We start from the raw sequence: 57,420 nt of genomic DNA, 5'->3' as shown, positions 1-57,420 counted from the left end.
AGGACGGCTGGAAGAGCTGCTTGCAGGCTGTCGAGTTCGTGATTGACCTCGACGCGCAGGGCTTGGAATGTCCGTTTTGCTGGGTGTCCTCCAGTTCGACGTGCGCCCGCTGGAATAACCCGATACAGCAGGTCGACGAGTTGTTGCGACTCTTGGAATGGGGTGATGGCGCGTTCCTTGACGACGGCATGGGCAATTTTGCTGGCAAACTTTTCATCGCCGTAGACGCGGAACACATAGGCAAGGTCGCGTGCGTCGTAGGTGTTGAGGATGTCCGCTGCGGTAACGCCGGTGGTCGCATCCATGCGCATGTCGAGGGGGACATTGCGGCTGTAGGAGAATCCACGCCCATCATCATCAAGCTGCATGGAGGATACTCCCAGGTCATAGAGAGCACCGTTGATGCCTAGCTGTTGGACCTGCTGACAAAGGGGGTGATCCGAGGCAGCGATGACGTCGGCGATATGGTGGTACTCCGTGTGGATACCGAGGAACCGTTCTCCAAATGAGGCAAGGCGTTCAGTGGCGAGTGCGAGGGCTTGTGTGTCTCGGTCGAGGCCGATGACGCACACGTTAGGGATACGTTGCAGGATGGCCTCACTGTGGCCACCTAATCCCAGGGTTCCATCAACGATGATGGGTCGTTTACTGTAGTGCTTGCTGCAGGAAGGGGTGAGGAGCTCGACAATGCGGTCAAGCATTACGGGGGTATGTCGATCGGACATGTCTTGCTCCTTTCTGCGAAGTGGGAGAGGGGGTAGTAGGCAGATAAAGAGATGCCATCGGGTCCCTGGCCGACGGAACCTGGCGTTGGGGAAGTACGTCAGGGGCCAGCCGGTCAGAGGCCTGGTGGCATCTCCGCGTAAACCGCTATGGAAGTGTCACGGGGGGACTCCTCGTTAGAAGATGTCCTGCAGTGCGTCGTCCTGTGCGTCTGAGAACGCCTGTTCGTTGGCGGCGGCGTATTCGGCCCATGCCTCGGCGTTCCAGATTTCCAGGTAGTCGACAGCGCCGATAACGACGCATTCTTTGTTGAGTTCGGCGTACCGACGATGGTCGGCGGAAAGAGTGACACGTCCTTGCGCATCGGGAAACTGCTCGTCGGTACCCGCTGCCAGGCTGCGGAGGAAAGCTCGGGCTTCTGGTTTCGTCCGGGGTGCTTGCGCTGCCCGGCGAGCCAACTGTGCGAATTCCTCCCGGGGATAAACGGCCAAGCAGTGGTCCTGGCCTTTCGTCACCATCACGCCGCCGGCCAGCTCGTCACGGAACTTGGCTGGAAGAGTGAGGCGCCCTTTATCGTCCAGCTTGGGCGTGTAGGTGCCGAGAAACATCGGACCACCGCCTTCCACTACCGACTGGGTTATCTTCCCGATTATTTACCACTTCTTTCTAACGCTCTCCACTCTACCCCACTATCCCCCACTCAACAATAATAATTGCGTGTCGTACAGAATTTTTTTCCAGAAAAATACCGTTTATTCTGGCTTTTTACACGGTGGGGCAAGTACCCTGTGGTCGCCTCGCGCGTCCCCATTTTTAAGTAACACTATTAACATTTTTCACATAAATAACTCTAGTAATTGTGATCATTTGAGAAATTTGAAGCACTTTTACCTCATAAAAAACGCTTGAACTGCGATTTTACAGTAATTCTGAGAAGGAAAGGCTAGTCAGCTTTACTCTTAAGAAAATTTTGTGGGGGAAAGTGGGGATTCAGGAATACGGCAAAAATGCCCTCCCAACATGCGTATGAGAGGATCACCCAAAGATCTGAACGCGCTCTCCCTCAGCGATCACTCGCTGCCGCAGACTGGCAATAAAAGGCAATTGAACACAGCACTAGGCAGTGCAGAAACAAGAAAACCCCCGCAAAGTGCGGGGGTTTCATGAGCGTAGACGGTAATGCCGCCACCATAAAATTGTGTCTCTTAGCGGTTCCTATCGTCGAACCGTTGTTGGAAGCTATCGGCCAGCCCATTTCCAGAGCCCCCTCGCTTCGAGCGTCCGGGAGCTCTCGAGGCCGACTTGGCGGCAGTGGACATTGCACGCTTCGACGCTTTGTTCCGCCCCACGCCTCGGCTCTGGTCGGAATGACGGATAAGGAGAATACCGCCCCAGAACATCAGACCAAACCCCACCAATGAGAGCAGTGGGAAACCCGCAATCTTCACGAAGAAACCTGCGAACAGAAGCACCACACCGACTGCGATAATGGCCCAACCCTGAATAACCGACCGATCTTGGGGGGCCTCATTCACCTTGCGTACCGATTTAGTAAAAGCAACGTCCTCGGTGAGTGCGCTCTCAATCTCATCGAGCATTTGCTGCTCACGATCCGAGAGTGCCATCGGCGTTCAACTCCTCTACATAGTGAATGTCCTCATGGTGAGTACCTCCAGTGTACGTGCCGATTCGGGTTATCACCACGAAAGTGGCAGAGTTGTCTCCGTCCGTTAGGCGGCCTGAATATCCTCGTTTGTGGCGTCGATACGATCAAGAAAGCGCCCCACCCGACGGAATACCTCATTCGCCATCTCTGCAGACACTGCCACTGAAAGCCCCATCTCGATATCCCGACGCAGCGTTGCTAACTGACGGAAGTAGACAATGTCTTCCTCCCACTCCGCTGACAGTCGACCAAGTAACGTCCACACATCCCGGGTCAGCGGACGGGTCTTCGCAATCCGCGGATGGACAGCAAGAACGATCCCCGCACCTTTCACCGCCGCAAGATAGCTGCAGCGGATACTCTCCCGCGGATCCTCCGCGGCAGCACGCGAGTAAAAATACTCCGCACTGCTTTTCGCCTGATTCGGTGTCATTAATGTTGCCTCCTTCGTCCTCATTGGCTCATCTTGCAGCGCTCCCCCTCGCGACCTGTTGATGGAGGAATAAGCGGGACACATACATGATCTGTGTCGTAGTGGCGTCAGCGCTGCTGGTCCTCGTCGTCACAATCCTGCGGGGAAGATACTGCGAGAATAGCGGAGGGGTGTAACAAAAAAGCTCGCAGAGCACGCCCCAGAACAGTCCAATGCGTGGTGGAATGAAGCTATGACACTCCGCGCCACCCCCAGAGTCATGCGACTCACCCCCGCTCTCATGCAAGCACGGCTCAGCGACGCAATGGATGTCTACCTCACGGCCATGAACTACGGTCCAGAATGGCGAGTACTACGACGAGACCCGTGGGAACAGTCCATCCTCAATCCTGAATGGACCGCCTATGCTGCCTTCGCCACACACTTCCCACAGAACCCACTACAGCCACCAGACCCCCTTCACGACACGTTGGTAGGCATCACCTTTGGCTATCGCGGAGATCCCCGATCCTGGTGGAGTGACAAAATTCGCCAGGGACTGGAACGTGTCGACTACTCCCCCGCCAGTGTCTCCGCACTCATGGACAATTACTATGAACTCTCTGAGCTACACGTTCTCCCCGCATACCAAGGGCGAGGACTAGGACGAGAGCTCCTCAGTAACATGCTCCGCGCCAGCGCCGGCCACCACATGCTCCTCTCCACTCCCGAGGTACCCCAGGAACGCAATGCGGCGTGGCAACTCTACCGCGCAATGGGTTTCCGAGACCTACTCCGGGACTTCACTTTCCCAGGAGATCAGCGCACATTCGGAATACTCGTCCATTCCGCCGCGCCGGAATAGTACCTTTCGGTAGTGGCGCCCCTCCCCCAACCCCGACTTGGGACACACCCCCAGCACACGGCTACGCAGACGCGCCGCTACACAAGCGCCCTGCTTCAGCGCGTATTCTTCGCTATCTCCAGCTCAGCATCTGAAATAATCCCTAATCCCCGCAGCACATCTGCAATGGGGAAGACCTTGTTCAACGTATCGAAATGGAGAGCAGGCACACCCTCCGCGATCAAACGCTCACAGATCTCCAGGGACATCTGGATACCCAGATCACTAACAGCCTGAACATTCTCTTCCGGCCCGCTTCCCGCTGCCTTGTCCAAGCGTTGCTCAACACTCCGTGGCAGCCGCGAACCAGACAACTGAACCATCCGATGAGCAGATTTCAGCGACGTGATAGGCATAATCGACGGGATGAGCGGTCGACTGCCAATCTCCTTATCCGCTTCCACTAGACGATCACGCAGTCGCAAGTACGCATCTGCTTCAAAGAAAATCTGGGTCACAGCAAAGCTTGCCCCGGCACGCAGTTTTTGCAACGTGAACTGAGTGTCCGCGTCCAACGTAGGAGCGCGGAAATGACCATTCGGGAATGCCGCCACACCAATCTCGACACCCCCTTTTTCGCGAATAATCTCCACCAGCTCCGAGGCGAACTCCACCCCTTCGGGGTGCTTCCGCCACACCCCTAACGGATCTCCCGGTGGGTCACCACGCAACGCCAACACATTGTGAATGTCATTGTCGACAAAAGCCTGCAGCACCTGCTCCAGTTCTACTCGAGAATGGTTGACGGCGGTCAGGTGCGCGAGAGGCAGCAGAGACGTTTCACGTCGCATACGGGCCGTGATATCTACCATGCGATCGCGATTAGAGCCGCCCGCACCATAGGTCATTGACGCAAAGCAGGCACCCCATTGCTCGAACATTCGGACCGAGGCCCACAGCTTCTCCAGTGCCTCATCCGTACGCGCCGGAAAGAACTCAACCGAAAATGGAATACGCTCCGAAGTCGATTCCTCGATACGATCAAGGACAGAGCTTGCGCTAGTAGTGAGCATGCTCAACATTGTAATGAATCGAGGAACTGTGTCTTCATCGCCTGCGACAAATTCCCCGCTACTGCCAGCGAACTGGCAGGACCATATCACGGAACTGCTACGCACCTACTGCCAGCAACGCCGTGCAGGATGTGCACCCATGGGGCCAGCCGCCGATGAATGGCTTGGAGTCCTGGAACGGTTCGTCTGCGACGGAGGAAAACGCATCCGCCCTACCTTCCTCTGGTTTGGATGGTTGGCGGCCGGAGGACACCACTATCCAGAACTCACCGACGCACTACACAACGTCGCTGCCTCACTAGAGTTTGTCCAAGCCGGCGCGCTCATCCACGATGACATCATCGACGCTTCAGAGACCCGCCGCGGCCGCCCTGCCGCACACGCCCACTTTTCCTCCCAGCACGCACACGCCGTCACCACACAGCAGGCCACTGGTGATAGCGCCACAATCGGACAATCCGCCGCAATCCTCCTTGGTGACATCGCACTGAGCTGGGCTGACGACATGTTCCTCAGCGCCGGGTTAACTGCCCCCGCACTCCAGCGGGCGCTTCCCTACTGGACCGCCATGCGGACAGAAATGCTCACCGGACAATACCTCGATATGCAAGGGGAAACCCTCCCCTATTGCGACGCGGATAACGCCTGGCGTGTCAACCGCTTTAAGACAGCCGCCTATACGATCGAACGCCCCCTTCACATTGGTGCTGCCTGCGCTGGAGCCTCCCCCCACCTCCTTCACGGACTCAGCGACTATGGTGTCAACCTAGGAATTGCATTTCAACTCCGCGACGATCTCTTGGGTGTCTTCGGAGATTCGGAAAAAACCGGGAAACCCTCCGGGGAGGATCTGCGTGAAGGCAAGCGAACCAAGCTGCTAGCCGATGCACTCACTCATCTTGCACCTGCCGAACACGACGAACTGTGGAACCTCATCGGCCGCCCTCTCTCCGCAGAAGAACTTCATCGCGCCCGCACCCTCCTCCATGAAAGTGGTGCCGTTACCCGAAGTGAAGCAGAAATCAGCTCCCTCGCGGCCACCGCCAACGAGAGTCTCCTCAACCTACTCCACCACAACGAGATTTCCCCTGCCGTCACTGAGTCTCTACAGACCATGATCGACACCGTCACCCGACGCGACTACTAACATCACGAGCCGTCTTACCTCTCGGAGTAGTGTGCTAACAATCCGCAAATTAAGGCGTAGACGTGCGACAATATCAGGAAGAACGAGACTCTGGCGAAGGAGACTACCTATGGCAAACACAGTTCGTACCGCCTACTCCGAACTACGCCACCTCAGCCTCCTCCCCCTGCTCTGGTGGGGTATGGCAGGCGCACTGTTCATCTCACTCGCCTCCTGGGGCGCCGGCGCAAAATATGCAGTGAACTCCTGGCTCGTACCACTCCACCTGGACTGGCTACGTTACGGACATGGACAGTTACTGTGTCAGGTCTTCTTCTGGCTCGGCATCCTGCTGCTCATCATTAACTGGGTACGCCTTGGGGCTTTTCTCCTCGACAACGACCACCGCGCTTCCCTCAGCACACCAGCTATCGGTCTCATCACAGTGGTGTGGATGGCCCCCTTCCTCATTGCAGGGCCCATCCTTTCCCGCGACGTGTTCTCCTACCTGGCCCAAGGTGCAATCCAACATGCTGGCGCCTCTGCTTACCGGGTTGGTCCGAACATTCTTAACTCACCCGGGCACATCGATCCGCTCTACCTTGAAGTGTCGGCAGACTGGCGCAATACCACCACCCCCTATGGACCTCTCCACTTAGGGCTGATGGAACTGATCGTCATCATCACGCACAACAACATCCATGCCGGAGTTTTTCTCATCAAACTTCTCTGCATGCTCTCGTTGGTAGGCATCATGTGGGGAGCGCAGGATATGGCGCGGTCGCTGGGAACCTCGCCCGTCTGGGCCATCTGGTTTGCCGGCGTCAATCCCCTCATGCTGCTGCACCTCGTTGGCGGCATGCACAATGAAGCCTTCATGGTGGCTCTCATGGTGGTGGGGCTGGCCCTCGCACTGCGCCGTCAGCATCTTCTCGGTATTGGCGTCATCACTCTGGGGGCTGCTATCAAAGCGACAGCGTTCGTCGCCCTCCCCTTCCTCATTTGGATCTGGGTTGTACATCTCCGCACTGATGGAAAAACGCAACAGACCACTGCACTCAGGAGCACTTCCGATGCTCCTGCTACTGGAGAAAGCCGCGGTAAACTCGTCGGCTACTTCCTTGCTACCGCTGGTGGCGGCGCGGTGCTGAGCATCGCTATTTTTGCAGCAGTGTCTCTTGTCACCGGAACTGGGCTGGGATTCCTCGCGGCGCTACAGGGCTCCGGGAAAGTCATCAACTGGCTTGCCTTTCCCACTGCGTTAGCCCACTTCACGGCAATGGTCGGCAGTCACGCCAGTGGGCCTAGCTTTACTGTAACGCTCGGTGCAGCCCGCAGTATCTTCAGCATTGTCATGGGGCTGCTCATCATCCTCGTGTGGGTTCATTACCGGAAGACACTACTGCAAGCACTGCGCGGTCTGACCGTTGGTTTTTTGGTGTTGTGCTTCTTTAACTCGCTAGCATTCCCCTGGTACTATTCGTGGATCCTGGGGTTCGTCGGCTCCCTTGCGCTGAGCCGTCGCGCCATTCGCATTATCGCGGGCTTCTGTGCGTGGGGGTGCGTTATTGTCCTCCCCTACGGCATTATCGGCCTCTACAACTACTTCTGGGCCATCGCCGCGCTCGTCGTGGGGCTCATCGTCTATTGGTTCTTAGGACGTGGTGAACGCATCAGTGCACTAGCTGCTCCAGCCCCGTACGCCAGCGAGAAGCTGGCTGAAACGACGGCACACGGATCGGACAGTACTGTGTCTACAACGCCATTGCCTGCGCCCGGCGCATAACCTCCCGTGCGAGATGACCATGCAGGGCATCAATGGGACGACCTGGCAGTGAATCATCAGCGGTATAGAGGAAGCGCAGGATCTCCGTGGTGGAGTAACCACCATCGGCAAGGACTGCGATAAGGCCGGTGATGTGTTTAGCAGTACCCTGCTCGTCGAAAAAGAGTGCAGGCACTCCGAGGACTCCATCCCGTTCGACGGCAATCAGCTGCTGTTGACGGAGCAGTTGGTGAATGCGCGTCACGGGAACGTTGAGAAGCTGGGCAACGTCAGAGAGGGGCAGGATACCGTCAGCGGGGCCTAAAACGTCTTCGGCGGTGGGAAGAGAACTCATACCTTTGAGAGTACTGGTCTTCGTGAAGGAGGGGTAACTCCTCCACGCTAATTCGGTAGCATAGACAGCAAAGATCAGTGGTGGACGTGCCCCTACAACCGGGGAACCCGGCTGACATGTGAGCATGCCCCTTGGAGAGAGAAGAGCAGCAGGATGGCTGAGATTCCACGTTTGTGGTCACGCCTCAGTGGCCGCGAGTCGGATTCCCGGTCTCCCTTCCGCCCCGGCGACAAGGTCGATGACCGTTACCTTATCGATGGTTACATTGCCCGTGGCGGGATGTCTGTCGTCTACCGGGCAATTGACACCCGGCTAGACCGCCCAGTTGCGCTCAAAGTCTTGCGATCTGATCTAGCTTCCCGCGAGGAATTCCGAAAAGGCTTCGTAGCGGAGGCGAAAACCGTCGCTAACCTGCGCGGCCCAGGCATCGTTACGGTGTCTGACCAAGGTATGTGGAAGGGCGAAGCGTTCCTGGTTATGGAACTCGTTGCGGGCGGCACGGTGCGAGAGTTGTTAAACGAACGCGGCCCAATGCCTCCCTATGCAGCCGTGGCAGTCCTCAAACCTACCCTGGAGGCGCTTGCGGTCGCCCATCGCTCGGGTTTTGTCCACCGGGACGTCAAGCCGGAGAACATCCTCATTGGCCCCGAAGGCATCGTGAAGGTGGTGGACTTTGGGCTAGTCCGCGCCGTCAACAGTGACGATAAAGAAGGGTATCTGGTCGGCACTGCTGCCTATCTGGCTCCTGAGCAAGTGACGGGTGCTCCGATTACTCCTCGCTGCGACGTCTACTCTGCTGGCTTGGTGCTGTATGAACTCCTGGTGGGTACCGCGCCGTTTGGGATGGAGGCGACACGGGAGGTTGCTGAACGGCGCCTAACGGATAGTGTCCCCTCCGCCTCCGCACAGCGTCCGGGTATCCCCACCGAGTTTGACCGCATTATTGCGACTGCGACTGCACGGGACCCGGGGCGCCGCTATGTTGATGCTCACGCTATGGAGAAAGCTCTCGACCAACTGAGTACAACCTTGCAGCTACCACACTATGTGGTTCCCACTCCGCAAGAGTCTGCAGAACAAACTGCCGCCCAAACTGCGCTCTCCACCCTGGCGTCACTCCACAAGGGAGAGGATCCTGCTGGTGCGCCATCCAGTGAAGCGGAGACAGATGTACTGGGGGCTGACAATGCAACCGAGATTCTTGGAAGCGGTGACGCAACCGAGATTTTCCCTACAGTCGATTCCCGGGTAGCGGCATCGCCGGTGCACACTGCTGTGCTCACCTCTGCCGTGCCGCTCGAAGATACTAGTGGGCTGTTCCCTTCGGAGGGAGAAGATAGGGAGTCGGCTGATGATCATAGCCCCATTCCCGTCTATGCCGAGGACGAAGCGGAGGAACCCCTGAGCCCAGAAGAGGAACGGGCCTGGCGGCTCGCCTCCCACCCACGGGTGTGGCCGGTCCTCATCTGGGTGGTGGCACTGCTCCTCGTGCTGGGGGGTGCGGGAGCGGCAATGCGCTCGTTGGGGCATGAACTGCTTCCGCCGGCTCCGGCGTCTCACTCGCAGAGTGAGACCGGGAACCAGCCGGAAGCGTTATTCCGGTAGCCACGACACATCCTTGTGGTGCCGTACTGTACGTTAGCGACGCAGCATCTCGGCAACGAGGAAGGACATCTCCAACGACTGCTGAGTGTTCAGCCGTGGGTCGCAGGCAGTTTCATAGCGGCGTCCCAGGTCGAGGTCAGAAATGTCCTGGGCGCCACCCATGCATTCGGTGACATCTTCACCGGTGAGTTCGATGTGGATACCCCCCGGGTGAGTACCCAAAGCATGGTGTACTTCGAAGAAGCCTTGCAGCTCATCGATGACAGCATCGAAGTGACGCGTCTTGAGACCGCTTGCGGCAGAGTAGGTATTGCCATGCATGGGGTCGGTCTGCCAGATGACCTTGTGGCCGCTCGCCTCGACAGCCTCCACGATGGGGGGCAGCACGTCGCGAATCTTTTCGGAACCTACCCGTGTGACCAGCGTAAGGTGGCCAGGAACGTTGTTGGGATCCAGACGTTCCACATACTCGACTGCTTCAGCAGGGGTGACACTGGCACCGATCTTCAGACCAATGGGATTTTCCAACAGGGAGGCGAGAGCGATGTGGGCACCGTCCATCTGGCGGGTGCGCTCACCGATCCACAGATAGTGTCCTGACAGATCGTAGAGGCGCTGTTGTCCATTCTTTTCGGAGAGGTGGACAAGGGCACGCTCGTAGTCCATCACCAAGGCTTCATGCGAGCAGTAGATGTCGGCACGCTCCAGGCCATTGTCTTCGACCCCACACGCGTCCATGAATCGCAGACCGAAATCAATTTCGCTGGCGAGTTCCTCGTAGCGCGCCCCGGCAGGAGAGTTGGAAACGAATTCGCGGTTCCACTCATGCAGACGGCGTAGGTCTGCGGTGCCAGAGCCAGCGAGAGCTCTCACCAGGTTCATGGCGGCTGCAGAGTTGGCGTAAGCGCGCACCATCCGAGAAGCATCGTGGCGACGGCTTTCCTCGGTGGGAGCGTATCCGTTAATGATGTCGCCGCGGTAGTTCTTGAGACCATTTTCGTCGACATCCTGGGAGCGGGGCTTACCGTACTGCCCGGCAATACGCGCGATCTTCACTACCGGCATGGACGCACCATAGGTGAGGACGACGGCCATCTGCAGTAGCGTGCGGATATTGGCGGTAATGTGCGGCTCAGTATTTGTTTCGAAGGTTTCGGCGCAGTCGCCTCCTTGCACGACAAAGGCTTTGCCGAGCGCTACCTGGGTGAGGTCATTTTGAAGTTTGTCGACTTCAGCGGGCACAACGATGGGCGGCACTGATTCCAACACGCGACGCATCGCTTTGGCATGATTCGGGTCCCAAGAAGGCTGCTGAGCTGCCGGTTTGGCAACGGCAGCATAAAAGGCCTCGTTCAGCTTGTCCGGAAGGGGTGGCAGATCGGGCAGTTCTTCGAGGGGGATATCAACAGTCCAGTTCACCTCTCCAGAATAGTGGAGAAGTCAAGAAACTAGCGAATAGCATCTCCCGCTAACGCAGAGTTGCGTCCCCTTCTAGGGCACGACGGATAGCGACAAAACGTTCCAAGTCCCACCGTGCATCCACCAGAGCATCATGCACACCCGAAGGCTTTCCGGGGACAGCTGGTTGGCCGGCGTGCATCCAATATTGTTTGAGCTCGTAAGTAAAGCGTGGCACACCGCGTGGTAACGCGGCCATATCCCCCCAGAGTTGGCAGAGCGCAACATGGTCGTAGGCGGCCACCCAGGCCCAGAGTTCCATGGTGTGCCCGTCGTCGTGATGCTTCCAGAAAGCAGTAATGCGTTCTCGCATGGTACGCCGGTCACACCACGCACTGTCGCCGGGATTGGGCAGTTTGGGGAGAACGTTGCGCTGGACCCACGGGTTGGCACGGCTAGTGTCACAGTCCGTCGAGGCCAGGTAGAGCTCCTCCCCCGTTTCCGTCACCATCCCGAGGGAGAGGAGGTCGATAGTGCGGCCGTCCTCAATGAATTCGCAATCGTAGAAGAATCGCATGTGCTAGTTCCCGCTCTGTTCAAGGAGGAAACGGCGAGCGAGGTCGGCTGCGCCTACTTGGCCAGCATCATCTCCGAGCTCGGCTTGTTTAATGGTGGCGAGTGGACGATAGCCGGCCCCCGTCACATGGGAGGCATAGACTTCCCGCGCATGGCTGAGGAACTGGTCTCCGGCGGAGCCCACCCCGCCACCGACAACAATGAGGTCGGGGTCGAAAACGTCGGCCACAGTAGCTAGGCCGATTCCTAGCCAGTAGCCAAATTCGTCAAGAGCCATTTCGGCGATGCGGTCGTGCTCTCGGGCTGCTTCCATCACACGGCGGCCGGTCAGTTCTGATTCGGGGGTGACGTCTTTTCCGAGCACTGTGGGAATGTCAGGATGGGACACCATGAGTTCAAGGGCGGTATCCACGAGAGCGGTTCCTGAACAGTAGCGTTCGAGGCACCCCAGTTTGCCACATGAACAGGGGCGTCCGTTGGGAACCACTTGAAGATGTCCGAACTCGGGGGCAGTACCGTAGGCACCACGGAAGAGTTCATTATTGTAGATAAGGGCGCCACCGATACCAGTACCGATCGCGAAGGTGACGACGTAGTTACCGCCTACGGATGCCCCATAGTTGTACTCGGCCCAAGCAGCGGAGTTGCAGTCGTGCTCAACCACTACTGGCATACCGAGACGCTCTTCCATCCGTTCTCGCACGTGCGCATTGCGCCACGGCAGATGGGGCGCAAAGCGTACAGTGGAGCGGTCTGCGTCAAGGAAGGCGGCTACGGCGAGACCTACAGCTTCAACCTTATTACGCTTAGCGAGTCGTTCCGCGACCGAGGTGAGGGCATCTTCTAGCGAGTAGACCGCGTGTGGGGTGGGGACGCGTTCCCGATCCAGGATGCGGCCATGCTCGTCGACAACGGATGCCCGCAGGCTGGTACCGCCAACGTCAATACCAATGGTGTTGGTCATGATGCGGGGAGCTCCTCGTGTATTTCTCGGGCGCGCGGGTGTTCCACTCGCCATTGGAGGGGATCTTCGCCGGCGGGACGGTCGCTATCGAGTAGCTGCCGGAGCTCGTTGACGAGGTCTTTGAAACGGAATCGGTAAAAGGTGGTGAGTGAGGCTGCGCGCTTAGCTTGGGTGGCAGGCGAACCGGTACCACTAGGCGCTGCGTGGAGGAAGTAATGGAGGTTGGTCCCGTCGGCGACAGATTCCAGCCAGATTTCGGAGGTGCCGTCTACTGCACCGGTGGCAGTCCAGCGTAGCCCGAGGGGCCCACGGTTTTCGGTGACGGTGAGGCGAAGGTTGGGGAACCAGCGGGGCCACTCAGCGGAGTTGGCGATGACGAGGGCAATATCATCTGCGGGTACCGGTAGATAGGCGAGGTCGGCGATCTGAATGGGGTGTACCATGGGCCGTTACTCTCCTTCCTGCGTGTGGTCGGCAGCGTCTCCGTTGAGAATGCTGCGGAGTTTCCGGCCGAGCACACTCCACTGCCAGGTGGAGAGCATCCACGCGCGACCGTCCTTCCCAAAACTAGTGCGCCGCTCTGCTGATGCCAAAAAACGAAGCAGCTCAGTGGCCACCTGGTCGATATCACGGCCGTCGACGACTATACCCGTTACCCCATCGTGGACGGTTTCGGGGGCTCCACCAGAATCACCGACGAGGACGGGAATGCCGGTGGCGCTTGCTTCTAGGAAGACGATGCCAAGCCCTTCGACGTCGAGTCCGTGTCCGCGGGTTCGACAGGGCATGGCGAATACGTCCGCAGCGGCATAGTAGAGAGGAAGGTCCTCTTCGGGGACAAGGTGGGTGAAGAGGACGTGGTCACTGACCCCAAGACGCTGAGCCAACGTGTGGAGGCGGTCGGAGCTGGGGCCTCCTCCGACGATGAGGAGGAGGGCCTCCGGTTCTTCCTTCAGAATGGTGGGGAGAGCGCGGATGAGGGTGTCTTGTCCCTTGCGGGGAACAAGCCGGGAGATGCACGCGATAACGGGGGCATGAGGCGAAATATGGTGACGCTCTCGGATAAGGTCACGGCCTGTGGGATGGGGATGGAAGCGGGTGGTGTCCACACCAGAGGGCAACCAGACGAGTCGGGGATGGCTACCAAGCGCTCGACTGATGCGATTACGCGTGTAGTGGGAGACGTAGGTGATGGTGTCGCAGCCGTTGCCGATAATTCGTAAGGCGGCGTGGGCGACGGGAAGCATCGCCCAGCCAACCTCGTGTCCGTGGGTAGAGGCAACGATGGTGGCGACGTCGGTGTGGCGATGCAAGTAGTGGGACATGAGAGCAAGTGGGGCGGCAGCACCGAACCACACTGTTTCATAGCCTTCCTCGCGGATGAGGGCTGCTACCTCGCGGCGTACACGAGCGGTGGGAAGAAGTATGGAGGTTGGGTTGCGTACGATGGGATAAGGCTGTTGGGCATCGAATTCTGCGCAGTACTGAGGGTGCCAGGTAGAGCAGTACACGCCGATTTTGTCAGCGGGGAGCTCCTGGATAAACCGGTAGAGATACGACTGGATGCCACCTGGACGAGGCGGGTAGTCGTTAGTGACCAGAAGCGTTTTTCGCATGGTTTTACCCTACTGTAGCGAGCGTCGAAAAATAGCAACTCGCGCCGTCCTAACCTGCCTCTTTCAGTAAGTCGGAAGGTGACGGCGCCAGTGCCGATAAACAGATTTAGTACCTGCGGATGGTGTTGACAGGTGCGTGATACAGTGGGGAAAGCCGGACGGTTTGCCCGAAGGTCGGAGCGTGAAGCACTTGGCCGTTGCCCGCGTAGAGGCCGACGTGGCTGGCATCGGAGTAGTAGATGACGAGATCACCCGGCTGGATGTCCTTTTCCGGGACTGCGAGTCCGCCGACAGCCATTCCTTGGCTAGCGCGCGGAAGAACGATACCCAGTTGGCGGTATGCCCAGTAGACCAGACCGGAGCAGTCAAACGCATTGGGGCCAGTGGCGCCCCACACGTAGGGGCTACCAATACGGGTCATCGCGATCTGGAGAGCTTTGTTACCAAGGATATTCGCGCCAAAGGCAATCTTGGGGTCAAAACCTTCGGGAAGCTTGACGCTCTTCCACTCATTCCGAAGGTTCGGAGGCAGAGAGGCGAATTCTCCTTGCACAGAGGCAATACGCTTGCGCATCGCGATACGAGCCTTATCGAGATCAGCTTGCGCTTTGCGGGCCTTCGCCTGTGCTTCGATGGCCTTCGCGCGGTTGTCGACGGCAGACTTCTTGGCTTGGCTGGCAGCGTTCATGGCGTTCTCGTAATCCACCAAAATATTGAGGGTGGTCTGGGTGAGAGCTGCCTCACTACGGGATTGATCGAGGATCTCCTGGGGTGATTCAGCCATGAGAACACTCATAACGCCCACGTTTTGGGTGTTGCGGAGATTAATAGAGGCGATGTTGTTCAGCGGCCCTTGCATCCGAGCACGCTTACGTTCAGCGATAGCAGCAGCTTTATTCGCTTTGACGATTGCCTTTTCTGCGGAGACCTGATCACGTTTGGCACGCTTCAGAGTGTCATTTGCCTGGTGGATTTGTTCGGAGGTGCGCTCAGCTTCACGAGCCAGCTTACGCAGCTGCCCCAGAGGAGTCGGGGCGGCGTTCGCCGCCGATCCAAGGCCGGCGATAAGAGCGGTGGACAGCACCACTGCTGCTGTTCCACGGACGGGACGTGATCCACGCATGCTACGCACTTCCTGTCTTTCTAAGATAACGCAGTTTGACCATGTATCGCGAGGTGATTAGCGGTGTCTCGAGGGCTGTTGAGCTGTTTCGATCGAGTCTCTGCTTTATCTCAGTTAAGTCTCATTTCGGTTTCTAATTTACGTCCAGGAAAGGCGGTTGTCCATCTGATCGTACGAAAAAACTACTCTTTATCTGGGCGCCATTCACTTCTGTAACACCTGTAACAGAATGGAAAAAAGTCTCGCCTAGCAGACAACACGCTAGACGAGACGGTGAAGGTTGTCGCGGAGCGACAGTTATGACGTTATGTGTCCCTGCTTAGTAGTAGCGAGTGGCTCCATAGTAAGGCATCGAGTCCAACGATGATTCGCTGACACTCTGTCCCTGATAGGGAGCATGGACGACTTTGTTATGACCAGCGTAGACACCGACGTGGCTCGCATTGCCATAGAACGCGACGATATCGCCGGGCTGCAGGTCCTTGCGCGCGATGGCGTGACCGCCCGCAATCTGGTCCTGCGAGGTACGCGGAATCGTGATGTTCAGCTGCTGGTGTGCCCACATAACCAGGCCAGAGCAGTCAAAAGCATTGGGACCAGTGGCACCCCACACATAGGGATCGCCGATACGAGTACGCGCCGCTTCCAGGATCTTCATACCACGAAAACGCTGTACGTCAGCCTTGCTACGAGTCTTCGCCTTGGGGGTCATCAGCTCATCAACGGGGATGACGGTATCGACTAAAGTAGCGACGGTCTTATCTTCCAGCACCTTATCGATAACCGGCTGAACGGCCTTCTTGACGGGCTGCAACTCATCCAACACCGGCTGCGCCTGCTTCTTCACCTTGCTCGTTACCGGCTTTGCCTCGTCACGAACCTTCTTGGCCTTCGGGGCATACTTCTTGTTAACCTTTTCAGCGGCCGGAAGAGCCTTCTGCGATGCTTGTCGAACAATCTTCTCCGCATCGTCGATCGTGGAGTCATCAGCACGCACATGCGTTGCGGTGGTTAGTTCCGGAATCTCAATGGACACCTGCGACACGACAGGGGTGTCGAGCTCGGTAGCCATGGCCGGTCCGGCGATGGCACCCATGAGGCCAGCAGATACGACACTGACAGCGAGGGCATGGGGAGCCGACATACTCTTCGTCACTGCACGATGCTTCGCCATGAGTTTTCTCCATTCATCATTTCTGGCGTGGTGTACATCGAGATCGATGCCGCCAGCTAGACTTTCTGGACACGGTTGAATCCCGCCAGAATTCTCTTTGGTCTCAAAAAGATTACGAAAAGATAACCACCTTTGTCCACTTTCCGAGACAAAAAGGTCGCAAAATGCGACAAACTGTTCCCTACATCCACACGCAAAATCCAACATTGTCGCAGGTAAGAACACTATTAGCGACTATTAAAAATATTTTTCAAAAATATCGTTTTGGTAACGTAACACGCCGGTCACCGTTACCTATCGCGCATTCTTACCGCTTGTTACAACGACTCGATATCGTAGATCTGTGACCAACGAACGCGCACAGTTGCCCGGAGCCTCGGACCACCTATCGATCCTCAGCTCCCCCACCCCAGCTCTGTGGCCCGCACACCGTTTCTCTCTGGACGGTTCCTCCACCAACACCACACCATTGTGTGACGCCACCTTCGTCGTCATCGACCTTGAAACGACCGGTATGACACCCGGCATTGATGCCATCACAGAGATCGGTGCAGTCCGGGTAACAGGCGGCGTCATCGAGAAAGAGTTTGCAACTCTCGTTAACCCAGAACAACCCATCTCCCCCTTCATCGAGGAACTCACGGGCATCACCAACCAACAGGTGCGAGACGCTCCTACTATCGACGTCGTCTTTCCCTCGCTCCTCGAATTCATTGCGGGGAGCACGCTCGTTGCCCATAACGCCTCGTTCGATCTCTCCTTCCTGCGCGCCACCGCCCAACAACTGGACTACCGCTGGCCCGATAACCCCTCTCTCTGTACCGTCAAACTGGCCCGGCGCATCCTTGACCGCCAGGAAGCCCCCTCCGTAAAACTCTCTGCGCTCGCTCAGCTCTTCCACACCCAGACCCGCCCCTCCCACCGTGCACTTGACGATGCTCGCACAACAGTAGAAGTGCTCCACGGGCTCATCGAACGTGTTGGCACCCAGGAAGTCACCACACTGGCCGACTTATCCACCTATCGTGGACACCACAACAGTGCCATCTATGCCAAGCGGTCGATGGCGAATACCCTCCCCCATCTTCCCGGCGTCTATATATTCCGTGACGCCCACAATATTCCTCTCTACGTCGGAACGGCGACCGATCTGCGCCGTCGTGTCATGGGCTACTTCAACGGTTCGGAAACACGGCGCCGCATGTCCGAAATGGTGCTTCTCGCGGACCACATTGACTATGTCGAATGCCCCACACCCTTTGAAGCGGGCATTCGTGAACTGAGGCTCATCAGCGCCCACCAACCTCCTTACAATCGCCGTTCACGGAACCAGGAGGGCCACTGGTGGCTCATCCCCCCACGTGCATCAGCCACCCACCTCTATTCCTGCACTCGGGTCGCCCCAACAGAGATTTCTTGTGCTGTTGGCCCTTTCCGACAGAGGAGCACGGCGGTAGCAGTAGGCACCCTCATTGAAAGCGATATCCGGCAAGGCGTCGCTCCCACTGAGCCTCTCACCCAGGCGGAAAAATCCGCGAGTACCGAGATCATACGTGAACTCGCACAGGGGTTAGCTGCACCCCTCATCGAACGAACACAGTCTCGTCTGGCAGAATTGGCCACTGCACAACATTACGAACAGGCTGCATTTCTGCGAGACACCACTGCTCAGGCAGTCCTAGCACTCAGCTCACTTCACCGATACCAGCAGCTATATCACCAGGAGGAGATTATTGTGGCGGAGCCTGACGGCCGTGCCGGATGGTTTTTCACAGCCATTCGCCACGGCATGTTCGCAGGAACTCTCCATTGTCTCGCCGGTGAAGACTACCGAGCTGCAGTCGCCCAACTTCACGCTAGTGCCCAGACCATTCTCTCCCTCCCGGACGCACCCATGACCAGCTCCCAAGAAGAACGTCAGCTCGTGTATCGCTACCTCGGCAGCGGTCACGTCCGACTGGTGGATGTGGCGTACCCCTGGCACGAGAACCTCTCATCAGCTTGCCGCTATCGCGACTGGGCAGAACGTGCCACAGCTACAAAAAAGTAGACGCGGCTGTGTCCCCCCCTATAGAGAGAAGTCGCCACGCTTCCCCCTGTCCTCTACAAGCCAACCCCGATTTAGTGGCATACTTAAACGAACCCTCACCTACTGGTAAGGGGCGCATGCTCCTCCGCTGGGAACCCTCCTCGCGGCTTATGGAAGGACGAAATATCTGTGTGTGGCCTTCTCGGAATCCTCGCAACTGACGGAAAAGCAGCAGCGTATGCAGATGCCGTAACTGCAGCACTTCCCCATATGCGCCACCGTGGCCCAGATGAGCATCTCACCTGGCACAACCAGGATGTCGTCTTCGGTTTTACCCGCCTTTCCATCATCGACATCAAGAACGCTCACCAGCCTATGGTGTGGGGGACTGCTGACGACCCAGAACGCTACATTCTCGCCTTCAACGGTGAAATCTATAACTATGTAGAACTGCGTGAAGAACTTCAGAAGGAATTCGGTGCTGAATTCCATACCACGGGTGACGGCGAGCCCATTGTTGTAGGTTTTCACTACTGGGGCGAAGATGTGATCACTCGCCTTCGTGGCATGTTTGCCTTCCTTATTTGGGACACCAAAACCCGCACCCTCTTCATGGGGCGCGACCCCTTCGGTATCAAACCTCTCTACTACTGCCTGACGGAGCATGGCGCCGTCTTCGGATCTGAGAAAAAGTGCCTCCTCTCGCTCGCGGACACCATCAAGCTGCCACTGGAACTTGATAAGCGCGCGCTGGAACACTACGTAGCCTTCCAGTACGTCCCCGAGCCGGAGAGCCTGCACACCTCCATTCGGCGCCTCGAATCCGGATGCTGCGCCACCCTCGCCCCAGGTGGGCAACTACAGACACGCCGCTACTTCACCCCCACCTTCCCCATCGACAAAAGTGCGCACGATCACGAGCAAGCTCTTATCGACGGTATTACGGCTGCCCTCGAAGATTCCGTTGCCAAGCACATGCGGGCAGATGTCACAGTTGGCTCTTTCCTCTCCGGCGGTATCGACTCCACTGCTATCGCCGCACTTGCCAAGCGCCACAACGATAATCTGCTAACGTTCACCACAGGTTTCCACCGCGAGGGCTACTCCGAGATCGATGTTGCAGCAGAGTCAGCGAAGGCAATCGGGGTCGAGCACATTGTGAAGCCCGTGACACCTGAAGAATTCATTGAGGCAGTCCCTCGCATCATTTGGTATCTCGATGACCCAGTTGCGGACCCTGCTCTTGTCCCTCTCTACTTCGTGGCACGTGAAGCCCGCAAGCATGTGAAAGTTGTTCTCTCCGGAGAAGGTGCGGATGAGCTTTTCGGTGGCTACACCATCTATAAAGAACCGCTATCCCTCGCCCCCTTTGAGAAAATTCCCGGACCACTGCGGCGCGGACTTGGCAGTTTCTCCGACCATCTCCCGCACGGTATGCGCGGCAAAAGTCTCCTCAAGCGCGGCTCCATGAGGTTGGAAGACCGATACTACGGAAACGCCCGCTCCTTCACCTTTGAACAGATGCACGAGCTCATGCCGTGGGTGTCCCCGGAGTGGGATCACCAGGACGTGACTGCCGATATCTATGCGCAGTCCGTCGGCTGGGATCCGGTGGCCCGTATGCAGCACATCGACATGTTCACCTGGCTGCGCGGAGACATCCTGGTGAAAGCGGACCGTATCACCATGGCGAATTCCCTCGAGCTGCGCGTTCCCTTCCTCGACAAAGTTGTGTGGGAGGCCGCTCGCAAACTCCCCTACGATATGAAGATCACACACGGCACCTCCAAATGGGCACTGCGCGAGGCGCTGAAGACCATCGTCCCGCCGCATGTTCTCAATCGTAAAAAGCTTGGTTTCCCGGTCCCCATCCGCCACTGGCTGGCGGGACCAGAAATGTACGACTGGGCACGAACGCTCATTCTGGAGTCTGAGGCGGAGCACCTGTTCGACAAGACAGCGCTTCTCTCCATGCTGGACGAGCACAAGGACGGCGTGATGGATCACTCCCGCCGCATCTGGACGATGCTATGTTTCATTATTTGGCATGGCATCTTCGTGGAAGACCGTATTCACCCGGAGATCCCGGAACCCCAGTACCCAGTCGAGTTGTAACCTCAACCGGCACCTCACGACAGATAAAGGGGATCGTCCAGCAGCTGGACGATCCCCTTTGTTATAGCGTCGTATGGTGGTCGGCTATAGAACGGCCAAGATTGCCTCTGCGCTCGCTTCGTCGTAACGCTCGGCGAGCCGCTGGCGGGCCACCTCAGCATCCCAGACCCATTCCTGCGTACCGACAGTCTCCAATACCAGGCAAGCAACTAGTGAACCCAGTTTGGCGCAATTCTCCCAGTCCAAACCGCGCAGCCGGCCTGTCAAAAATCCAGCCCGGAAGGCGTCACCTACCCCGGTGGGGTCCTGGATGTTGTCGCTACGCAAAGCACCAACGAAGAACCGTCCATCGGGAGTATTGATTTCGGCTCCCCGCTCTCCCAACGTCGTCACGCGAACCGTCACCAAAGCATCCAGCTCGTCAGCTGTCAGTGCAGTCTTTTGCAGCAACAGCCCGTACTCGTACTCGTTGGAGAAAAGATACTCTGCCCCTGTAACCAGCTGGAGAATACTGTCGCGGGTCAACGAGGAGAGCTGCTGTGACGGATCCGCCGCGAAAGGAATACCCAGTTCACGGGCTTCCTCCGTGTGTTTTGCCATGGCGACCGGATCGCCAGCACCGACTAACACAATGTCGGGACGCGGGGTGATGTCATGGAGCGAGATCTGTGCAGACTCGGCCATTGCCCCCGGGTAGAAGCTGGCAATCTGGGCGAGTTCGGCATCAGTCGTACAGGTAAACCGTGCCGTCGCAGACGTGTCACTGACATAGACCTGGGAGCAATCCACCCCGTGGTCTTCCAACCAGTGTTGGTAGTCGCCAAAATCTTTGCCGACGGCACCAAGCAGCAGCGGTTGTTCCCCTAGCACGCCCAAGGCGAAGCAGATGTTACCAGCGACACCTCCGCGTCGAATATCCAAGCCGTCCACCAGAAAGCTGAGGGACACATGGTCAAGATGTTCGGGAAGGAACTGTTCAGAGAACTTTCCCGGGAAGGTCATGAGATTGTCAGTGGCTACGGAAGCCGAAACGGCGATGGTCATTAGTTAAATGAATCTCCACAGGCGCAGGAACCCTGGGCATTGGGGTTGTCGATGGTGAAGCCTTGCTTCTGGATAGTGTCTGCGTAGTCGATGGTGGCACCCATCAGGTAGGGCATGGAGAGACGGTCCACCGCAAGGGTGACGCCGCCGAATTCGTTACGAATATCGCCATCGAGCTCGCGATCGTCAAAGAAAAGTTGGTAGCGGAGACCAGCGCAGCCACCAGGGGCGACGGCAAGACGCAGTACGAGGTCGTCGCGGCCTTCCGCATCGATGAGTGCCTTAGCCTTAGCGGCGGCGGCATCGGTAAGAGTTACACCGGCAAGGTAGTCCTTGGTGTCAGCCATAAAGTGCTCCTAAAAAATGATTGACTATGGTCTAGTTAATCTCTACGAGTGTAGAACGATTCACCCACAGAAACTATTCCCAGCCAACGGCGATTGAGCTTCTCCATCTCACCCTCCCACCTGGCGGGAATATCCCCTGGCTCACCTCACCACCCCCGCAGTGTTGTGTCCCTCAGCTGCATACTGCAAAGAGCACAGCCGGCCCCTCTACTATGCACATGGGAGGTTGCCGGGCGGTGGGAAAGAGTTAGGCTCAGCGCCGCTTTTTCCTTTAGCCTAAAGAGGTGAGATTCTTTCGTCGTGACCCCCAAGAGAACGCTCCCGCTGAGGTCGAGCCCGCGGTTGAAGACACCACCGAAACGGTAACTCCCCAGAAGGGCTCCGCCTATACCCCCAAAAAGGGATATGCCACTCCACGTCGCCGCGATGTCGAGCGTGCACGCGGTATTCAACGTGGACCCGTCGCACCCGCCCCGATGACGCGCAAAGAGGCCCGTGCGCGCGAGGATGCCCGTTACGCAGGGATGACGAAAGAAGAAAAGAAGGCCGCCAAGGCCCGTGAAACCGAAGAACGCCGCATACAGCAGGAATATCGTCGTCAGCGGATGGCTGCCGGTGACGACGACTACGTGCTACCCCGCGACAAAGGCCCTATTCGTCGCTTTGCCCGCAACTGGGTAGACTCCACGTGGACCCCGATCTCCTGGCTCTTCCCCATCGTGCTGATGCTGCTTATCGGCACCATGATTCCTAACCATGCGATACAGAAGACCATCCAGTACCTCATGTACTTCTTCTTCATCGTGCTGCTCATCGAAACCTTCCGTATCTGCATTACCGTCTCTCGTCTGGCGAAAAAGAAGTTCCCCGGGAAGAAGGACACGGGGTTCCGTTTGGGCTGGTACGCATTCATGCGCGCCACTCAGCCACGCCGCTGGCGTAACCCCGTTCCCCAGACGTCACCAACCTTCCCCTGGTCGAAGAAAGATGACGGCGAGGATACCGCCAGTACTTCTTCCGACGTGCATTCCACGAAGGCCAAGAAAGCCAACTAAATGGCGTTTAGCCTGGTCATCGGGGGTGCTAGGAGTGGAAAATCCGCATTCACCGAGGAGCTCATCAGCGCTACACAGGCGGACTATGTGCGTTACGGCGCTACCGGCCCCACCCCTACGAATGATCCTGCCTGGGAGGGGCGTGGTAGTGGCATCGATGATGCTGGCTTGGCTGCCAAGACTGCTGCCGTGGCCGTTGCTATTGCGCGGGGGTGCCCTCCCGCGATGATCCGGGGAGGCTGCTCGCGTGCTGTGGAGGCGCCGACCTTGCCGCAATAGCAGGTTTCCTTGCCCAGGCTGCTGTGCGGCACATTCCGGTAGTGCTGGACGGGGTCATTGTTGGCGCATGCGCGCTCCTCGCAGAAATGCTGGCGCCGGGTGCCCGTTCCTGGTGGGTGGCGGGCCACTGCTCAGCCGAGCCGGCGCATGCCGCAGCGTTGCGGGCACTCGAACTCTCCCCTCTTGTGGACTTAGGTTTGCGGCTCGGCGAGGGATCTGGTGCGGTATGTGCAGTGCCTCTTCTGCGTGGCGCCATCCACTGCATGACAGACATGACTACGTTTGATGATGTAGAGGTTAGTGGGCGCCTCGATGCACAGGACGGCATCGGCCCACGCTTCACCACTTCGGAGGTATAAGCACCATGGTCGGTTTCCGCACTGCTCTCTCGTGGATGACCATTATTCCGGTGAAAGCTCCTGACGAGGTCGATCGCGCACTGGGTGTGCGGACGGTCCGCGCCATTCCCTTAGTAGGCGTGGTGTTGGGTCTGTTCTGTGGGCTGGTGTCGTGGGGGTTTGCGAGTATCGCTATCCCCTGGCCTATCACCGGCATCGTCATCACTACTCTACTTGCCGTCCTTACTCGCGGGATGCATGTTGACGGACTGGCTGACACTATTGATGGGCTCGGCTCCTACCAAGAACCAGACGAAGCACGCGAGATTATGTGGGATGGTCGAGTGGGGCCGTTGGGGCTAACGGCGGTGGTGTTGGCGCTTATTGCTGAAGCTCTCGCTTTTGGGTTGTTGAGCACTCACAATGGGCACATTATGACGGGCACGGTGGTTGCGGTCGCCCGCTGGGCAACTCCCCTCATGTGTGCAGCTGGAGCTTCGCAGGTTCCCCGCCGTGGTTTTGGTTACTTGATGATTGGTACGCAGCGACCAGCGTTCGCCTGGATGGTGGCCGGTATCGGAGCACTTCTCTTCACCTGTGCGGCCGCTATTACGTCTGCGCTATGCGGACGCATACCCGATGTCTCTGTGGTGGTCGCTCTGCTCTATAGTGCCGCTGCTGTTGGCGGAACAGTGCTGTATCGCCAACACTGTGTTCGCCGGTTGGGATATCTCACTGGTGATGTACTGGGTGCCAATGTGGAATTGCTGCAGGCATGTGGTGCTGTTGCGGCTGTGTGTGCGGTGACGGCGCTGCTCTAAGCCTAGTGTCGCCTTCACCATCGTTGTCCTCCGCCCCCCTCATGCGCCACCTGTTCCTCTCTACTTTCCCGGCATACAACTGTCGCCCCTGCGGTGGTTGTGCAGGGGCGACAGTTGGGAGGTAACGGTGCTTATGGCTCGTCGCTCTGGGGCCGTAACCTCAGTTGCGGCCACTACGCTGGTTAGACCAGCTTGTATAGCCAGTTATGGTCGTCAGCACGTTCGCCACGCTGAATACCGGTAAGGGTGGCACGCATCTTCAGGGTGATGTCACCGGACTTCCCCTCGTTGACCGTGAATTCGCCATCGCGAGACTTGAAGGTACCGATGGGGTTAATAACGGCGGCGGTGCCGCAGGCAAAGGCTTCGGTGATTTCTCCCTTAGCGACGCGGTCTGCTAACTCCGTCAGCGTAATAACGCGCTCTTCAAGCTTATAGCCCAAATCCTGGGCAACCGTCTTCAACGAGTCGCGGGTAATACCTGGGAGCAACGATCCCGACAGAGCCGGGGTAATGACGGTAACGTCATCTCCATCCTGGGCAACGAACATGACGTTCATTCCACCCATTTCTTCAATATTCTCGCGTTTGATGGCGTCGAGCCACAGCACCTGGTCGCAACCCTGCTTATCGGCAGCATCCTGGGCGGCGAGGGAGGCTGCATAGTTGCCGGCGAACTTTGCGGAGCCAGTGCCTCCTGGGCAGGCACGCACGTACTCGTGGGACACCCACACTGTCACCGGCTGCACACCGTGTGCAAAGTATGCGCCGGCGGGGGAACCAATAAGAACATAGGTGAACTTCTTGGCCGGGTGAACACCTAGGCCGGTCTCCGTGGCAAACATGAAAGGACGGAGGTAGAGGCACTCTTCACCGCCTGGCTGGGGAACCCAATCCTGGTCAATTGTGACGAGTTCCTTAATAGAGTCGATAAAGTCTTCCTCGGAGAGCTTGGGCATGGCCATGCGCTCTGCAGAGGCCTGGAAGCGGGCGGCATTGGCGGCAGGACGGAAGGTCACAATCTCACCATCGGCGTGGCGGTAAGCCTTCAAGCCTTCGAAGATGGCCTGGCCGTAATGCAGAACCATGTAGGCGGGGTCGACCGAGAAGGGGCCATAGGGCACCACGCGGTGGTTGTGCCAGCCTTTACCCTCTTCGTAGTCAATAACGACCATATGGTCGGTGAAGTAGCGGCCGAAGCCGGGGTTGTCGAGAATTGCTGCGCGTTCTTCAGCGGTGCGGGGGTGCTCAGAACGCTGAATATCAAAAGTAGAGTGTTGAGCCATGGGGATTATGCTACTCCACTTCGGGTTAATGGCCGATGAGGGCAGGTTTTCTTTGCACAATGAGCGTAATTTCCACGCTTGTTTACCGGAGCTCTCGACACAATCCTCGTTCGCACACCTTATTGCGACTGAGGCGGCAGCATCCGCAGGGTAATCTAGAGGGCATACGTACCCCTGCAAGGAGTTGTGCCATGTCTGTCTCAGTAACACTTCCCGAACTTGGCGAGTCGGTGGCGGAAGGAACCGTCACCCGCTGGCTAAAAAATGTTGGGGACTCTGTTGCACAAGATGAGCCCTTAGTTGAGATCGCCACAGACAAGGTCGACACCGAGATTCCCTCTCCTGTGAGTGGTGTCATTGTTGAGATCTGCGCATGGGAAGATGACACCGTCGAAATCGGCGGCTTATTAGCCCGCATCGCCGCCCCTAGCGAAGCTGCCGCAGCACTCGGTAGCCCCGTGATGTCTGGATCCGGTAGCAACGCCGCCAGCACTGTTCCTTTCCCGGAAGTATCCGGCGCGCACGCACAGGAGCACGTCACTGTCGAAGAAGAAGAGGAGGTTCCTGTACCAGCCTCCACCTCTTCCTTCACACCACAGGATGCTGCCTCCGACGCATCTGCGGCTGCTCCATCCTCCACACCACACCACGCCGCCCACGCCGACTCCACCCCGGAGGACGATGGCGCAGGGGAGGCACAGTACTTCGAAGTGCTCATGCCCGAGCTTGGCGAATCCGTTGCCGAGGGAACGATTACCCGCTGGTGTAAGAAACTCGGGGAAATGATCTCCGAGGACGAGCCTCTTTTAGAGGTATCTACCGACAAGGTTGACACCGAAATCCCCTCTCCTGCCGATGGTATCCTCGTACAAATCTGCGCGGTGGAAGACGATACTGTCCCCGTCGGACAAGTATTGGCCGTACTACAGGTGGGGGGTACTGCCCCCGATCCTGCCGACTTAGTTGAAGACTATGATGCTGCCACCGATGTGTCGGCAGAGTCCGAGGATGAGGACGAAAGCACGACCACCGATCTGCTGACAACCTCTACAGCTACCCGTGACGATGCTGGTGCGTCTGACACTGCAGAGGAAATGGTTGACGGCACGGAGCCCACCGACGTCCCCAGCGATGGTCCTGACGCCCCTGCGGCCGAGGAGACAGTGCCAGCAGGCGTGGCACCCAAAGTGCCGCAGACTGCCCCCTCGTTCGACAATGTCCCTGGCATTACTGGCTTTGGCGATACGCGGCGTGCCAGTACCGACCACAGCTACGTCACCCCCCTTGTTCGCAAACTAGCCGCCGACAAGGGCGTCGACCTTGCTGATGTAAAGGGAACCGGCTTGGGAGGGCGCATTCTCAAGAAGGACATCCTGGCTTATGCTGCCGAACAGGAACGTCGCGCGGCTGCTGCAGCCGCCGCAAGCGCTGCTACCTTGGGCGTATCCGCGATGGTGAGTGCAGTGGGGGCCACCCCTACTACCACTGACGAAGGTGCGGGGGGAACTGAGCTCCGGGGTACTGTGCGGCCGGCATCCCCCGTCCGGCAGTCCGCCGCGCGCGCTGCACTATCCGCCGTTCATCACACTGCACCCGTCTCACAGGTCTTCGAGGTTGATCTCACCACGCTGCTGCGTCAGCTGGTGTCACACCGTTCTACCGAACCCTCCTTGGCGTTGTCTCTACGGGCATGCGTCGCCTACACGGTGGCGCGGGTTCTGCGTCGTCACCCGGTCATGAACGCTAGCTATGACAAGCAGAACCAGCTCATTTCCTACCATGAGGATATTGACCTGTCGGTCGGTATTGACACCCCACACGGGCTTCTTTCCCCGGTGTTGCACCATGCTGACCAGTGCAGCCTTGCAGAAATCGGGCAGCGTCTGCAGGAGATGGAAGATCGGTGCTTGAGCGGTAACCTGACCCCAAGTGACCTCAGTGGCGGCACCTTTGCATTGGCGCACCCCAGCGCAAGCGGGGCACTCTGGGAAACCCCCATGGTCATTCCTCCCCAGTCAGCCGCACTCGCCGTAGGTAACCCGGTACAGCGACCTGTCGTCGTTGAGGATGCCGGCGGCAGCGCCATCGCCATTCGTGCTATGAGCTACCTGACGCTGAGCTACGACTCCTGCCTTGTCGATGCTTCTTCCGCAAGCCATTTCCTCCACGACGTGCAAAACGCCCTTCAGGAAGCGAGCTTCCTCGACGATATCGATGACGTGAATGGGCTCTCCTAACACCTCCGCCTCCGCCTCCGCCTCGTCACGCGCATCCCGCCTCCCCTTTGACTATCGGTGGCTGGGGGAAGTGGACTATGACACCGCATGGGAGTGGCAGAAAGCTGAAACCGCCCGGCGTAAAACTAGCGCGCAGGACCCATCGCAGGCAGCCGCAGCCCGCGATGTGGTCTTCCTCCTCACTCACCCTTCTGTCTACACAGCTGGAAGGATGACGGAAGACAGCGATCTACCCGATAATGGTGCCCGCGTGGTGTCCATTAATAGAGGCGGACGGATCACCTGGCATGGCCCTGGACAGCTCGTTGGCTATCCCATCATCAAGCTGGCAGAGCCGTTGGATGTTATCGCCTTCGTACGCCGCACCGAAGAAGCCCTCATCCGCGTCGTCACTGATCTGGGCGTACCGGCGGGCCGAGTCCTGGGACGGTCTGGTGTGTGGGTCCCCAGCGATGCAGCATTGGGGATACCTGGGGATCGGCCAGAGCGAAAGGTCGCAGCACTGGGCTACCATCTGACCGGCGGAGTCAGCCAACATGGTTTTGCCATTAACTGTTGTAATTCGCTCGAGCCCTATACCCATATTGTCCCCTGTGGCATCACCGACGCCGCCACCACCACTCTGTCTCTCGAAGTTGGTTGCACCGTCACCCCCACCGACATCCTGCCGGCAGTACAGCACTATTTTCAGCTGGCACTGGACGGTGAACTCGACCTCACCGAAGGGGAGATTCCGCGATGAAGGACCTGCACGACGGCCGGAAACTGCTCCGTATCGAACGACGTAACGCCGCGCATCCCATCGAGAAGAAACCCCCTTGGATCCGCACCACGGCTCGCACAGGCCCCCACTACCAAGATATGAAGTCGCTTGTCGGCGGGGCTTCACTGCACACAGTGTGCCAGGAGGCGGGCTGCCCCAACGCCTATGAATGTTGGGAGGACCGCGAGGCAACATTCCTTATTGGCGGTAGCCGCTGTTCGCGACGCTGTGACTTCTGCCAGATCGACTCTGGCAAACCACAACCGTTGGACCCTGACGAACCGCGGCGCGTTGCCGAGAGCGTGCGCCACCTTCACCTCCGCTACTCCACTATCACTGGGGTTACCCGGGATGACCTACCAGATGAAGGGGCATGGCTCTACGCAGAAACCGTACGGGAGATTCACAGGCTGAACCCGGATACGGGGGTCGAAAACCTCATCCCCGACTTCCACGCAAACCCCACCTTGCTCGAAGAGGTATTTGCTGCGCGTCCGGAGGTCCTCGCGCACAATGTCGAATCCGTTCCACGCCTGATGAAAACTATCCGCCCGGCCTTCACCTACGAGAAGTCCTTATCGGTGCTGACCCAGGCACACGACTACGGCCTGGTCACCAAATCGAATCTCATTCTCGGTATGGGGGAAGAACCCGCAGAGGTGGAAGAAACCCTCGTCGATCTCCATGCAGCAGGCTGTGACATCATCACTATTACCCAATACCTGCGGCCCTCTCCACTGCACCATCCTGTCGATCGGTGGGTGAAACCAGAGGAGTTTCTGGCCCATGCGGATCTTGCCCGCCGTATTGGTTTCCCAGGGGTAATGGCAGGGCCTCTGGTGAGGTCAAGTTACCGCGCCGGCCAACTTTACGCGCAAGCGATGCAACACCTCGGTCGGCCTTTGCCTCCGCAGCTCCAGCATCTTGCCGACAGCAAGGGTGCCTCGCAGGAAATACATAATCTCATCCATCGCCTACACTAGAACTATCGCATGAGCAGCTGAGCTCATGGCAAACACGCGTTCACTGCGTGGCACTGCGCCTGTTTGCCACCTATGTCCCATGCACCGCACTGATTGAGGGAGAGTAATGGCTAAGAAGGACAAGCCGCTGGCCGAAATGACCAAGGAAGAGCGGAAAGAAGCCCGCCAGGCTAAGCGCAAGGGCCGTATTAACACCATCAAACAGGTGTGGACCGCCTTTAATATGCAGCGCAAAGAGGACAAATGGCTGCTCCCCATCATGATTGCTGTGCTGGTGGCCGTCCTCCTTGTCGTCGTTCTTGTGACCTACTTCTTCATGAATGGGTCCTGGGTGACCTGGCTCTTCATGGTTATCGCCGGTATCTTGCTCGGTGTCATGCTGGATATGGTGATCTTCACCCGTCGTATGACCAACAGCCTCTATGCGAAAGCAGACGGTCAGCCTGGCATGGCTGGGTGGGTTCTCTCCCAGCTGAAGGGCACCTGGCGTGTCCAGCAGACGGTGGCAGGTAACACCACTTTGGATGTTGTGCACCGAGTGGTTGGGCGCCCTGGCGTCATCCTGGTCGGGGAAGGTAACCACGCCCGACTGCGCGGATTAATGCAAGGCGAAAAGCGGAAGCTGGCCCGCGTTGTGGGAGATACCCCCATCTACGAGATTTATGTGGGCCATGGTGAAGACGAAGTGGAGATGAAGAAGCTTGAGCGCACCATCAAGCGCCTCCCCCAAAATATTGACCGTGACAAGGTCGACTTCATCCAGCACCGTCTGGAGTCTCTGGCGGCAAAGTCCGGCATGATGGGAATGCCCAAGGGCCCCATACCGGCCGGCGCCAAGGTGCGTAATGTGCAGCGCTCTGCCCGGCGTCGCACACAGCGTTAATCCGCCCATGCACACGGATCGGTAGCTCTGCGCGCATAACCAACTACTGGCCCTTCCCTCCACTCTTCTCACGACCGCTGTAGGAACTCCCCCAGAGTCACTACAGCGGTTGTGGCATATATGTACCCGTCAGTGCAGGCCAGAGCCTATTTAGGGATAAGTAAGGCGACGGCACCCCTTTCTTAACCGAAAAAGCGGTTGCGTAACACATCGGAAACACGACCTTGACTCCCGAGCAACACCTCTCCTTTAGAGTTGAGACATCACCGGACAAAAGCCGGTCTCAACCAAGGAGAATTTACCGTGGGATTTACCAGCCCTCAAGAAGTTGTCGATTACATCAAGGCTGAAGAGGTCGAACTCGTCGATATTCGCTTCACCGACCTGCCGGGTATGGAACAGCACTTCACCATTGACGCTGCTGATTTCACCGTGGAAGCTATGGAAGAGGGCCTCGCTTTTGACGGCTCTTCCATCCGAGGCTTCGCCACCATTGACGAATCCGACATGTCGCTCCTCCCCGACCTGTCCCGCGCCCGCCTCGACCCCTTCCGTGAGGCCAAGACCCTCAACGTGGAATTCTTCGTCCACAACCCCCGCACCCGCGAACCCTACAGCCGTGACCCCCGTAACGTTGCGCGCAAAGCGGAAGAATATCTCATTTCCACCGGTATTGCCGACACCTGCTACTTCGGTGCTGAGGCGGAATTCTACGTCTTCAATAGCGTCCGCTACGCCACCGAGATGAACACCGGTTTCTACGAGATTGACTCTGAAGAAGCCTGGTGGAACCGCGGCAAAGAACTCGACCTCGACGGCACTCCCAACCGTGGCTACAAGTCCCGTTTCAAGGGTGGATATTTCCCGGTTGCTCCTTACGACCACTACCAGGATCTCCGCGACCAGATGTGCCGCGACCTGCGCAGTGTTGGATTCACGCTGGAGCGCGCCCACCACGAGGTTGGTAACGGTGGCCAGATGGAAATCAACTACCGCTTCGATACCCTTCTCCACGCCGCAGACGATGTGCAGCTATTCAAGTACATCATTAAGAACACCGCCTGGAAGAACGGCCTCACCGCTACCTTCATGCCGAAGCCGCTCTTCGGAGACAACGGATCGGGTATGCACGCCCACATGTCCCTCTGGATGGACGGCAAGCCCCTCTTCTACGACGAGAACGGCTACGGCGGTCTTTCCGATCTCGCCCGCTACTTCATCGGTGGCATCCTCGAGCATGCGGCCGCAGTGCTGGCCTTCACCAACCCCACTATCAACTCCTACAAGCGTCTGGTGAAGGGTTATGAAGCCCCCGTCAACTTGGCCTACTCCCAGGGCAACCGCTCCGCCTGCATACGTATCCCCCTCACTGGTAATAACCCCAAGGCCAAGCGCATCGAATTCCGCTGCCCTGACCCCTCCTCCAACCCTTACCTTGCCTTCTCTGCCATGCTGATGGCCGGCCTGGATGGCATTAAGAACCGTATCGAGCCGATGGCCCCCATTGACAAGGATCTCTACGAGCTACCTCCGGAGGAAGCCAAGAACATTCCGCAGACCCCGGGTACCCTCGATGAAGCTCTTGAAGCACTGGAGAAGGATCACGACTTCCTGACCGAGGGCGACGTGTTCACCGAAGATCTCATCAACACCTGGATCAACTACAAGCGCACTGTGGAGCTCGACGCCGCTCGTCTGCGTCCTGCCCCGGTGGAGTTCGAAATGTACTTCGACTGCTAATAGGCACGGGGAGTTCGGATAACCTCCGCCACTTGTTCGGAAAACCCCGGAACTCTCTCAGCAGCGACTTAGTGCTCTGTTTCAGTGCGCAAAGAACCCCCGCGACTGGCAAAAATCAGCCAGAAACGGGGGTTCTCTTTGTCATTAGCCATGAGTAAACAGCAACTGGCTATTACTCATCTACTTTTGGGTATGCCAAATCTTCCAGATACCCGCCACAGCGTCCGTGACGGTCAAAATGGATACGTATCATCTCACACACTCTGGGAGTGGCTTAGCCGATGACATCACGTGGACGTTGCTCCCACTGGCGGCTCGTACCCCAAGCGATACGATTCGCTCGCTCCGGGTGGATGGAGATGTGAAGTCTGCACAGGTAGTCGAGGACTTCCTTCGAGACCTACGGCAGATCATAGGCAAGGCAGAAAGCCTAGGCGCTGACATGGGGCGGATCGCAATCGTTCAGGAGACCAACCTGCAATCAGGCAAGAAAATTAGTCGCGCCGATCTTGAGGTTGCCATTAACCAAGGCGCGCCAACAACAATCGTTCAGCGCAAAGTCGATCCCAATGACACTCACCCGTTTTCAGCAGGGGAATTGGTGGAGCGGGCGAATGAGGTCCGGAAGAACGGCAGGAAGCTCACGATGCATGATCTCAAGTGTATGGCTTGGCGGCACGGACTCCGCGAAAACACGAAGTATGCGTGGCGAGGAAAACACAATCCGTCCTGGGTCTGGTCGGGTGATGCCTTGAGTTTCCTCAAGAACCAAACCGACGAGGATTTCGATCGTGTCCGGGAAGAGTACAAGTACTACCTGCGGGAGAAGCGGCACGGGAAGAAGTAGGGCGAAAACTCTGCTCGATACCTTTTGACGGTGACCCATACTTTTTGACGCCACGACTTCCAGCGCTTCGGGTGGGTACAAATGGTGCCGTAGCTCAGGCGGAAGACGCCCGAACGCCCCTGTCACTACTACCGCGAGAATGCTCGCGAGCAGCGCACGAAGTCCCTAGACCCTGCCTACCAACAGGTTTTACGCGGCTAACGCGTACTCGCACACGCCGTTATCTCGTATCATCTGTCCCAACCAACGTTTAGCAATAACCACGTCGAACTGTTTGAGTGCGTCACCATCGGTAAACTTTGGCTCTCGCAAAGTGTCACCGCGCATGATGTTATGGTCTGGCAAGTTGTGAATATACATGTTCATTCGGGCGATGGACTGAGTAGTCAGATTCTTCTCCTGTCCATACAGGCTCAAGGTGCGCGAGTCACCACCGTCAGCTTCCACAGCTGCCACAGACTCAATCAACATGCCACCCGTGCCACAGGTCGGGTCTATTCCGACACTGTATTTGATACTGGTGCGTAAGTTATGTGTTTAACCTCTAAATCCCTTGATTTACAGGGATTTACGCCTTTCCTCGGAGCTTCCGTCACTGCTTTCCGTGGCGATTTTTGTATGATTTTGGGGCTTTTCTGTGGCTCTTGCCGGTGTGTCTGTTTACGTTTTTCGTACCCCTTGGCGAGCAATCGTTAAAAGGTGTCAGCAATCGTTAAATTGTTTGAAGAATCGTTAAAAGGTTTACAGATTGCGAATTATCTGACTAACACTCCAATAATGAACGCCTGGATTACCGATATGATTGGTATTAGCAAAAAGGGTACAAACAAGAAATGTTCCCAAATCGCCAAGTGCTTCATCCAATTCTTAAATTCATAGTCCTTGTGCCCCTCTGTGCCGGGAATAACAATTTTGCTCTTATATTTTCCTTGAAATAACAGACAATCTAACAGCAAAAAATCTCCTGCATTTAAGATGCTCCACTGGATATAGCTCATCCAAAACAAGTTCCAAAAACCAATAATTGGGGAATGCATAAGGCTCGCGACCGAATAAACAAAACATATCCCAACGAGGCCGATAGTGAATATGAGATTTATCTTTTTCTCTTGCGTTGTCATTGGTAAAGGAGCTGCCTTTTGAATGGCTTTTGGATAAGAGTCCAAAAACCATCTTGGATTGATCAGTACCAAGCTTGCGACAGCCCCATTAAAAATTGCGGCGATCGCCACGCCGTCAAGTATTGCTCGTAGGATATCCATCAACTTTTATCTTTCTCATTCCATAAATCCGAATCCAAAAATTCTTTTACAAACGTCAGATACGCCTCCGTGTTTTGCGTCATCTCCCCGCAGTGCCTATAGCCTTGCCAGATTTGTATTTCCGCTTTGGGATAATGCTACTTGATACTTCTTTTTGCGTGTCCAAGATTCGGATCTTTGTCCGAAAATGGTTTCATTCTCTTGTGGCTTCAACAGGCGGGTAATCAGGTGAACAACAGAACGCGGGGTAAAGAACTCACCAGCCTTTTGTCCAGCGTCATCAGCGAACCTCTTGAGTAGGTATTCGTATGCTGCACCCATCAGGTCACCCGGCGCGTTCTCACGGTCAAGGGAGACTTCATTAAAGGGCTTCAAAAGTCCCTTAAGTGCTGCTTCTGGCAATCGCTCTTGGTTGGCATAATGCACATCGCCAAAGATGTTTGCTAGACGGTCAGTGTTTGCCTGTGAAATCCTGTCCATGGCGTGCTTAACACGGATACCAAGATAGGTGGCGGGGTTGAGCTTATTATTCTTATCCTCTTGGATACCCTTTGGAACTCCCTCATTACGGAACACCTGTGACCAGCGGGTGCCGTCAGGCACGGTGAAGATGTGATAGTCAGCTTCTACCTCTGCTAAAGCTTCTTCACCAGGATCCTGCCCCGCGTAGTCATCGAGAAACTTCTGGTGTTCTAGTTCCCAGTTGACGCTAATCCACTTCCAGAAAAGAACCGGAAAGACGTAGTTCTTGTAGTCTGCTGCATCCATTGCTCCACGCAGAGAGTTTGCGGCTTCCCAGAGCTCGGATTCTAACTTCGCTTGCGTAACTGCCATTATACTTACCTATCGCTTGAATTTTACTTATAGATTCTTATTATGCTATCGGAAAGTGAAAACTGCGCGAAAACAGCTTCCATCAAGGTCTTTATCATCTCACTTATATCGGTCGTGAATTCACCAGACATCCCCCAATTTCGCGCACATGAGCGATTTAGCACGCCTGTTTCAAATATTTCACCCTAATGTCGGGGCGGGAGTCTATGACGTACGGCACCGGATTGGAGGTGAAAAATCAGTGGTAGAGATTAAGTTCAATAAGGACTTTGGCAAAGTTCCTAGACATAAGGCGAACACTGCCAACAGGAACATTCAAAAGACTATGGAGCCTAACAAGACTCTTGACCAAAAAGTGAATGCGATTGTCCGCGAGTTCAACACCGCCTATAAAGGCACTGGACTTGAGAACTTCGGTGACACACTCAAGGACACCATCAAGAAGATGGTGAAAGATGATGGCGCACCGCGGCAGTATGCCCATACCGTGTACAAACAACTCGACAAGCTGTTTTCGCTGGTGCTCGGTCAAAGATCTTCACGCTCTCACAAAACACTCCCCGCTAGTCGGTATCGGATTTCTCAGTCCACTAATGGGGAGTAGTTCATGCTACCGGGGTACGAGGTCGCGCGGCTGTCCGGGCTACTGGAGCTGGTCGAGGAAGGCGAGGACCTCTTCGTTGATGGCCCCGAGTGTTACCTCACTGTCGGTGGTATCGAGGCCGCGGTCGAGGAGGTTGGTGACAATCGGGGTCACACGGCCCAGGTCCGTCATGCCCAGGTGGCCGGAGCCCGGCAAGTAAACCACCCGATCCTCCGGACCGTCGGGCAGGGCCACCTCGGTGTGTGCAGGGCCCTCCAGCATATCCTTGGCCACGTCGGAGTAGAAGTACAGGATCGGCACCGGATAGGGCCCCTCTCCTTCGCCTGCGACCGTGATGCACTCGAGGGCGACCACGTCGACGACGTCATCGCGCTCGCGGCCGAGCGCCAACGCGCTGGCCCCGCCCAACGAGTGGCCCATGGCGACGACCTCGTCGTGCGGGAGCTGGTCCAGGACCGCGTCGAGGTCAGCGAGGCGAAGTTCGATCCAGTCCTTCTGCAGGTCGACGGACATCTGGATGTCGTCGGACTTCTGGATGTCGAGAGCTCGTCCAGGAACTGCTTGTCGGGGGGTGACGATGGTGCCGTCGGAGAGCCGGGTAAACATCGTGTGCTTCGAATGGGCGACGGAGGCGACCCGGTAGCCGTGGCTGGCCAGCTCTCGGAAGAGAGACTCGTTGTTGTACATCGTGCCGTTCGCGCCGTGGGAGAAGACCACAAGTGGGCCGATCGGCTCCGTGTCTCCGGGCTCCCAAATGCCGACAGGCAGCTCGCGGGTGCCATCGTCGGCCGTGGCCATGGACGGTATCGGGGACGGATAGGTGACGAACTCCGTGCGGGTGGCCACCTCGTGCGGGCCCGTCGTCGGGATCGCGCCTAGCCTACTCTGACCTACTAAGGGGGAATCTGAAGGGAAAACGAAAGGTAGTGTTGTGGAAACGGAGACATCAGGCTAGATGGTCCGCAGTGGTCAGGGAGTTTCGCAAATGTCCCGGCGCTATGTGTTGGTGGAGAAAACGACTCCACACCACCCACCCAGAAGTAAATAAATACTAGTTTGGCGTTGTCACCGCTAGATTTTTCTCTAGCGCGACAACGTTATTCATCTGTCCAGTTACAATATTTCCGCAGGAAATGACTGTTAGTCTGAAACAACGAGAAAGCCTCCACTGCTTCTTTTCAGACATCTGGGAACAGATGCTCTTCTCACAAAAGTAGCCCCCGCAAACGTTGCGGTAGCGGGACACGTTCCACTCCGCTATGAAGATGAAGCCTACGCCAAGTATCTGGCTGCAGTTGGTGTATCCACTACCCTGCATCGTAATAGCAGATTCATGTCACTCCACCGTCAATAGTTTCTGGGTGTGGAAGGATGCTCAGCGGGCGATGGATGAAGCCGTTGGCGCACTCCGTCTGAGCTTGTGGATCATGGACTAGAACGCTTGATCTTCCTGCGCTAACATCTGCTTCTCCAGTGTCAGTAAGGCGACCTTGGTAGGCAGTCCTCCGCGGTAGCCGCCAAGGTCGCCGTTTGCACGGATAACCCGGTGGCACGGTACAAGAATCGGCAGCGGGTTCGCCCCACAGGAAGCCCCCACCGCGCGCATAGCGTGAGGGTTTCCGATGGCCTTCGCAACCTCTTTGTAAGAGCATGTTGAGCCATACGGAATATGCCGAAGCTGCCGCTGCACCTGCAGGTCGAAGCCGTCGGAAAAGCGCCAGTCGAGGGGAACGTCGAAGCGCAGCCGCTCCCCAGCGAAATACTCCACGAGCTGAGTCTGTGCCGTATCCAGTAGCGAACTTGTTTCCCTAACGGGCACTCCCAGCCGGGAGGCCACCTCAGTGGCCACTAGGTGAGGGTTTTCGGTTGGTAGCCCGACCCGTACGATGCCGACGGCAGTAGCTGCCAAGAGAATGTCTCCGATCGGGGTGGACACAGTGCGGAAGGAGAGAAACTCAGCGGGGGCCGAGGTGGCGTCGTCAGCAAACATAAGTCTCCTTCAGAACCGGTGTCCTACCACAGTGTGTGCTCCGCGGTGGTAGTGCACCAGAAACGGACTATGCCCGTTGGTAGTCGGAACGATCGGGCACGACGTGGAAGGAGCCCACGCCGTCTTCCACAATGCGCACGGGGGTGTTGTATACCCGGCTGAGAAGATCCACCGTAAGTACCTCACGAGGTTCGCCTTGCGCCACCACAGCGCCGTCTGCCAGTACAACAATGGTATCTGCATAAGCAGCAGCCAGACCGAGGTCATGGAGAACAACCACGGCACCGACACCATGTGCAGCCCGCTCACGGACTACCTGCATGAGCCGCTCTTGGTGCTGAATATCAAGTGCTGCGGTGGGCTCATCCAACATGAGGATAGGGGTTCGTTGTGCTAACACACGGGCCATCGAGACACGTGCGCGTTCGCCACCAGACAGTTCATTGAATAGCTTGGGGAGGAACGGTTCCACATCCATGGCGGCGATTGCCCCTACGATTGCCTCTGCGTCCTCTGCTGCCTGCGGAGTGCGCGTCCAGGGGGCTCGACCCATCTCGATAACTTCGCTCACCAAGAATTCGAAACCGACATGGTTACTCTGGGTAAGCACCGCTCGGCGGTGGGACAATTCGCGGACGGAAAGAGAGGTAAGGTCGTCACCGCACACAGAGACGCTTCCTGCAGAAATAGGGAGATCCCCGGCAAGGACACTAAGAAGCGTGGACTTACCGGCACCGTTAGGGCCGACAAGGGCGATAACCTCACCGGCATGCACTGTTACGGAGACATCGTTGAGAATGCTGCGCTTGGAACGGACACAGCCAACATGGTTGGCTTCTATGACGGTAGAACCATTGACGCTAGGCGTAGTGCTCATTACTGCCACCCCGTTCCCACAGACTTATAGCGACGGAGCAGGAGCAGGAAGACCGGGCCGCCGACCAAAGATGTCAGCATGCCAATAGGTAGTTCCGCCGTGCTAATGATAGTGCGCGCACAGGTATCGGCGATCAGTAGGACAAACGCGCCGCCCACGGCAGAGGTGGGGAGCAGCCATTTATGCTGCGGGCCGATGAGAAGACGGATAGCGTGTGGGACAACGAGGCCAACGAACGCGATTGCGCCGGCAAACGCCACCCCAACGCCCACCAGTGCGGCCACCACGATGATGATGTAGAAGCGGAAGCGTTCTACGTTAACGCCAAGATGCTGCGCCTGGTTTTCTCCTAGCGCCAGCAGGTCCATCTTGCGGGAGAAGAGACAGGCAATAACAATCCCCATGAGCGTGACAATAAGTGTAATCACTGCGGAACTCCACCCGGCTCCTGCCAGCGACCCAAACTGCCAGAAAACAACCTGTGATTGTGCAGCAGTGCCACCGATGAAGCTAAAGAGGGTAATGAAACCGCCTGCGATAGCGTTGACAGCAACACCGACGAGGATGAGGTTAACGACTACCGTCTTCCCTTGCACACGGGACAGCGAATAGACCAGCAGGGTTGTCAGAAGGGCACCGATAAAGGCTGCTACGGCGGTCCCCCACTTGAGGAGTACGTAGCTTTGGTCTGTACCAACCAGAGAAGTGATCGCGAGGAGCCCCGAGGCGAAGACTGCACCTCCCGATGACACACCGATAATGCCCGGTTCCGCCAGTGGGTTGGCGAAGATTCCTTGCAGGAGCGCACCCGCACAGCCCAAGCCGGCACCCACGACGAGTGCCAGAACGAGCCGCGGGAAACGCACTTCCCAGAGCGTGCTAGAGACGATACGGGAGGTGCTGCCATCACCTTCCACACCCCATGACATGAGGATGGTGTTGATGACGTCTTGTGGGGTGGTATGAACCTGGCCCACGAGACAGGAGACAAGGGCCGCTGCGATCAACAGCAGAATGAGGATGACCAGAACGATGACGGAGCGGCGTGTTCTAGTAGGCGTCACTGGGCGGCAGGCTTTCCGTATAGGGCGTCAGCGAGCGCATCGATAACCAGGCCGACTCCCGGACCGAAAGAGAAGAGGGCGGAGTCGAGAATATCGACGACGGAACGGTTCTTGCCGGCCGGTGTTTGGGCCATACCGGGGGCAGAAACCACACCATCCACGCCACCGGCAGACTTCATGCCGTCAGACATAACGATGACGGTGTCTGGGGCAGCCTTCACCATGGCTTCTGGGGTCATTGGGGTAAATGCGGCAGTCAGACCAATTTCTTTGCTGACATCGACACCGCCCAGGGCTTCCACGAGTCCAGGGGCTCCCGAGCCAGGGCCACCGATGAAGGCGACGTTGGTGCCGCGGATGACGAGTACTGCGATGCGGCGGCCGTCAGCCATCGCGTGGGCGCGTTTGGTTGCGTCATCGATTTCTTTCTTAGTGTGGTCGATGACCTTATCGATATCCTTTCGGTCTACGCCGAGGGCTTCACCAATTTCGACAATGGTAGTTCCCACGCCTTTGAGTGAGCGTTCCGGGGAAATGTAGACCACTGGGATACCGAGGGCACGAAGCTGTCGGAGGACGGCAGACGGGCCTACTGTCACGTCAACAATGACGACAGTGGGGCGTGCAGCAATAATCTTTTCGGCATTGAGGACGTGGGCTTTGGTGGTGACGAGCGGGATATCCTTCGCCATGGGGAAGTCTGCCGTCTTGTCACGTCCAATGATGTTCTTCCCAAGACCCAATGCATAGATGGTGCGAGTGATGGTGCCGGGGCGGTCTATGCCAATGATGCGAGATGTGTCAGTGACAGTGATCTCTTCACCGTCCCAGGACTTCACCTTGGCAGGAAGGTGCTGTGTGGGGGTATTGACGACCACTTCGGGGTTGTTATTCTTCAGCACGGCGTGGCGCGAGCCCTTGGCGTTGGGGAATTCGTCTTTCCCACCGTTGGCTCCATTAGGGCCGGCACAACCGGTAAAGACAAGGGCGGCACTAGTAATGAGAGCGATCAGGACGCGGCGGTGAGAGCGGGGGGCGCGCGCGTGGGTGGATGATGCGTCCATCATGGGGTCAGTAAAGCCGGCCACTTCAGTCCTCCAGAAGTCATTTATTTTTTCGAGAGCTTTATCAGCTGCTTATCCGCGGAATTATGCCACCCCGATGAGTAGCGTTAGCACCACAAATTCTTTTTCTAGAATAGTCCATTGCAAAGTTTTAGGGTAACCTGACTAGGGTCGCCTGAGTTATATTTTTGTTATTAAGAACTCGACGCCACTTGAGGGCCTCGAGGAGACCTTCAAGAAGACCTTTTGAGGACATTGTAGAAAGGGCACCATCGTGTCGATCTTTACCTCTCGTACGTCCCGTCGCGCCTCTGCTATCGTTGGTCTGACCGCTGCGGTTCTCATGCCTCTTGCTGGCGCTGGCGTTGCCCAGGCCTCCCCCACCCTTTCCGCTTCCCCTACCAAGGGGCTGCATGCGGGTTCCGTTGTTAATGTCACCCTCCGCGGTCTTGACCCGTTGTCCGGCTATTACGTGGGGCTATGCCAGAATAAGTTCTCTGGCCCGGTGCCACTGTGCACGGGCGAGCGTAAGTCCATTGGTAACCAACTGTGGGTCACCAACTCTCCCGGCGGTACGAATACCATCCCTAGTAACGGTGTTGTTAAAGGCAAGATCACCATCACTCTGACTGGTTCTACGGTTCCGGGCAAGAAGGTGGACTGCCGTAAGGGATGCTCCGTAACCCTCTTCCACGATCATGTGAATGGCCTGGATATCCTCTCCCGTGTGCCCGTCTCGGTGAAGTACTAAGCGCTAAACATTACAAATTCATTACATGTCCGCATGAATGCGACTATGTGTATATGAGACTAAAGTCCCGGTCGGAGAGACCGGGACTTTACCCATCTGTGGGATGCTAATCGCGGAAAAACGGCAATTTTTAGGTGAAAGGGAAAGAAAGTGACGATCTTTTCCAGCCGCATCGCGATGTGTAAAGCGCGGCGAGGTTCTGCTCTGGTAGCCCTTGCTGTCGCTGGTGTATTCTCCCTCGGTACTGGTACGGCGCAGGCTGCACCTGCGCTTAGCGCCACCCCCACCAAAGGTCTTCACGCCGGCAGTGTCGTGAAGATCTCCTTGCGTGGGCTCGATCCCCTCTCCGGCTACAACGTTGGACTCTGCCAAACAAACTACAAAGGCCCCATCCCTCTCTGCACCGGTGAGCGCCGTCAGGTCGGGAATCAGCTGTGGGTGACCAACTCCCCCGGCGGCACCAACCCCATTCCCCGGAATGGTGCGGTCGATGCCAAAATTACGGTAACCCTTACCGGCTCAACTGTTCCCGGCAAAAAGGTCGATTGCCGCAAGGGCTGCTCGATCACCATGTTCCACGACCACGTCAATGGTCTGGACATCATTGCCCGAGTCCCGGTGAGCATCCGTTACTAAGGAAACCTCACATAGCTCTGTGCACACTGGAACTACGGTGACAGGACGCACAGCACGAGCTCTTGTGGAGCGCGTCATTCTCCCCAGAAGACGCGCTCCACAACTTTTCTGGCCCGTCGCGTGGACTTCAGATAATTCTCCACATAGTCCGCACCCGCATTGACCGGCCACCCACAAATTGCCGCCACACTGGACAAGATGTCTCCCTGAATAGGTAGGACATCAAGGGGACGGCCTTTCGCCAACACTAAAGCGTTCCGCGTCGACGTTGCGCGGGACCAGGCAATCCACAGTGTGTCCTCATCATCCAAACTCAAGAGTCCTGCCTGTGTGGCAGCCTCCAGCGCCGCCCGCGTGGATGTCACCTGCAGCTCTGGATAGGCATACGCATGCTGCAGCTGCAACAGCTGGACTGTCCACTCAATATCGGAGAGGCTCCCCCGCCCTAGCTTGGTGTGGAGGCTCGGATCCACACCCCATGGCATGCGTTCTGTCTCCACCCGAATCTTCATACGACGGATCTGTTGGACTACCTGCACCGGGAGCTTTTCTGGGTAGCGGAGAGGATTCACCATTTCGATAAACTTCTGCCCTAGCTCCATGTCTCCAGCTAGTGGCTCCGCCCGCAGTAATGCCTGCAGTTCCCAGGGCTCCGCCCACTCTTCGTAGTAGCTCCGGTAGCTTTCCAGGGTGCGCACCAGCGCACCCTTCTTCCCTTCGGGTCGCAAATCCGCATCGATTTCTAATGGCGGATCAGTAGAGGGTTTCTTGAGCAGCTGCTGAAGCTTGTCGATTACCTCGGTCGACCACTGCAGCGCCTCCTGGTTAGATTCCGCTGCTTCGGTGGGTTGGCACACAAACATCACGTCGGCGTCAGAGGAATACCCAATCTCTTTACCTCCCAAACGCCCCATGCCGATCACCGCTATGCGTGCCGGGGCATCTTGTTCCGCCAGCCCGGCGCTCTCCAAATGCTCACGAGTCGTGACGGACAATCCCGCGTTGAGGACAGCCACCCAGATAGTGGAGAGCGCAGCGCACACTTCCTCCACATCCAGCATTCCGAGAACATCTGCACAGGCTATACGCGCTAATTCTGCCCGCCGTAACGAACGTGCAGCATCGATAACATCCGCCGGATTGTGGTGACGGCGGGCGCTCGCTTCGAGCGCTGAGACGATATCGGCTGAACTTGCCTCCACTAGGCGGCTGCCGGACAACATTTGAATGACATCGGGAGCATTCATCAACAGGTCGGGAATATAACGGCTGTTCCCGCAGATGGTAGCCAGACGTTCCAGCACAACTCCATCATCCCGGAGAAGCCGGAGATACCACGACTTGTCAGCCAGCTTTTCGGACAAACGTCGATAATCCAGCAAACCTGCGTCGGGGTTAGCAGTGCGGCTGAGCTTCTCTAAAACCATGGGTAGAAGCATCTCTTGAATGCGGGCACGCCGGCTGCTATTTCCGGTCAGTGCACGTAGATGGGTGAGCGCGTGCCGCGGGTTCTGATATCCCAGTGCCGCCAGCTGCCGTTCCATCGCCTCATTGTCCATGGAGACGGTGGAGGCGTCTGCGGCGGCAATGCTCAGCAGCAGCGGACGGTAAAAGAGGCTCTCGTGAAGAGTTCGGATGCGTGCCCGCGTCCGCCGGAGACGATCAACCAGTACTTCTTCTGTATCCATCGTTCCGGTCGGACGGCATCCAGCTGCTCGCGCAAGCCAACGAAGCGCTATCTCCTCATCTTCCGATGGTAGGAGGTGCGTGCGTCGGAGATGCTGCAGCTGTAGGCAATGCTCGAGCAGACGGAGAAAGTCGTAGGCAGAGTTCAGCTCGTCCCCATTATGCCGAGAGATATAACCACCTTCGGCAAGCGCATCTAGGGCTTCCCCGGTGGCTCGCACCCGCAAACTGGTATCGGTGCGACCATGTACCATCTGTAGCAGCTGTACCGCGAATTCCACATCCCGCAAGCCACCTCGGCCCAATTTGAGCTCACGGGTAACTTGAGCTGCCGGAAGGTTGTTTTCCACGCGTTGCCGCATCTCCTGCACATCGGCAACGAATTGGTCCCGTTCACATGCTGTCCACACCAGTGGGTAAATAGCGTCGAAGTACTCCCCTCCCAGTTTCATATCCCCGGTCATTGGCCGCGCTTTGAGCAGCGCTTGAAATTCCCAGGTCTTTGCCCAGCGTTTGTAGTACGCAAGATGCGAGCTTACAGAACGAACTAGGTCGCCCTTTTTACCTTCGGGGCGGAGTGCCGCGTCCACTTCAAAGAAGCAGCGGGTGCCGATGCTCATGAATTCAGCAGCCAGACGGGCAGTTTTCGCATCAGCAGGTTCAGCGACAAAAACGACGTCGACATCTGAAATGTAATTGAGCTCGCGGGCACCGCATTTGCCCATTGCGATAACGGCTAGACGTCCCGGCGTCTCTGCTGCATCTGGATAGACTGTCGCAACAGCAACCGCTAGAGCGGCGGTTAATGCTGCTTCCGCTAACTCCGTTAGGCGCTCCGAGGTATCCCGGCGGGGTGGTTGGTGTTCTGTGCTGTCGACCGTGTGGGCAACATCCGCGGCGGCCACTAGACACATAATGTCGCGGTATGCACTTCTGATGGCGCGCAAGGCATCCGGACCAGTGATCCCGGCTCGATAAGTGCCAGTCGTGGTGAGATCAGCTGACGCGGTCGCATCCACTGGGGTGGCCTGTACGCTCTGTAACAGGTGTTGTGCGCTCGCCGAAAACGCGGGAACAGCAGTATCTAGATGGCGGGCTAGCGTCGGGTGCGTCACAAGATGGTCGCCTAGCGCCGTCGACGCTCCCAGAAGCGCAAGGAGTCTGCTCCGTAGCACGGCATTTGTGAGAAGATCCTGCGTCAAGCTTTCCCAGCTCTGCTCCCCTTCGACGTCGCACAATGCTTCTCGTAATCGGACCAAGGTAGCGAGGCAGAGGTTAGGTTCTGGACTGCGGGAGAGAGCGCGCAGGAGGTCTACACACTCCTCCTTCATCCATCCCAGTTCCGTAAGTTCTTGTTCCGCGGTCGCCCGCGACAGCCCCAACCTGGCGGAGCTGGGGATCACACGGCGGCCGGTATTACGTGGAGTGGTCACAGGGACAGGTAGTGACGCAGTTCATAGGGAGTGACGTGGTTGGAATACCGCGCCCACTCTTCCCGCTTGCTCCGAATAAGGAACTCAAAAACATGTTCGCCCAGTGCATCTGCCATCAGCTCAGAGCTCTCAAAGCACGCGATAGCGTCCTGCAAGCTTTCTGGCAGATCGCGGTAGCCCATCGCTTTACGCTCTTTAGGACGCATGAGATTGACGTCTTCCTCCGCTTCAGGAGGAAGCTCGTAGCCTTCTTCCACACCCTTCACACCGGCAGCAAAAATAGCTGCAAATGCCAAGTAGGGGTTGCATCCGGGGTCAGGAGTACGCACCTCCACCCGACGTGAACTGGACTTATTCGGCATATAGCGAGGCACTCGCAGCATCGTACAGCGATTACCGGAAGACCAGGTGGCTGCGATGGGGGCTTCGAATCCGCCGCTTAACCGCTTGTATGAGTTCACCCATTGGTTGGTCACCAGCGAGATCTCATTGGCGTGCTCTAGCACACCAGCCATAAAGGACCGTGCAACCGTGGAGAGACCCATGGGGTCATTGGGATCATCAAAAGCGTTAGTGTCACCTTCGAAAAGGCTGACGTGTGTGTGCATACCGGAGCCAGCAAAATCGGTGAAAGGTTTGGGCATAAAGGTGGCCCGAACTCCATCATTAATAGCGACTTCCTTCACCAGATAGCGGAAGGTCATGACATTGTCCGCCATTCCCAGTGCATCGGCAAACCGCAGGTCAATTTCCTGCTGGCCAGGAGCAGTTTCGTGATGGCTGAACTCGACCGAGATACCCATCGATTCGAGAGCTTCGATTGCATGCCGCCGGTAGTGCGGGGCGATGTCGTGGAAAGCTTGATCGAAGTAACCGCCAGCATCAATTGGTACGGGACGCTGCCCTTCGGTATCAAGTGATTTCAGGACGAAGAACTCAATCTCCGGATGGACATAGCAGGAGAAACCCATCCCCGACGCACGATTCATCACCTGACGCAGGACGTGGCGAGGGTCAGCCCACGAGGGGGTGAGATCCGGCATGAGGATATCACAGAAAATACGTGCAGAGTGCTGCCGCTTATCCTCATGCAGCCACGGCATCATCTGGAAGCTGGAAGGATCCGGCATGAGGATGGTGTCCGCTTCGGTAATGCGGGAAAAGCCTTCGATCGACGATCCATCGAAACCAATACCTTCTTCGAACGCCCCCTCTAGTTCAGCTGGCGAAATAGCGACTGACTTGAGGTACCCCAAAAGATCAGTGAACCAGAGTCGGACGAAGTGAATATCGCGTTCATCAAGGGCGCGAAGAACAAATTCCTGCTGTCGATTCATACTTCCGAGGGTATTAGATCAGCATTACCGCCATGTTAACTCTGGTCACTGTTTCCTAACGTTTCCCATCGGTACCAGACACTCTCCCAGAACGCGGTAACCCACTTCCCGCTCCCCTCTGCCCATTCCAGATAACACAGCACCGCCTCTCCAAGATCGGAGAGGCGGTGCCTCGTTGCCAGTGCGGATGCGTCCGTCAGCCTACGGCTGAGAACGGCACGTCACATGGCTCTTATGGATCCTCTTGTTGACGATGAAGTCTCCCACATACCGGTCCACACACGCCTGACCACGCAGGGCTGCACAATGGCCTTCGCCCACGTAGGTCACCAGCGGGGCTTTCATATCCCGTGCCAGCTGCACACCGGCTTCATAGGGGGTAGCCGGATCTCCAGTGGTGGATACCACGAGGATATTGCCGTTGCTATGCACAGACGGCTTATGCGGCCGAATGGTATGCCGTGCCGGCCAGATTGAGCAGAGATCCGCTGGAACGTTTTCAATTGCGCCACCCGGATCAGCAAACTTCATCGCTTTCATGTAGCGCCGTATCATGTCGAGCTGCTTGGCATGGTCGGAGTTGGACTCATTGTCCATGCAGAGCACAGCCTGGAACACGTCCTGCGTATTAGCATAGTTACCATCGATCCAGCGTCCGTAGTAGCCATCTGCTAACGCCAGCAATACGTCACCACCGGCACCTGTCTTCAGCTGCTGCAGACCGAGCTTCAACAGGGGCCACGTTGCTTGCGTGTAGAGGGAAGCAATAACAGCTTGTACCGAGTCAGACCAGCTGAGCGAACGGCTCATGACGATGGTCGGAGCAGGCTTCTTTTGCAATGGCCAGACGAGCTTGTGGAACTCGCTTGTGGCCTTGGACGGATCATTACCTAGCGGGCAATCCCGTTCTTTTGCACACCATTTCGCCCATGCTTCAAAAGACTTCTGGAATCCAGCACCCTGGTTGACGGCAGATTCAACACTATCCTCAGTGGGGTCGACGACACCGTCCAATACCAGCGCACGCAGCTTCGTGGGAAATGCCTCTGCGTACTGCGAGCCGAGGAAGGTGCCGTAGGAGTAGCCAATATAGGTGAGCTTCTTGTCTCCGATGGCAGCGCGGATAACATCCATATCGCGCACGACATCACGGGTACCAATATGGGCAAGGAAGGTCGCTCCCACGTCCTTAATACAACCGTTCATGTAATGGCGGTTCTGCTGATTCTGGTACACCACGGCTTTACGGGTATAGGTGGCATCACCAAAAGTCCGCTTGTTGTCGAAGGCTTTGTCAGAGATGCACTTGAGATTAGGTTCTGAAGCTCCCACACCACGCGGGTCGAAACCGACGAGGTCAAAATGCTCGAGAATCTTCGCTGCAGCTGCCGGCGAGGCCAAGCTCGCGGACATATTGAGGCCAGATCCACCCGGTCCACCCGGATTAATGAGCATGCCGCCCCAGCGTTTTCCAGTGGCCTTCACACGGGAGACAGCAATCTTGGCGACAACCGTCTTGCCCGGTTCAACCTTCCAGGGGTTACCCAGGGCTTTATCCTGTGCGATGACATCTGGGTAGACCACCGGAACCTCAACTGTTCCGCACTCCATCTCACCCATATTGAGAAACGCCTGGTAACGATCGAGTGCCGATGAACGCATCGCTGCGTCTAGACAAGGACCCCACTGTACGCGCTGTGCGTAGAACTTCTGCAGAGCAGGATGGTTTTCTCCAGCTGCGGGAGTTGCCATCGTGTAAGGGTCTTGGGCCGCCGCGGTGGCAGTGGTGGTTACTCCCAATGAGGCGGCTAACCCCATCGCCATCACCAAGGCACCGAGTTTGCGCGGCATGCTAACTGTGTCCCGTCGCATTTACTCTCCTGTCATTTGCGGGCTGGGGACGCAACGCGTCCATGCTGTCTATCGTTTCACAGGAGATGCCGCGTTGGGGAGAGCTCGGTTCGAAAAAAGGAGCATTCTTTCTGTCTACCTCCAGGAACTTTTCAGACTCATCGCTAAGCTAAAAATATGAAGAGCGTTAACCGTTTGTCCTCCGGCATTGTCGCAGGTATTGCCGGCATTTCTGTGGCACTTATGTTGTCAGGCTGTGAATCGTCCTCACTGCCTGCACCGGAAGTGAGTGAGACCACCACCACTAGCGCTATTCCAGAGCAGCGGGAAAAGGCAGTGACTCCCGGAGTCGAGGCAAACGCCCCCTTGCTCTGCCAGGCCATTGAGCCATCCCTCTCCCCCTGGCGAACCAATAGCGTGCGGGCAGCCCGCGGATCTTTCAACGCTGCGGTCCTCGAATGGTCACTCCACAATGACATTACTGTGCGTTCAATCATGAAGAATCCCCACGATATCGATATTGCACTAGCGAAATCGTGTCCCGAAATTTGGAAAGAGACGAAGTTGGCATTAGCTACTCGTACTCTTGCTGAAACGCTGGTAACCCTCCCCACTTATTAGCGAGAGAAAAGGAAGGCGAGCACCCAATGTTGGGTGCTCGCCTTCCTTTGTGTGCAGTGAGGTGTAACGCTGGGGAAGTACTCTGTGGGTGGATATCCGGGAGAGTTCCCTGCAGCTAGGACAAGGGTTTCTCCTCTTCGTTGGCTCCGATAGAATTTTCCCAATCGAGATCTGCGGCATCGGCTTCCGCATTACGGGCAGCGGCTTGGCCGCGCCATTCTGCGGCAGCTTCTGCGGTTGGGTAGGGACCCAACCGGTCGCCCCATTCACGATGCTTTCCTTGGGAGACTTCTCCGGTCGCGGTATTGACGTACCAGTTGCCGTTGTCAGAAGTTGTCATAGCTCTATTGTTCCGAATTTTCCACTATTTGGTCGGGATATCGGCCCATAAATACGACGAGACCCGCACCCATGGGTGCGGGCGTCGTCTCTATCACACAACACGCCTCCCGTCGGAGACCGCACTCTGGGCTAGATACTTAGTCCAGAGTGGCCAGCGGGAGTCCAAGTGCCTCAGCCACCGGGGCAGAGTACAGCTTGCCCTTGTGGGTGGAGAGGCCGGCCTTCAGAGCAGAGTTCTTCTTCACTGCCATCTCCCAGCCCTGCTCAGCAATCTGCAGAACGTAGGGCAGGGTGGCGTTAGAAAGTGCCCAAGTAGAGGTATTGGGGACAGCACCAGGCATGTTCGCAACGCAGTAGAAAACGGTGTCGTGAACCGGGAAGGTGGGATCCTCGTGGGTGGTGGCGTGGGAGTCCTCGAAGCAGCCACCCTGGTCGATGGCGATGTCGACGAGCACAGAGCCCTTCTTCATCTGTGCAACCATGTCGTTGGTCACCAGTTTCGGTGCGGAAGCACCCGGGATAAGAACGGAACCGACGACCAGGTCTGCGGTCTTCAGGGCCTTGGTGATCTCGGCCTTGTTGGACACGACAGTATGGACACGGCCCTGGTAGATGTCGTCGAGAGCCTTCAGAGCAGCAATGTTGATATCGAAGACAGTGACGTCAGCGCGCATACCAACGGCCATAGCGATAGCGTTGGAGCCAGCGGTGCCGGCACCAAGTACGACAACGTTGGCAGGACGGACACCGCTCACACCACCGAGCAGCCTGCCGCCGCCGCCGTACTGCTTCATCAGATGCTGGGCGCCAACCTGAACAGAAAGGCGGCCAGCGACTTCAGACATCGGGGCAAGCAGCGGGAGCTTACGATCCGGAGTCTGGACAACTTCGTAAGCAATGGAAGTAGTACCAGCCTTGAGCAAAGCATCGCAGCAATCGGTGCAGGCGGCGAGGTGCAGGTAGGTGAACAGCACCTGGTTTTCACGCATGCGGGGGAATTCCTCGGCGATGGGCTCCTTCACCTTGATAATGAGATCGCCCTTTTCCCAAACTTCGTCGGCGGTCTCGATCATGGTGGCGCCAGCCTCGATGTACTCTTCATCGGGGAAGTTGGATCCAACACCGGCGGACTTCTCCACGAAAACTTCGTGGCCGCGGTGCACGAGCTCGGCGACGCCGGAGGGGGTGACGGATACGCGGAATTCGTTGTTTTTAACTTCCTTGGGAATGCCAATGCGCATTGCTACTCCTGAAACGTGTTGTGGGGTTCTTCGTTTTGTTCTCTCGCGAACCCCTATAAAATTTCTGGGTCACGCTTATTCTGGAGAAAATTCGGTAAGCTCGCACCTATTCCGAAAAAACTTTTTTAACTCGGGGTGAAAATTATGGATTCTTCGCCGATTGAGCCTCCACAACTTGATGAAGTTGACCGAAAAATTCTTCAGATTCTTAGGGAAGACGGAGACATCGCCAACAAGGATTTGGCGGCACGAGTAGGGATTGCCCCCTCCACCGCTTCTGCCCGGGTGAAGGCACTCACCGATAGCGGAGTGATCCGCGGTGTGCACGCTGACATCGACCCGCAGCTCATTGGCCGTGGCCTCCAGGCTATGATTGCTGTCCGGCTTCACGCAGGTTCTCGCATGGGAATGGACACTTTTGGGAAAACGATGGCAAGTTTACGGGGTGTTCAGGACGTCTATTTTGTTAGCGGCATTGACGATTATCTGATCTATGTATGTATGCGCGATACCACTGAATTGTCCGATTTTGTCGCACATCAGCTGAACAATAATCCGGTTGTAGCGAGCACCCAGACGATGCTGATTTTTGAGCATCATCGGTCCACTTCCTAAGAAACCTGTGTTTTCTAAAAATTGCCCACGGAAGTGATTTAGCTCTCAAAAAGTTGCCATGCGGCAAAAGATCTTGTCGCCATTATGAAAACTTTCCATTCCCGGAAGCCTCAGATTCCCTCTCATAACGACAAAAACGGTAAATGAGCCAACCGTAAGCCGGATTCTGTTCCCACAAGCATTGCCCATGGGCGGCCGCCATCCATCTGGATACATCGTTGCCGAGTATCTCAAGCGATCCACCCGCACACTTCAGCGAGCAGCCGTTAAACATGTACGCAGCTCCACCAAACGTGAAGCCTTCGATCTTGCTCCGAGTGGGGTTTACCAAGCTACTGCCGTCACCGGCAATACTGGTGCGCTCTTACCGCACCTTTTCACCCTTACCACCAAAGTGGCGGTTTGTTTTCTGTGGCACTATCCCGCGGGTCACCCCGGGTTGCCGTTAGCAACCACTCTGCTCTATGGAGTCCGGACTTTCCTCGACGGGGACTTCTTAGGTCATAAGGTTTCCCCAACCGCGACAGCCTAGCTGACTCATTTACCGGTGTTTAGTGTACTAGTTACCCCACAAATTCCGGCAGCGAACTAGGCCACCACTCCCCCGCCGTAATTAACCAACCGCACTGTCGACCCGCCATCGTGATAAAACTCCGCTACCGAAATCGACGCAAGATCTAAAAAGAGACGGTAAAACACCGTATCCACCTCGCCAAGTCCTTCCCACAGCAACGATTTAATTGGCGTTACATGGCTCACCATCAGCACATTCGTTCCACCATACTGCGCCGTGACATCTTCCCGAAAGCTCTGCAACCGACGTCGTACTGCGGCGAGGCTCTCACCCCCTGGTGGTACACATTCAGGATCCTGCATCCACGCTGCAGCGACCGTTGGGTAGCGCTCCAGTACTTCCCCCATCGTGTACCCTTCCCACTCTCCAAAATCACATTCTCGCAAACGGTTGTCTGTGACGATAGGGAGATCCAGCGACTCAGCAAGATACTGTGCCGTCTGCTGAGTTCGACGCAAAGGCGAAGCTATGAGCACGGAATAATCCCCCGGTGCAGAACTCTCCTGCACACGTTGCGCTGCCTGTTGTGCTTGCCGATGCCCCAGCTCGGTCAATTCTGGGTCAATTCCTCCAGATCCGGAGAAAAGATGACGGACGGAGTCTGCGGTCTGTCCATGACGTACCATCACAAACCTCGTTGGCCTGCCCATATCGGGGGATGCCCAGCCTCGTGACGCTTCTGCCACCGCAATTCTCCTTCACCACTCTGTCGGACGGGAATAGTCTCCATGGTACCGTCCGCGCAGAGAACACCGCTCTGGCAGCTAGCTCATGAGATCACTCCTCACCAACAACCCACCGCACTCTGGACAGCGCACTAATTCATCCGCCGGGGCGCCATGAATGGCGTGCAGCTGACCAGTAGAAAGCTCCATTCGACACACCCCGCAATTGAGGCCGACCAGGCGTCCCGCTCCTACTCCTAGTTCTTCCCGCATTTCTTCGTAGACGTCAACAACATAACTGGGAAGAGACTCCACTAATGCTTCCCGTTCAGCACGCATCTTGGGCAGTGCACTCGCTACATCAGCGGTGTACTTGTCAAGCGCTGCCACCGCACTATCCAATTCTCGTTGAGTGCTTTTCACGGCGGCATCACAATTAGCGACCTGTGCTTGGTAAGCAGATACCTGCTCTTCCAGATGCCGAATACGCCGGCGAGAATTGGTGAGCAGCCGTTCTACAGAGTGGAGATCATGGTAAAGATCACGTAATACTTCCGTCTCATGCGCGACATGCACCGCTTCTTCGTCATGGGCTTGGCGGCGCTCGAGGAAGGCTAGCTCTCCCCGCGCTCGTTGCAGTTCACGTTCGACATCTTCCAGCGCTAATCGTGCCCGTGCAGCGGTAGAGCGTGCTTCAAAGTAGTGGCGTTGTTGGATCTTCACATGACGATCTGTGCTGGGTTCGCTGTTGCGATGCTCTGCCGCTGCAATGGCGGCATCAACGTCAGCAAGATCGAGCAGGAGCCTCTGCAGAACGGGGGGACACTTCATAGCGGACTTCTCCTCACTGGTGCAAAATCGCTCACGTGCGGAAGCTCGTGATGTCTACTGACCCGGAATCTCTATGGTGTTAACCGCCTGCCTCAAAGTTTACTGTGAATGCAAGGTCCAGGGGTCCGTGACGAGAGGGAGAACCGCGACATCCAGATCTAGCTCTCTCACCAGTAAGTCCGCAACCTGTGATAGCCAGGGATACTCGCTCGCCGCGTGTGCAGTGTCAATTACTGCTGATCCCCCAGCTTGAAGGAAGTCATCAACAGGGTGATGACGAAGATCGGAGGTTACGTAGCAGTCCACCCCCGCTACACGTGCGTCATCGAGAAAACTTCCACCAGCACCTCCACATACGGCAACGGTTTCAATTATTGCAGTAGGGTCCCCGGCAGCACGAACTCCCCACACGGTGGAGGGAAGAGCTTCTGCCACAACCTCAACAAATTCACGCAGTGGCAGAGGTTGGGCTAAAGTCCCGATTCGCCCGAGGCCAGGAGCATCTGCCAGATTACTGCCATGTGCCGGAGCATAGCTTTCCAGAATGTCATAAGAGGGTTCCTCATAGGGATGAGAAGTCGTCAACGCCTCCTGAATCTGGGCCCGCAGGCGACGCTCCGCAACGAACTCAATACGAGACTCAGAGACAGTCTCCAGCTCACCTGGCCTTCCCAGATAGGGGTCAGCTCCTTTCTCAGGAAGGAACTGTCCAATCCCATCAACACGGAAGGAACACTGAGTGTAGTCACCGAGTGCACCTCCCCCGACGGCAAAAATGGCGTCTTGGACGACCGGTACCTGGCTGCCCGGCACATGCACCACCCAGCGATCAAGTGCATCGGGGTGGTGGGGAATAAGTGGCCGAAGCACGGTAAGCCCGAGCGCTTCCGCTAACGCATCATTGACCCCGGGGTTGGCGCTATCCGCATTAGTGTGTGCACAGAAGAGTGCGCATCCTGCGGAAATAGCGGTGTGAATGAGCTTTCCCTTGGGCATCGAGGCAGCGACGGAGTGCACCGCCTGAAAGAGAACTGGATGGTGCGTGATCACCATCTGCGCCCCCTGGGCTAACGCCTCATTGAGAGTTTCGGGAGTGAGGTCAACCGCGCAGCACACCTTGTTGACGACCGCATGAGGGTCGCCGCAGACGAGGCCTGGATGGTCCCATTTTTCGGCGTACCTCGGTGGGTAGGCCCGATCCATCACGGCCATAATATCTCCCACCGTGTGGGGTACTCGTACAGATTCCACGCTGGGGGGTGCCGCTTCGGTGCCAGGGTGTTCGTTCATGCCAACGTCTCCTCTTCCTTTGTAAGTACGCGAACAGTATCAATGAGCCGCTGCACACTCGAGACGTCTTTGACCGCTAGCCGCCACCACCCAGCATCGAGCAGGGGGAACGTATCGGTGCGGCGGACAGCAATACCTTTTTCCTGCAAGCCTAGTCGGAGCGTGTCAACGGTACCCGGGTAACGCGGGGGTTGAGCCAGCAGAAAGGGACCACTAGCGGGAAGGCGTACCTGCCAGCCGGCCATGGTCAAGGAACGGATCATCGCTTCCCGCTCTACGGCAATGCGGGTGCGGATAGTCGCGAGTTCCTCTTGTAGTGCCGGCTGTGGAAGCGCACGAAGCACGGCTAGTGACAGCGTGGAGACGGTCCAGGGACTGCGGCAAGTAGTAAGACGTTCCACGAGTGTGGGGTGGGCTATCGCATAGCCCGCCCGGAGGCCTGAGATACCCCACGTTTTCGTGCAGGAACGCAACACGATGAGGTCGCCTCCGAGAAGCTTCTGAATAGAGGTAGCAGCCGCAGATGCGGCAGACGTGGCACCGCGACCATACGTAGGAACAGTGGGGAGAAAGGTTGCCGCAGCTGCATAATCGGGCACTACGACATCCATAAAGGCTTCATCGACAACGACAATACGACCGGATGCACGAAGCTGTGCAAGTTCTGCACGGGAACGCAAGTACGACGTGGGGTTTACCGGATTACCGACAATTACTAGGTCACAGTAGTCGGGAAGGACGGGAAGCTGATCCTCTGCCAGGTAATGATGTATGGCATCCCCGTAACCCGCATTGTGGAAGGGTGCTTCCGCTTCTGTATAGGGAGGATGAAGTATCGCGATGTGTCGCCAGGGAAGCCGGCTCAGCAAATCGAAGGCCTCTGTTTCGCCGGCAAGGGGAAGCACCCACGAGGGAGAGACACCGTGAAAAACAGCGAGGGCTTCTTGGACGCGTGCATAGTCTGTGTGTCGCGGATAGTGCGCGAGCTGCGGTAGCGCTGCTTCTAATACGTTGAGCACCACAGGCGGTGGGCTTGGTTGGCAAACGTTCACAGCGAAATCGAGCATACCCGGCAGATCCTGCTGGTCCCCATGAATGTTCCACGGGGTGTCTGGAGTGCCAGTCATACCTTTAAGCCTACTGGACGCCGCAGAGCCCAGTCCCGTCAACCTGGGACGGCATCGTCATGAGAACAAGAACTTCACTACTGGCGGACGAGGCGGGGATGTTCGCAATCTCAACGGTGTGAGACACTACAGATATGACCTCTCCTCGTCCGTCAGACTCCCAACGTGCCCCTATCGTTCTCTTGGACTTAGACGGTACCCTCATTGATTCTTTAGCTACGGTACAGCAAACGCTATGTTTGGCTGCCGATGCGCTAGGGAAAGAGCGTCCCTCTGCAGAATTTCTGGAATCGGTGGCTGGGCCTCCCATGCAGGTGACGATGGCCCGGCTCGGGTGGTCACCGGCCGAGGTCAACGCCGGGAAGCGATTCTACTTTGACCATTACGACACTCATATGTGGGACCAGTCTGAGCTTTTTCCCGGCATTGCTGATGCACTCGCTGAACTGCGCGCACTGGGTTATGAGCTCTACCTGGCTACCTCTAAACGGGAAGCGGTCGCATTTAGGACTGTGGCCCATGTAGGCATCGACAAGTATTTTAGCGGCATGGTAGGCGCTCATAATGACGGCACCACACGCCAAGCGAAGGACGACGTCATTGCGGAGGCAATCCGCCAGGCAGGAGATGATCCACTACATCCACACCGTCGTTATGTGATGGTAGGCGATCGTATTCACGACGTGGAAGGGGCAGCTGTCTTCAGCATCGACACTATTCTCTGCACGTGGGGTACTGGTTCCCCCACGGAGTGGGAGCAGGCTGCCTATACTATCGACAGTGTTGCGGAGCTCCCCCGAGCAGTCCAGGCATTACTGCCGCGAGAATGAGTGCGACGCACAGGCCCGCCCACTGGACAGCACCGGAAAGACGCACGGCCGCAGCAAGATCCTCGCAGGTAGGCACAGGACCATCCCCAAGACGCGGCCGATTCTCCACCCCATAGCGATAGATAGTCTCCCCACCTAGTGTTATCCCTAAGGCGCCAGCACAGGCTATCTCAACAACTCCCGCATTAGAACTGGGATGTGTGGGAGCATCGCGACGCCACAAATGCAGAATCTCTCGTGCTCGCTGAGGAACAATAGCTGCGGTTAGCAGGGCAGTGAGACGCGCGGGCACGTAATTTGCCACATCATCCATACGAGCACTTGCCCACCCAAAATCGCGGTAACGTGCGGAGCGATAGCCCACCATGGCGTCAAGAGTGTTGGTGGCACGGTACCAGAGAAGTCCTGGAAGCCCTGCTATGGCTCCCCAGAACAGTGCCCCTATGGTCGCATCGGATGTGTTTTCTGCCAGGGACTCTACGGTGGCACGGGCAATTCCTTCCACATCGAGATACTGGGGATCCCGCGAACATAACGAAGGGAGGAGCTCCCGATCCGCCTCAAGAGTGCCGTCACGCAGTCGTTGTTCCATCTCATGCCCAACTCGTTGAAGAGTGGTTCCGCCGAGGACCGTCCAGGTCCCGGCAGCCAGCAGGCCTGTGTGTAGAAGGGGACATGAACGGCTGACTCGCTGAGCTATGACAGCGG

Annotated in this window: 56 protein-coding genes, 1 other RNA gene and 2 pseudogenes (2 of these 59 running past the window's edge); 24 read left to right on the top strand and 35 right to left on the bottom strand. The window is 57.0% G+C overall.

From position 1 onward, the window contains the following. The 4 genes from rsmH to IY73_RS07395 all read right to left on the bottom strand — a co-directional run. Positions 1-725: the 5' portion of a 16S rRNA (cytosine(1402)-N(4))-methyltransferase RsmH gene (gene rsmH / locus IY73_RS07410; RefSeq protein WP_053962514.1), read on the bottom strand. It extends 262 nt beyond the left edge of the window; 725 of the gene's 987 nt are visible here — the first part of the coding sequence; the start codon lies at positions 723-725; its stop codon lies off the left edge, out of view. A gap of 174 nt (positions 726-899) precedes the next feature. After that, on the bottom strand, positions 900-1,331 hold the full coding sequence (gene mraZ / locus IY73_RS07405) for a division/cell wall cluster transcriptional repressor MraZ (RefSeq protein ID WP_053962761.1): 432 nt from the start codon (positions 1,329-1,331) through the stop codon (positions 900-902). A gap of 597 nt (positions 1,332-1,928) precedes the next feature. Further along, positions 1,929-2,348 (bottom strand): DUF3040 domain-containing protein, encoded by a 420-nt coding sequence (locus IY73_RS07400; RefSeq protein WP_053962513.1) that lies wholly within the window; start codon positions 2,346-2,348, stop codon positions 1,929-1,931. A 105-nt stretch (positions 2,349-2,453) separates the two neighbouring features. Next, the gene (locus IY73_RS07395) at positions 2,454-2,822 is read right to left on the bottom strand and encodes an SAV_6107 family HEPN domain-containing protein (protein ID WP_053962512.1); all 369 of its coding nucleotides are present in this window, start codon (positions 2,820-2,822) and stop codon (positions 2,454-2,456) included. A 232-nt stretch (positions 2,823-3,054) separates the two neighbouring features. On the opposite strand from IY73_RS07395, the gene IY73_RS07390 reads away from it, so the two are divergent. Further along, positions 3,055-3,666, top strand: coding sequence for a GNAT family N-acetyltransferase (locus IY73_RS07390; RefSeq protein WP_053962511.1), 612 nt, complete (start codon positions 3,055-3,057; stop codon positions 3,664-3,666). 95 nt (positions 3,667-3,761) lie between these two features. On the opposite strand, the gene IY73_RS07385 is transcribed toward IY73_RS07390, so the two are convergent. After that, positions 3,762-4,718 carry a methylenetetrahydrofolate reductase gene (locus tag IY73_RS07385; RefSeq protein WP_237023736.1) on the bottom strand — a complete coding sequence of 319 codons (957 nt, stop codon included), beginning with the start codon at positions 4,716-4,718 and terminating at the stop codon, positions 3,762-3,764. Positions 4,719-4,746: 28 nt separating this feature from the next. On the opposite strand from IY73_RS07385, the gene IY73_RS07380 reads away from it, so the two are divergent. Then, the gene (locus IY73_RS07380) at positions 4,747-5,865 is read left to right on the top strand and encodes a polyprenyl synthetase family protein (RefSeq protein ID WP_158408657.1); all 1,119 of its coding nucleotides are present in this window, start codon (positions 4,747-4,749) and stop codon (positions 5,863-5,865) included. Positions 5,866-5,896: 31 nt separating this feature from the next. Beyond that, complete coding sequence (gene mptB, locus IY73_RS07375; protein WP_257720270.1) at positions 5,897-7,630, top strand: polyprenol phosphomannose-dependent alpha 1,6 mannosyltransferase MptB; 1,734 nt, start codon at positions 5,897-5,899, stop codon at positions 7,628-7,630. Here the strand turns inward: mptB and IY73_RS07370 are convergent. Beyond that, entirely contained in the window at positions 7,599-7,964 is a 366-nt protein-coding gene (locus tag IY73_RS07370) for an Rv2175c family DNA-binding protein (RefSeq protein WP_053962507.1), read from the bottom strand. The two genes, mptB and IY73_RS07370, sit on opposite strands and share 32 nt — an antisense overlap. Positions 7,965-8,117: 153 nt before the next feature. On the opposite strand from IY73_RS07370, the gene IY73_RS07365 reads away from it, so the two are divergent. Beyond that, entirely contained in the window at positions 8,118-9,569 is a 1,452-nt protein-coding gene (locus IY73_RS07365; protein ID WP_053979155.1) for a serine/threonine-protein kinase, read from the top strand. A gap of 33 nt (positions 9,570-9,602) precedes the next feature. On the opposite strand, the gene IY73_RS07360 is transcribed toward IY73_RS07365, so the two are convergent. From IY73_RS07360 to IY73_RS08845, 7 genes are all read right to left on the bottom strand, one after another. After that, the gene (locus IY73_RS07360; RefSeq protein WP_053979154.1) at positions 9,603-10,988 is read right to left on the bottom strand and encodes a class II 3-deoxy-7-phosphoheptulonate synthase; all 1,386 of its coding nucleotides are present in this window, start codon (positions 10,986-10,988) and stop codon (positions 9,603-9,605) included. A gap of 49 nt (positions 10,989-11,037) precedes the next feature. After that, a complete protein-coding gene (locus tag IY73_RS07355; protein WP_053962504.1) occupies positions 11,038-11,544 on the bottom strand; it encodes a polyadenylate-specific 3'-exoribonuclease AS in 507 nt (168 codons plus the stop codon). 3 nt (positions 11,545-11,547) lie between these two features. After that, on the bottom strand, positions 11,548-12,507 hold the full coding sequence (locus IY73_RS07350) for an ROK family glucokinase (RefSeq protein ID WP_053979153.1): 960 nt from the start codon (positions 12,505-12,507) through the stop codon (positions 11,548-11,550). Next, positions 12,504-12,950, bottom strand: a complete 447-nt coding sequence (locus tag IY73_RS07345) for an SRPBCC family protein (RefSeq protein WP_053979152.1) — start codon at positions 12,948-12,950, stop codon at positions 12,504-12,506. Before IY73_RS07345 ends, IY73_RS07350 begins: the two co-directional genes overlap by 4 nt. A 6-nt stretch (positions 12,951-12,956) precedes the next feature. Then, positions 12,957-14,123 (bottom strand): glycosyltransferase family 4 protein, encoded by a 1,167-nt coding sequence (locus IY73_RS07340; RefSeq protein ID WP_053962501.1) that lies wholly within the window; start codon positions 14,121-14,123, stop codon positions 12,957-12,959. 106 nt (positions 14,124-14,229) lie between these two features. Further along, positions 14,230-15,246: a C40 family peptidase gene (locus IY73_RS07335; protein WP_053962500.1), complete on the bottom strand. Its 1,017-nt coding sequence runs from the start codon at positions 15,244-15,246 to the stop codon at positions 14,230-14,232. A 319-nt stretch (positions 15,247-15,565) separates the two neighbouring features. After that, entirely contained in the window at positions 15,566-16,420 is an 855-nt protein-coding gene (locus IY73_RS08845; RefSeq protein ID WP_237025123.1) for a C40 family peptidase, read from the bottom strand. Positions 16,421-16,763: 343 nt separating this feature from the next. Here IY73_RS08845 and IY73_RS07325 point away from each other — a divergent pair, with 343 nt between their 5' ends. Beyond that, the gene (locus IY73_RS07325; protein ID WP_053979151.1) at positions 16,764-18,470 is read left to right on the top strand and encodes a DEDD exonuclease domain-containing protein; all 1,707 of its coding nucleotides are present in this window, start codon (positions 16,764-16,766) and stop codon (positions 18,468-18,470) included. 168 nt (positions 18,471-18,638) lie between these two features. Beyond that, entirely contained in the window at positions 18,639-20,564 is a 1,926-nt protein-coding gene (gene asnB / locus IY73_RS07320; RefSeq protein ID WP_053979150.1) for an asparagine synthase (glutamine-hydrolyzing), read from the top strand. Between the two features lie 84 nt (positions 20,565-20,648). On the opposite strand, the gene IY73_RS07315 is transcribed toward asnB, so the two are convergent. Together IY73_RS07315 and IY73_RS07310 are read right to left on the bottom strand one after the other, a co-directional pair. Next, positions 20,649-21,608, bottom strand: a complete 960-nt coding sequence (locus tag IY73_RS07315) for a carbohydrate kinase family protein (RefSeq protein WP_053979149.1) — start codon at positions 21,606-21,608, stop codon at positions 20,649-20,651. Beyond that, positions 21,608-21,955, bottom strand: coding sequence for a HesB/IscA family protein (locus IY73_RS07310; protein ID WP_053962496.1), 348 nt, complete (start codon positions 21,953-21,955; stop codon positions 21,608-21,610). The genes IY73_RS07315 and IY73_RS07310 overlap by 1 nt, the downstream gene beginning before the upstream one ends. Positions 21,956-22,239: 284 nt before the next feature. Here IY73_RS07310 and IY73_RS07305 point away from each other — a divergent pair, with 284 nt between their 5' ends. Genes IY73_RS07305 through IY73_RS07290 form a run of 4 tightly spaced genes read left to right on the top strand, consistent with a single transcriptional unit; the run spans position 22,240 to position 24,448 of the window. Further along, positions 22,240-23,010, top strand: coding sequence for a DUF3043 domain-containing protein (locus IY73_RS07305; RefSeq protein ID WP_053962495.1), 771 nt, complete (start codon positions 22,240-22,242; stop codon positions 23,008-23,010). Next, positions 23,011-23,289: a bifunctional adenosylcobinamide kinase/adenosylcobinamide-phosphate guanylyltransferase gene (locus IY73_RS08785; RefSeq protein ID WP_053962494.1), complete on the top strand. Its 279-nt coding sequence runs from the start codon at positions 23,011-23,013 to the stop codon at positions 23,287-23,289. Then, on the top strand, positions 23,223-23,648 hold the full coding sequence (locus tag IY73_RS08225; protein ID WP_315861662.1) for a nicotinate-nucleotide--dimethylbenzimidazole phosphoribosyltransferase: 426 nt from the start codon (positions 23,223-23,225) through the stop codon (positions 23,646-23,648). Before IY73_RS08785 ends, IY73_RS08225 begins: the two co-directional genes overlap by 67 nt. Before the next feature lie 5 nt (positions 23,649-23,653). Beyond that, complete coding sequence (locus IY73_RS07290) at positions 23,654-24,448, top strand: adenosylcobinamide-GDP ribazoletransferase (protein WP_053979148.1); 795 nt, start codon at positions 23,654-23,656, stop codon at positions 24,446-24,448. Between the two features lie 182 nt (positions 24,449-24,630). Here IY73_RS07290 and IY73_RS07285 read toward each other — a convergent pair whose 3' ends face one another. Then, on the bottom strand, positions 24,631-25,734 hold the full coding sequence (locus tag IY73_RS07285; RefSeq protein ID WP_053962491.1) for a branched-chain amino acid aminotransferase: 1,104 nt from the start codon (positions 25,732-25,734) through the stop codon (positions 24,631-24,633). A 191-nt stretch (positions 25,735-25,925) separates the two neighbouring features. On the opposite strand from IY73_RS07285, the gene IY73_RS07280 reads away from it, so the two are divergent. The 6 genes from IY73_RS07280 (at position 25,926) to IY73_RS07255 (ending at position 33,187) form a co-directional block, all read left to right on the top strand. Beyond that, on the top strand, positions 25,926-27,971 hold the full coding sequence (locus IY73_RS07280) for a 2-oxo acid dehydrogenase subunit E2 (RefSeq protein ID WP_053979147.1): 2,046 nt from the start codon (positions 25,926-25,928) through the stop codon (positions 27,969-27,971). Then, a complete protein-coding gene (lipB, locus tag IY73_RS07275; RefSeq protein WP_053979146.1) occupies positions 27,958-28,713 on the top strand; it encodes a lipoyl(octanoyl) transferase LipB in 756 nt (251 codons plus the stop codon). The genes IY73_RS07280 and lipB overlap by 14 nt, the downstream gene beginning before the upstream one ends. Further along, complete coding sequence (locus IY73_RS07270; RefSeq protein ID WP_053962488.1) at positions 28,710-29,717, top strand: lipoyl synthase; 1,008 nt, start codon at positions 28,710-28,712, stop codon at positions 29,715-29,717. Before lipB ends, IY73_RS07270 begins: the two co-directional genes overlap by 4 nt. A 106-nt stretch (positions 29,718-29,823) precedes the next feature. After that, complete coding sequence (locus IY73_RS07265) at positions 29,824-30,600, top strand: DUF4191 domain-containing protein (protein ID WP_053979145.1); 777 nt, start codon at positions 29,824-29,826, stop codon at positions 30,598-30,600. Positions 30,601-30,903: 303 nt separating this feature from the next. Beyond that, positions 30,904-32,340 carry a type I glutamate--ammonia ligase gene (gene glnA / locus IY73_RS07260; RefSeq protein ID WP_053962486.1) on the top strand — a complete coding sequence of 479 codons (1,437 nt, stop codon included), beginning with the start codon at positions 30,904-30,906 and terminating at the stop codon, positions 32,338-32,340. A gap of 238 nt (positions 32,341-32,578) precedes the next feature. Then, positions 32,579-33,187: a hypothetical protein gene (locus tag IY73_RS07255; protein ID WP_237023734.1), complete on the top strand. Its 609-nt coding sequence runs from the start codon at positions 32,579-32,581 to the stop codon at positions 33,185-33,187. 189 nt (positions 33,188-33,376) lie between these two features. Here IY73_RS07255 and IY73_RS07250 read toward each other — a convergent pair whose 3' ends face one another. The 3 genes from IY73_RS07250 to IY73_RS07240 all read right to left on the bottom strand — a co-directional run bounded on the left by IY73_RS07250 (position 33,377) and on the right by IY73_RS07240 (position 35,283). Continuing rightward, positions 33,377-33,685: an HsdM family class I SAM-dependent methyltransferase gene (locus IY73_RS07250; protein WP_257720258.1), complete on the bottom strand. Its 309-nt coding sequence runs from the start codon at positions 33,683-33,685 to the stop codon at positions 33,377-33,379. Between the two features lie 257 nt (positions 33,686-33,942). Then, positions 33,943-34,419: a hypothetical protein gene (locus tag IY73_RS07245; protein WP_237025122.1), complete on the bottom strand. Its 477-nt coding sequence runs from the start codon at positions 34,417-34,419 to the stop codon at positions 33,943-33,945. Between the two features lie 126 nt (positions 34,420-34,545). Then, positions 34,546-35,283 (bottom strand): type I restriction-modification system subunit M N-terminal domain-containing protein, encoded by a 738-nt coding sequence (locus IY73_RS07240; RefSeq protein WP_053979143.1) that lies wholly within the window; start codon positions 35,281-35,283, stop codon positions 34,546-34,548. Positions 35,284-35,608: 325 nt separating this feature from the next. Between IY73_RS07240 and IY73_RS07235 the strand changes: the two genes are divergently transcribed. Next, positions 35,609-35,887, top strand: a complete 279-nt coding sequence (locus tag IY73_RS07235) for a hypothetical protein (RefSeq protein ID WP_148565069.1) — start codon at positions 35,609-35,611, stop codon at positions 35,885-35,887. 39 nt (positions 35,888-35,926) lie between these two features. Here the strand turns inward: IY73_RS07235 and IY73_RS07230 are convergent, their stop codons facing one another. Further along, positions 35,927-36,685, bottom strand: a complete 759-nt coding sequence (locus IY73_RS07230) for an alpha/beta hydrolase family protein (protein ID WP_148565068.1) — start codon at positions 36,683-36,685, stop codon at positions 35,927-35,929. 370 nt (positions 36,686-37,055) lie between these two features. Between IY73_RS07230 and IY73_RS08840 the strand changes: the two are divergent. Then, a pseudogene (locus IY73_RS08840) lies at positions 37,056-37,151 on the top strand (hypothetical protein); the annotation flags it as partial. A 1-nt stretch (position 37,152) separates the two neighbouring features. Then, on the top strand, positions 37,153-37,323 hold the full coding sequence (locus IY73_RS08680; RefSeq protein WP_237023731.1) for a hypothetical protein: 171 nt from the start codon (positions 37,153-37,155) through the stop codon (positions 37,321-37,323). Here the strand turns inward: IY73_RS08680 and IY73_RS07225 are convergent. The 4 genes from IY73_RS07225 to IY73_RS07210 all read right to left on the bottom strand — a co-directional run bounded on the left by IY73_RS07225 (position 37,320) and on the right by IY73_RS07210 (position 40,906). Next, entirely contained in the window at positions 37,320-37,877 is a 558-nt protein-coding gene (locus IY73_RS07225) for a methylated-DNA--[protein]-cysteine S-methyltransferase (protein WP_053962480.1), read from the bottom strand. The two genes, IY73_RS08680 and IY73_RS07225, sit on opposite strands and share 4 nt — an antisense overlap. Before the next feature lie 67 nt (positions 37,878-37,944). After that, a complete protein-coding gene (locus tag IY73_RS07220; RefSeq protein ID WP_053962479.1) occupies positions 37,945-38,754 on the bottom strand; it encodes a heme ABC transporter ATP-binding protein in 810 nt (269 codons plus the stop codon). After that, positions 38,754-39,818 carry a FecCD family ABC transporter permease gene (locus IY73_RS07215; protein WP_053962478.1) on the bottom strand — a complete coding sequence of 355 codons (1,065 nt, stop codon included), beginning with the start codon at positions 39,816-39,818 and terminating at the stop codon, positions 38,754-38,756. The genes IY73_RS07220 and IY73_RS07215 overlap by 1 nt, the downstream gene beginning before the upstream one ends. After that, entirely contained in the window at positions 39,815-40,906 is a 1,092-nt protein-coding gene (locus IY73_RS07210) for a heme/hemin ABC transporter substrate-binding protein (protein ID WP_053962477.1), read from the bottom strand. Before IY73_RS07210 ends, IY73_RS07215 begins: the two co-directional genes overlap by 4 nt. A 250-nt stretch (positions 40,907-41,156) precedes the next feature. On the opposite strand from IY73_RS07210, the gene IY73_RS07205 reads away from it, so the two are divergent. After that, positions 41,157-41,633, top strand: coding sequence for a hypothetical protein (locus IY73_RS07205; RefSeq protein ID WP_053962476.1), 477 nt, complete (start codon positions 41,157-41,159; stop codon positions 41,631-41,633). 150 nt (positions 41,634-41,783) lie between these two features. After that, on the top strand, positions 41,784-42,269 hold the full coding sequence (locus IY73_RS07200; protein ID WP_053962475.1) for a hypothetical protein: 486 nt from the start codon (positions 41,784-41,786) through the stop codon (positions 42,267-42,269). 74 nt (positions 42,270-42,343) lie between these two features. Here IY73_RS07200 and IY73_RS07195 read toward each other — a convergent pair whose 3' ends face one another. The 3 genes from IY73_RS07195 to IY73_RS07185 all read right to left on the bottom strand — a co-directional run bounded on the left by IY73_RS07195 (position 42,344) and on the right by IY73_RS07185 (position 48,597). Then, on the bottom strand, positions 42,344-45,388 hold the full coding sequence (locus IY73_RS07195) for a bifunctional [glutamine synthetase] adenylyltransferase/[glutamine synthetase]-adenylyl-L-tyrosine phosphorylase (RefSeq protein ID WP_053979140.1): 3,045 nt from the start codon (positions 45,386-45,388) through the stop codon (positions 42,344-42,346). Next, the gene (glnA, locus tag IY73_RS07190; RefSeq protein WP_053962473.1) at positions 45,385-46,725 is read right to left on the bottom strand and encodes a type I glutamate--ammonia ligase; all 1,341 of its coding nucleotides are present in this window, start codon (positions 46,723-46,725) and stop codon (positions 45,385-45,387) included. The genes IY73_RS07195 and glnA (IY73_RS07190) overlap by 4 nt, the downstream gene beginning before the upstream one ends. A 201-nt stretch (positions 46,726-46,926) precedes the next feature. Next, entirely contained in the window at positions 46,927-48,597 is a 1,671-nt protein-coding gene (locus IY73_RS07185; RefSeq protein ID WP_053962472.1) for an alpha/beta hydrolase, read from the bottom strand. A gap of 156 nt (positions 48,598-48,753) precedes the next feature. Between IY73_RS07185 and IY73_RS07180 the strand changes: the two genes are divergently transcribed. Continuing rightward, the gene (locus tag IY73_RS07180) at positions 48,754-49,197 is read left to right on the top strand and encodes a hypothetical protein (protein WP_053962471.1); all 444 of its coding nucleotides are present in this window, start codon (positions 48,754-48,756) and stop codon (positions 49,195-49,197) included. A gap of 115 nt (positions 49,198-49,312) precedes the next feature. Here IY73_RS07180 and IY73_RS07175 read toward each other — a convergent pair whose 3' ends face one another. Both IY73_RS07175 and ald read right to left on the bottom strand, forming a co-directional pair. After that, a complete protein-coding gene (locus IY73_RS07175; protein ID WP_053962470.1) occupies positions 49,313-49,537 on the bottom strand; it encodes a hypothetical protein in 225 nt (74 codons plus the stop codon). Between the two features lie 139 nt (positions 49,538-49,676). After that, on the bottom strand, positions 49,677-50,780 hold the full coding sequence (gene ald / locus IY73_RS07170; RefSeq protein ID WP_053962469.1) for an alanine dehydrogenase: 1,104 nt from the start codon (positions 50,778-50,780) through the stop codon (positions 49,677-49,679). A gap of 144 nt (positions 50,781-50,924) precedes the next feature. On the opposite strand from ald, the gene IY73_RS07165 reads away from it, so the two are divergent. After that, complete coding sequence (locus tag IY73_RS07165) at positions 50,925-51,395, top strand: Lrp/AsnC family transcriptional regulator (protein ID WP_053962468.1); 471 nt, start codon at positions 50,925-50,927, stop codon at positions 51,393-51,395. A 140-nt stretch (positions 51,396-51,535) separates the two neighbouring features. Here IY73_RS07165 and rnpB read toward each other — a convergent pair. The 5 genes from rnpB to IY73_RS07140 all read right to left on the bottom strand — a co-directional run bounded on the left by rnpB (position 51,536) and on the right by IY73_RS07140 (position 55,882). Next, positions 51,536-51,935, bottom strand: an RNA gene (rnpB, locus tag IY73_RS07945) — RNase P RNA component class A. A gap of 48 nt (positions 51,936-51,983) precedes the next feature. Then, positions 51,984-52,655: a histidine phosphatase family protein gene (locus tag IY73_RS07155; protein WP_063665790.1), complete on the bottom strand. Its 672-nt coding sequence runs from the start codon at positions 52,653-52,655 to the stop codon at positions 51,984-51,986. A gap of 78 nt (positions 52,656-52,733) precedes the next feature. Next, positions 52,734-53,465, bottom strand: coding sequence for a zinc ribbon domain-containing protein (locus tag IY73_RS07150; protein WP_053962466.1), 732 nt, complete (start codon positions 53,463-53,465; stop codon positions 52,734-52,736). 99 nt (positions 53,466-53,564) lie between these two features. Beyond that, on the bottom strand, positions 53,565-54,755 hold the full coding sequence (locus tag IY73_RS07145) for a Nif3-like dinuclear metal center hexameric protein (protein ID WP_082345525.1): 1,191 nt from the start codon (positions 54,753-54,755) through the stop codon (positions 53,565-53,567). Beyond that, entirely contained in the window at positions 54,752-55,882 is a 1,131-nt protein-coding gene (locus IY73_RS07140; protein WP_053979139.1) for an aminotransferase class I/II-fold pyridoxal phosphate-dependent enzyme, read from the bottom strand. The genes IY73_RS07145 and IY73_RS07140 overlap by 4 nt, the downstream gene beginning before the upstream one ends. 134 nt (positions 55,883-56,016) lie before the next feature. On the opposite strand from IY73_RS07140, the gene IY73_RS07135 reads away from it, so the two are divergent. Next, positions 56,017-56,712, top strand: coding sequence for an HAD hydrolase-like protein (locus tag IY73_RS07135; RefSeq protein ID WP_053962464.1), 696 nt, complete (start codon positions 56,017-56,019; stop codon positions 56,710-56,712). On the opposite strand, the pseudogene IY73_RS08220 reads toward IY73_RS07135, so the two are convergent. After that, positions 56,654-57,420: pseudogene (locus IY73_RS08220) on the bottom strand (cobalamin biosynthesis protein); it runs 191 nt beyond the window's last position. The gene IY73_RS07135 and the pseudogene IY73_RS08220 sit on opposite strands and share 59 nt — an antisense overlap.

Source organism: Lawsonella clevelandensis, from assembly GCF_001293125.1.
GTDB classification, from domain to species: Bacteria; Actinomycetota; Actinomycetes; order Mycobacteriales; family Mycobacteriaceae; genus Lawsonella; species Lawsonella clevelandensis.
The sequence above is the reverse complement of the archived record's forward strand: the minus strand, read 5'-3'. Positions and strand labels throughout refer to the sequence as shown.

Bases quoted from the DNA above. Each gene is read 5' to 3' on its own strand.
- IY73_RS07150 (WP_053962466.1), bottom strand. From the start codon at position 53,465: ATGAAGTGTCCCCCCGTTCTGCAGAGGCTCCTGCTCGATCTTGCTGAC.
- IY73_RS07220 (WP_053962479.1), bottom strand. From the start codon at position 38,754: ATGAGCACTACGCCTAGCGTCAATGGTTCTACCGTCATAGAAGCCAAC.
- IY73_RS07385 (WP_237023736.1), bottom strand. From the start codon at position 4,718: ATGCTCACTACTAGCGCAAGCTCTGTCCTTGATCGTATCGAGGAATCG.
- lipB (WP_053979146.1), top strand. From the start codon at position 27,958: ATGGGCTCTCCTAACACCTCCGCCTCCGCCTCCGCCTCGTCACGCGCA.
- IY73_RS08680 (WP_237023731.1), top strand. From the start codon at position 37,153: ATGAAGCCTACGCCAAGTATCTGGCTGCAGTTGGTGTATCCACTACCC.
- IY73_RS07225 (WP_053962480.1), bottom strand. From the start codon at position 37,877: ATGTTTGCTGACGACGCCACCTCGGCCCCCGCTGAGTTTCTCTCCTTC.
- IY73_RS07185 (WP_053962472.1), bottom strand. From the start codon at position 48,597: ATGCGACGGGACACAGTTAGCATGCCGCGCAAACTCGGTGCCTTGGTG.
- IY73_RS07255 (WP_237023734.1), top strand. From the start codon at position 32,579: ATGGATACGTATCATCTCACACACTCTGGGAGTGGCTTAGCCGATGAC.
- IY73_RS07370 (WP_053962507.1), bottom strand. From the start codon at position 7,964: ATGAGTTCTCTTCCCACCGCCGAAGACGTTTTAGGCCCCGCTGACGGT.
- IY73_RS07310 (WP_053962496.1), bottom strand. From the start codon at position 21,955: ATGGCTGACACCAAGGACTACCTTGCCGGTGTAACTCTTACCGATGCC.
- IY73_RS07175 (WP_053962470.1), bottom strand. From the start codon at position 49,537: ATGACAACTTCTGACAACGGCAACTGGTACGTCAATACCGCGACCGGA.
- IY73_RS07180 (WP_053962471.1), top strand. From the start codon at position 48,754: ATGAAGAGCGTTAACCGTTTGTCCTCCGGCATTGTCGCAGGTATTGCC.
- IY73_RS07315 (WP_053979149.1), bottom strand. From the start codon at position 21,608: ATGACCATCGCCGTTTCGGCTTCCGTAGCCACTGACAATCTCATGACC.
- IY73_RS07400 (WP_053962513.1), bottom strand. From the start codon at position 2,348: ATGGCACTCTCGGATCGTGAGCAGCAAATGCTCGATGAGATTGAGAGC.
- IY73_RS07140 (WP_053979139.1), bottom strand. From the start codon at position 55,882: ATGACTGGCACTCCAGACACCCCGTGGAACATTCATGGGGACCAGCAG.
- IY73_RS07270 (WP_053962488.1), top strand. From the start codon at position 28,710: ATGAAGGACCTGCACGACGGCCGGAAACTGCTCCGTATCGAACGACGT.
- IY73_RS07165 (WP_053962468.1), top strand. From the start codon at position 50,925: ATGGATTCTTCGCCGATTGAGCCTCCACAACTTGATGAAGTTGACCGA.
- mraZ (WP_053962761.1), bottom strand. From the start codon at position 1,331: ATGTTTCTCGGCACCTACACGCCCAAGCTGGACGATAAAGGGCGCCTC.
- IY73_RS07340 (WP_053962501.1), bottom strand. From the start codon at position 14,123: ATGCGAAAAACGCTTCTGGTCACTAACGACTACCCGCCTCGTCCAGGT.
- IY73_RS07235 (WP_148565069.1), top strand. From the start codon at position 35,609: ATGGAGCCTAACAAGACTCTTGACCAAAAAGTGAATGCGATTGTCCGC.
- IY73_RS07290 (WP_053979148.1), top strand. From the start codon at position 23,654: ATGGTCGGTTTCCGCACTGCTCTCTCGTGGATGACCATTATTCCGGTG.
- IY73_RS07230 (WP_148565068.1), bottom strand. From the start codon at position 36,685: ATGGCCACGGCCGACGATGGCACCCGCGAGCTGCCTGTCGGCATTTGG.
- IY73_RS08845 (WP_237025123.1), bottom strand. From the start codon at position 16,420: ATGGCGAAGCATCGTGCAGTGACGAAGAGTATGTCGGCTCCCCATGCC.
- IY73_RS07395 (WP_053962512.1), bottom strand. From the start codon at position 2,822: ATGACACCGAATCAGGCGAAAAGCAGTGCGGAGTATTTTTACTCGCGT.
- IY73_RS08785 (WP_053962494.1), top strand. From the start codon at position 23,011: ATGGCGTTTAGCCTGGTCATCGGGGGTGCTAGGAGTGGAAAATCCGCA.
- IY73_RS07240 (WP_053979143.1), bottom strand. From the start codon at position 35,283: ATGGCAGTTACGCAAGCGAAGTTAGAATCCGAGCTCTGGGAAGCCGCA.
- glnA (WP_053962473.1), bottom strand. From the start codon at position 46,725: ATGAATCGACAGCAGGAATTTGTTCTTCGCGCCCTTGATGAACGCGAT.
- IY73_RS07350 (WP_053979153.1), bottom strand. From the start codon at position 12,507: ATGACCAACACCATTGGTATTGACGTTGGCGGTACCAGCCTGCGGGCA.
- IY73_RS07345 (WP_053979152.1), bottom strand. From the start codon at position 12,950: ATGGTACACCCCATTCAGATCGCCGACCTCGCCTATCTACCGGTACCC.
- IY73_RS07355 (WP_053962504.1), bottom strand. From the start codon at position 11,544: ATGCGATTCTTCTACGATTGCGAATTCATTGAGGACGGCCGCACTATC.
- ald (WP_053962469.1), bottom strand. From the start codon at position 50,780: ATGCGCATTGGCATTCCCAAGGAAGTTAAAAACAACGAATTCCGCGTA.
- IY73_RS07335 (WP_053962500.1), bottom strand. From the start codon at position 15,246: ATGCGTGGATCACGTCCCGTCCGTGGAACAGCAGCAGTGGTGCTGTCC.
- IY73_RS07285 (WP_053962491.1), bottom strand. From the start codon at position 25,734: ATGGCTCAACACTCTACTTTTGATATTCAGCGTTCTGAGCACCCCCGC.
- IY73_RS07280 (WP_053979147.1), top strand. From the start codon at position 25,926: ATGTCTGTCTCAGTAACACTTCCCGAACTTGGCGAGTCGGTGGCGGAA.
- IY73_RS07265 (WP_053979145.1), top strand. From the start codon at position 29,824: ATGGCTAAGAAGGACAAGCCGCTGGCCGAAATGACCAAGGAAGAGCGG.
- IY73_RS07390 (WP_053962511.1), top strand. From the start codon at position 3,055: ATGACACTCCGCGCCACCCCCAGAGTCATGCGACTCACCCCCGCTCTC.
- IY73_RS07135 (WP_053962464.1), top strand. From the start codon at position 56,017: ATGACCTCTCCTCGTCCGTCAGACTCCCAACGTGCCCCTATCGTTCTC.
- IY73_RS07145 (WP_082345525.1), bottom strand. From the start codon at position 54,755: ATGAACGAACACCCTGGCACCGAAGCGGCACCCCCCAGCGTGGAATCT.
- IY73_RS07365 (WP_053979155.1), top strand. From the start codon at position 8,118: ATGGCTGAGATTCCACGTTTGTGGTCACGCCTCAGTGGCCGCGAGTCG.